Genomic DNA, 57,671 nt, shown 5'->3' with positions numbered 1-57,671 from the left:
CTGGCCCTGCTGGTCAGCTGCGTAGGGCGCAAGCTGGTGATGGGCGACCGGGCCGAGGAAGAGGTCGAAGCGGTGGCCGACCTGCTGGGCGGCGCGCCCTGCATCGCAGGTTTTTACTCGAACGGCGAAATCGGCATCGCCCAGCCGCATGGCGCATGCCAGCTGCATAACCAGACGATGACCGTGACTGTATTGAGCGAAGCATGAACCGCACCCTGGCACGCCAATTGAACCGCGTCTGCGATATCGACTCGGACGCCGCCTGCGCCGCCCTGCTGGAACAGGCGCAAGCACTGTGCGGGCGGGCGGACACGCCGCCCGAACTGGCCGGTTTCCTGGCCGGCTTGCCAGCCCTGCTGCAGCGCATCGACGGCGCCTACGAACAGTCCGAACGCGACCTCGACCTGCGCTCGCGCAGCCTGGAACTGAGTTCGAATGAACTGAGCATGACGAATGACCTGCTGCGCACGGAGCTGGCCAGCCGTAACCGCGTGATCCAGTCGCTGCGCGTGGCGGCCGTGCGCCTGCTCGACAACAACGATTCCGGCCTGCGCCTGCCGCAGGAAGACGATATCGAGGGCCTGTCGGTGCTGCTGGCCGAACTGGTGTCGCAGCAGGAACTGCGCCGCATCGAATTGCAGAACCAGCGCTTTGCGATGGACCAGCACGCGATTGTCAGCATCACGGACACGGCCGGCGTCATCATCTACGTCAACGACAAGTTCTGCGCCATCAGCGGCTTCGCGCGCGAAGAGCTGGTCGGCAAGACGCACCGCCTGATCAATTCGCGCGCGCATCCGGACGCCTTCTTTGCGCAGATGTGGCAAACCATTACTTCCGGCCACGTGTGGCACGGCGAAATCTGCAACCATGCCAAGGATGGCGGGCAATACTGGGTCGACGCCACCATCGTGCCCTTCCTCGACGCGGCCGGCAAGCCGTATCAGTACATCGCCATCCGCACGGAAATCAGCGACAGCAAGCGCATGGCCGAGACCATCGCGAAAAGCGAGCGCGAATACCGCAACGTCGTCAACAGCCTCAACGAGGTGGTCTTCCGCACGGACCTGCACGGCGCCTGGACCTTCCTCAACCCCGCCTGGCACACCATCACGGGCTTTGGCGCTGCCGGCAGCCTGGGCAAGAGCGTGCTGCAATTCGTCGATCCGCGCGACCGCGACCGCGCCGCGGCCGGCCTGTCCCAGCTGCTGGGCGGCCAGGTGGACAGCATGCGCCATGAAGCGCGCTACGTGACCCGCGATGGCGACGTGCGCTGGATCGACGTGTGCGCGCGCGCCGAACGCGATGGCCTGGGGCGGCTGGCTGGCATCACGGGCAGCCTGACGGACATCACGGAGCGGCGCCAGGCGGCGCGCGAGCTGCGCCACAACCTCAACTTCGTCGATGCGCTGATCGAAACCATCCCTATCCCCTTGTACCTGAAGGATGTGCAGGGCCGCTACCTGCGCGCCAACCGCGCCTTCTGCGCCTTCTTCCACCTCGACCAGGCGCGCATCCCGGGCCTGACGGTGGCCGACATCCTGCCGCAGCAGCAGGCGCGGCAAGCGCTGCAGCACGACCTGGCGCTGCTGCAGGACCGGGGCAACCAGTCGTATGAGGACCGGCTGACCGTCGGCACGCGGCAGGTCGATGTCCTGTGCAGCAAGGCGGCCCTGCTGAAGTCCGACGGCAGCCTGCACGGCCTGGTGGGCACCATCGTCGACATTTCCAGTCAAAAGGCGGCCGAGCGCGCGCTGCTGCTGGCCAAGGAAGTGGCCGAATCGGCCAGCCGCTCGAAGAGCGAATTCCTGGCCAACATGAGCCACGAGATCCGCACGCCGATGAACGGCATCCTCGGCATGACGGACCTGGTGCTCGATTCCGATCTCGATGCCCACCAGCGCAAATACCTGGAAATCGTCAAAGCCTCGGCCGACGCCCTGCTGTGCATCATCAACGACATCCTCGATTTCTCGAAGATCGAGGCGGGCATGCTGACCCTGGAAAGCATCCCCTTCGACCTGCGCCAGCTGCTGCAGGAAACCATGCGCGCGCACGCCATGCGGGCGCAGACCAGCGGCCTGGAACTGGTGCTCGACGTCGATCCCGCGCTGCCGCACACCCTGCTCGGCGACCCGGGCCGGCTGCGCCAGGTGCTGACCAATCTCGCGGGCAACGCCATCAAGTTCACGCCGCATGGCGAGGTGGTCGTCAGCGCCCGGCTGCGCGCCAGCGGCGATGGCGTGGCCAGCCTGCGCCTGAGCGTGCGCGACACGGGCATCGGCATCGCCGCCGACATGCAGGAGGCCGTCTTCGACGCCTTCCAGCAGGAAGACGGGTCGACCACGCGGCGCTTCGGCGGCACGGGACTGGGCCTGTCGATCACGCGCCGCCTGGTGACGATGATGGATGGCGGCATCGGCCTGACGAGCGAACTGGGCAAGGGCAGCTGCTTCACCGTGGACCTGGCCCTGCCCATCGGCGAGCAGCAGCCCCTGGCGCCGCCGCCCGGCGCCTCGCTGGCCGCACGCAACATCCTGCTGGTGGACGACAATCCCAGCAGCCTGACCATCCTGCGCCGGATCTTCGAGCACAGCGGCGCCACGGTCACCGCCTGCGAGTCGGGCGAGGCGGCGCTGGCGCACTGCCGCGGCGCCTTGCCGGCGGACTGCATCATCATGGACTTCGCCATGCCCGGCATGAACGGCTTCGACACGGCATCGGCGCTGGCCGCCCTGCCCCACTGGAGCCAGGCGCCCATCGTCATGCTGTCGTCCTGCGGCAGCCTGGGCGACGCGGCGCGCTGCCGCGAACTAGGCATTGGCGGCTACCTGCTCAAGCCTGCCAGCCCCGAGGAATTGCTGACCGTCGCCATGAGCGTGCTGGGCACCCGCCGCGGCATGCCCAGCGCCGCGCCCGTGGCGACGCGCCAGGCCGTACGCGAAAGCATGCCCGGCCTGGACATCCTGCTCGTCGAGGACAACGCCATGAACCGCGAACTGGCCACGGTGCTGCTGTCGAATGCGGGCCACCGCGTCACGCACGCGGCAAACGGCCGCATCGCCCTCGATTGCCAGGCCGCCGGCCATTTCGACATGATCCTGATGGACTTGCAAATGCCGGAGATGGGCGGTTTCGAAGCCACCGCGCAGATCCGCGCGCGCGAAGCGCAAGGCATGCCGCGGAGCGTCATCATCGCCATGACAGCCAGCGCCCTCGAAGGCGACCGGGAACGCTGCATCGCCGGGGGCATGGACGACTACCTGTCCAAGCCGTTCCGCACGGCCGCCTTCCACAGCCTGATCGAGCAGCATGTGCTGCAGATAAACAAACAGACGCCGCGCTTCGGCTACGGCGCCGCGCTGGCCCAGGCCGACGCCGACGTGATCGGCATCATCGGCGCATCGTTCCTGACCGGCTTGCCGGCGCAGCTGGAGGCACTGCGCACGGCACTGCGCGCGGGCGACCGGGCCACCGTCAGCCGGCAGGCGCACACGCTGGCCGGCTTGCTGGCCAATTTCCGCGCCGCACCGGCCGTCGCCATCGCCGCCGCCATCGAGCGCGAAGCGGCAACGGCGCCGCAGGGTGCGCTGCTGGCGCGGCTCGATGCGCTGGAAGAGCAGCTGCGGCTGTTTGTGCAGGAAACGGACACGGCCATCCAGGCGGCAAGCCACATGCTGCACGCATCCGGCCAAACTTGATGTAGATCATAATTTTTTAAACAAGCTCTTGCTATCCTGTAAAAAAATGACAGGAGCCCTGGATGAGCAAGACGCAGCCGAGCGAAGCGGCGCACGACGTTGAACATGAGCGCCTGGGCAGCGCCTGGCAAGGCGTGCCGGCGCCGGACTATCCGGAAAGCGCGCCGGAAGGCGCCACCCTGGACTTGCTGCTGAACGCCTGGCTGGGCAAGTTCACGGGCGGCATTTCGCCGGCCGCGCTGGGCAACGCCTATGCCGACTGGCTCAGCCACCTGGCGCTGGCGCCGTCGAAGCAGCAAACCCTGCTGCAGGAAGCGTGGAAGAAGATCGGCCGCTGGCAGCAATATGCCTTGCAATCGGCCATGGCCGGCGGCGCCTTCGAGCCGCCATGCATCGCGCCGCTGCCGCAGGACCGGCGCTTCGACGATCCGGCCTGGCGGCGCTGGCCGTACAACCTCGTCTACCAGGGTTTCCTGCTGCAGCAGCAATGGTGGCACCGCGCCACCACGGGCGTGCGCGGCGTCACGCCGCACCACGAGGATGTCGTCACGTTTACCGTGCGCCAGTGGCTCGACATGCTGGCGCCGTCGAACTTCATGCTGACCAATCCCGTGGTCCAGCAAGCGGCCCTCGAGAGCGGCGGCGCCAGCCTGGCGCGCGGCGCGCAGCACCTGGCCGAAGACTGGCAGCGCGCCGCCATGGGACCGTATGCGTCCGACACGCGCCGCTACAAGGTGGGCGGGAACGTGGCCGTCACGCCGGGCAAGGTGGTCTACCGCAACGACTTGATCGAATTGATACAGTACGCGCCCACGACCGCCACGGTGCATGCGACGCCCCTGCTGTTCGTGCCCGCGTGGATCATGAAGTTCTATATTCTCGACCTGTCGCCGCACAATTCGCTGGTGCGCTATCTGGTGGGCCAGGGCCACACGGTGTTCATGATTTCCTGGAAAAACCCCACGGAAGAAGACCGCGAGCTGTCGCTGGAAGACTACCGCCAGCTGGGCGTGATGGACGCGCTCGACGCCGTTGTCCGCATCACGGGCGCGCCGCACGTGCACGCGGCCGGCTACTGTCTGGGCGGCACCCTGCTGGCGATCGCCGCCGCCACGATGGCGCGCGACGGCGATGCGCGCCTGGCCAGCCTCACCATGCTGGCCTCGCAGGTGGATTTCAAGGAGCCGGGCGAACTGTCGCTGTTCATCGACGAGAGCCAGGTCAGCTTCCTGGAAGCGGCCATGTGGAAGCAGGGCTACCTCGATACGAAGCAGATGGCGGGCGCTTTCCAGCTGTTGCGCTCGAACGACCTGATCTGGTCGCGCCAGCTGCGCCATTATCTGCTGGGACAAGACGAGCAGGACAGCGACCTGATGGCCTGGAACGCGGATGCCACGCGCATGCCCTGCCGCATGCACTCGGAATACCTGCGCCGTCTGTTCCTGCACAACGACCTGGCCGAAGGCCGCTACCGCACGGCGGGCCGCCACATCGCCCTGCCCGACATCGATGCGCCCATCTTTGCCGTCGGCACCCTGACGGACCACGTGGCGCCGTGGCGCTCCGTGTACAAGCTGCAGCTGCTGACCGACACGGACGTCACCTTTTTGCTCACCTCGGGCGGCCACAATGCGGGCGTCGTCTCGCCGCCGGGCCAGCCGCGCCGCAGCTACCAGCTGGCCACGCACCGCCACGACGCGCCCTACATCGACGCGGACAGCTGGCAGCGCGACGTGCCGCACCACGACGGTTCGTGGTGGCCCGCCTGGCAGGCGTGGCTGGCGCAGCGCTCCGACGCGCAAGTGGCGCCGCCGGCCATGGGGCCCGACCTGGGCGACGCGCCGGGCCGCTACGTGCTGCAAACCTGATACTGACAACCGAGCGACAACCGAGGAAAACGCCATGCCCTACACCACCCTGCTGGTCCACGTCGACAATTCCCGCCACTGCGCCCAGCGCATCCGCCTGGCCGTGCGCCTTGCCGTTGCCGACGGCGCGCACCTGATCGGCTCGGCCATGAGCGGCATCTCGCGCTACGCGTATGGCGGCGGCGTCAACGCGCTGCAGTTTGCGCCGGCGCAGATGCAGGCGCTGCGCACCCAGGCCAGCGAGGCCTTGCACGACTTCGAGCGCATCGCCCGCGAAGAAGGCCTGGGAACCTACGAAACGCGCTTCGTCGACGACGACGCGCAAGGCGCGCTGCTGCTGCAGGCCCGCTATTGCGACTTGCTGATCCTGGGCCAGACGGATGCGCAGGATACGCCGTCGCGCGTCATCGCCGGCACGCCCGAATACCTGATGCTCCACTGCGGCCGGCCCGTGCTGATGGTACCGCACACGCCGTCCGCTGCGCCAGCGGGCATCGCGCAGCATCCGCTACTGGCCTGGAACGGCAGCGCCGAAGCGCTGCGCGCCATCACCGATGCGCTGCCGCTGCTGCAAGGGGCGCGGCAAGTCACGCTGGCCGTCGTCAATTCGCACGCCCAGCCGGCCGCGCATGGCGAGCAGCCGGGCGCCGACCTGGCACTGTATCTGGCGCGCCACGGCGTCAACGTCGAGGTGCTGCAGCACGATACGCCGCCGGGCCAGGACGTGGGCACGGCCCTGCTGGCCATGGCGGCCCAGCGGCACTGCGACCTGCTCGTGATGGGCTGCTACGGCCACATGCGCCTGCGCGAAGCGCTGCTGGGCGGCGTCACGCGCACGGTGCTGCAGGAGATGACGTTACCGGTGCTGGTGTCGCACTAGCGCGGCCGTTCGGTCATGTCGGCATGCCGTGCGGCGTCATCGTTTTTGTAAAATCACGCCGCTCATGTATTGATTCAGATCGCGGAAATCCTTCACGCTCCAGGCGTGCGGCGCAATCTTGACGCCATTCTCTTTCAAGGTTTTCGGAATCAGGTCGCCATTCGGACGAAGGATGACCGACGAGACGATCACGCCCGGATAATCATTGAGCCGTTTCTTGAAAGCGGCGGTGGTCAGATCGGGGGTACGGGGGTTGCTTTTATTTGCCAGCGGCCCTGTCCCCTTGATCTCCGCTCCGTGGCACACGGCGCATCGCTGCATGTAGAGATTTTTTCCATTGACGTTCTCCGCGAAGGAGGACGATGTGTGAAGCAAAGATAAAAGGCCCAGCGTAGCGGTGAATACTAATTTCATTGTCATGTAGTTTGTTATGGATATCAATCGGAGCGGAATCTGGGCAAGCCAGCAAGGGCCGATGCGACACTCGATGCTCCAGACAATATTTTAACCGGGATTGCTCATTCGATAAGCGATGCGTGCAGCCGGGGAACGGCCTACAATAGCCAGGCTGGACACTGCGTGGCTGCCTGCTGACGGGCCGCGCGGCCTGTGTCGCCCCCCGTCGGCGCCACCGCCACAAGGAGTATTCGCATGAGCAAGCAAGCCACCATCGTCCTCGTCCACGGTTTCTGGGGCGGCGCCGCCCACTGGAGCCGCGTCATTGCCGAATTGCGGCGCCAAGGCCACACGGCCATCCGCGCCGTCGAACTGCCGTTGACGTCGCTGGCCGACGATGCCGAGCGCACGCGCAAGATGGTGGCGCAGGTCGATGGCCCGGTATTGCTGGTGGGACACTCCTACGGCGGCGCCGTCATCAGCGTGGCCGGCAATGCGCCGAATGTCGCGGGCCTCGTCTACATCGCCGCCTTCGCGCCCGACGCGGGCGAAAGCCCGGGCAGCATCACGCAGGAACACCCGCCCATCGGCGCGGCCAGCCTCGAGGGCGACAGCGACGGCTATCTGTGGGTCAAGCCCGAGCAGTACCATGACAGCTTTTGCCAGGACCTCGACGCGGAAGAAGGCGCCGTGCTGGGGGTGGTGCAGAAAGCGCCGCTGGCCAGCACCTTCGGCGACACCGTCAGCGCCCCGGCCTGGAAGCACAAACCCAGCTGGTACCAGATTTCCAGCGCCGACTGCATGATTTCCCCCGTCAACCAGGAGCGCATGGCGGCGCGCCTGGGTGCCAGGAAGGTCATCACGCTCAACGCCAGCCACGCGTCGCTGGCTTCGCGCCCCGTGGAAGTGGCGGCGCTGATACTCGAAGCGGCAGGCGCGGTGGTCGGCGGGTAAGCGTGCTCCGCTACAGCCACCCTTCGCGCTTCAGCCGCCGGTGCAACCAGAAGCAGCCGGCGATGATGATGGCGATCACGGCCGGATAGCTGCCGCGCCACTTCAGCTCAGGCATGAATTCGAAGTTCATGCCGTACAGGCTGAAGACCATGGTGGGTACGGCCAGGATGGCGGCCCAGGCGGCCAGGCGCTTGACGACCTCGTTCTGGCGGATCGAGATTTGCCCCAGCGCCACCTGCATGGCCGAATTGACCAGCTCGCGCATCTGCCCCGCCGTATGCGTGACCCGTTTGACGTGGTCGAGAATGTCGCGGTAATAGATGCGATTTTCCTTGGGCACGATGTCGCCATGGAAACGGATGAGCTGGGTGCAGATATCGTGCAGGGGATTGACGGCCGCATCGAGCTTGAGCAGCTCCGTCTTGAGCTGGTAGAAATCCTGCAGCTTGTCTTCGGAGAGGCTGGGCTTGAACAGCTGCAGTTCATAGTGCTGGAAGCGGGCCTGCAAATGGTCGATGCAGGGCTGGTACTGGTCGACGATGAAATCGATGATCGAATACAGCACGTAGCCGGGGCCGCTGGCCAGTTTCTCGGGCACGCTTTCCTTGCGCTCGCGCAGCTTCGCATAGCCGGCCGAGGGGCCATGGCGCACCGTGATGATGAAGCGTGGGCCGAGAAAGACGTGGGTTTCGCCATAGACGATGGCCTCGCCATCGAGGGTGGCCGTGTGCATCACCATGAACAGGGTGTCGCCGTACTCTTCCAGCTTGGGCCGCTCGTGCGCGCCCTGCGCATCCTCGACGGCCAGTTCGTGCAAGCCGAACGCCGATTGCAGCGCCTGCATGGCCGTGGCGTCGGGGCTGGCCATGCCGATCCAGACGAAACAATCGGGGTCGCCGAGAAAGTCGCCCACCTTGTCGATGTCGAAGTGGGCGATCTTCTTGCCGTCGCGATACGCTTCGCAATTGACGACGGCGGCGTGGGTACTCAGGTCCATGTGATTTTCGGGCTACGATGTCGGGCCGTCAGTATAGCGGAATGACACTGTCACTCTGTTAAGTTGGCCACCGTCGCCCGCAACGAAGCTTAGAACAGGCCGAACAGCGATTTTTTCGGCGCCGCGCAGGCGGCGGTGACGGGCGCCTCGATTTCCTGCCTGGCCGCCGGATCCGTCACATCGAGCAGCACCTGCTTGCACTTGTTTTCACCAAGGAAGCGGAATTCCACCTGATATGTCTTGCCCGCTTCCGGCGTCAGCTGCAAGGTCAGCGGGCCGCAGGAACCGGCGCGCAAGCCGTGTTCGGCCGGCCAATCGGCGTAAGCCTGCACCCAGACCGGTACGCCCGCCGTCAGCGTCTTCTGCACTTCCGGCAACACGCCCGTCATGCGCCGCGAACGCTCGACCATCTTCGAGATAAACGGCAACAATTTCTCGCGCAAGGTCGTGGCGTCGTACACCTTGCCCGCCGGCGTGAAGTCCTTGCACTCCTCCTTGCTGCCACTGGTGCCGTAGTCCACCACCATCTGCTCGCCCGAGGATACCAGGCTCAGTTTCGCAACCGCGGGCACGGCGGCCGCTTCCGCGGCAACAGGCTGCGCCACCGGCGTTTCCACCGCCGGCTTCGCCACGACTTCGTCACCCGCCTGGGCCGCCCAGGCACTCACGCTGGCCGCAGCCAGCAAGACACTCAATACACCACGCACACTATCTTTACGCACAAGAAATCCAGATTCAAAGTAGGTTTCATCGAAACATTAGTTAATTCAACATAACCAATATTGCCATAAAAGATAATATATTAAATATTTCCATATGGCAACTTTATAATGTGCGGTTTGCCTGCGCGTCGCGTCTCATCACGTCTCAATAGCGGTAGTTCAGGCTCAGCATCGCATTGCGCGGGTCGCCGTAACTGACCCTGCGGCCCGTGCTGATGCCGTAGTAGCTGCGGTCGCCCAGGTTATTGAGGTTCAACGACAGGGCCATGCGATCGGAGACCTGGTAGCGCGCCATGGCGTCGAACACGGCGTACGAGCCCTGGTGCACGGTGGTGGTGCCGCCGCGCACGGCCCGGGTTTGCTGCCAGGTGTGCGATTGCCAGCGGGCGCCGCCGCCCAGCGTCAGGCGCGGCATCGGCTGCCAGGTGCTATACAGGCTGAGCTGGTCCTCGGGCGCCAGCGTGTTGACCTTGCCGGCAGCGTCGCGCGCGATCTTGTGCGTGTAGCCGGCCTGCAGCTGCCAGCCCGGCATCAGCTGGCCCGACACTTCCAGCTCCACGCCGCGCGAGCGCACGCCGTCGATGGCGCGGTAGGCGTCCATGCCCGTCACCTTGTTCACGGCGTCGACAGACTCGGCGAAATTATCCTGGCGCACCTCGAACGCGGCCGCGCTGGCGTTCAGGCGGCCGTTGAGGAATACGCCCTTCACGCCCGCCTCGATATTCTTGCCCAGCACGGGGTCCAGTGTCTTGTTGTCGACGTCACGGCTGTTTTGCGGACTGAAGATGTCGCTGTAGCTGGCAAACGCCGTCAGGTTTGGCGCGAAGTCCCAGGTCAGGCCCGCATACGGCGTGAAGATCGACGCTTCATCGATCTCGGCCGTTGGGTTGACGTAGGACGACAGGCGCCCGCCCATGATCACGTGCACGCCCTGCGGCAGCGAAAAGCGGCCCGTCGCATACACGGCCTTCTGGCGGATGACTTCACGGGCCGTGTCCAGTTCCCACTTCGGCTCAGCGACCATGCCCCGGTAAGTATAGATATTATCGACCTTGATGAAGGAATACGGGCTGAAAACGTCGTCCGACTGCTTGCGGTAGGCGTTCGCGCCCACCACCAGTTCATGCGTGCGGCCCAGCAAGGTGAACGGCCCCTTGGCGTACACGTCGAGGCCATTGCTGGTGGCGTCGCTGTTGTACTGGCGCGCCGTGACGGACGTGCCGCTGCCGTCCGCCCTCGGGAAACCGTCCAGGTAGGCGACGGGCGCGTACAGGGCGTTGGCCTGGTGGATCAGGCGCAGATTGGCCAGCCAGCCATTGTCGAACGTGTGCTCGATCGAGGCGAAGACGGATTTGGCTTGCGTCTGCTGCGTGCTCCAGGTGGGCGCGCCGTTGAACGAGCGGGGCATGGTGAAACGGTTGCCGTCCGCGTCGAACAGGGGCGCGCCGCCCCAGTCGCTATTGCGCGGCACCGTATGCTGGTAGTCGGCGCCCACGGTCAGCAAGGTGCGCGGCGACAGGTCCGCCTCCAGCGTGCCATAAGCCAGTTCGGAGCGGCGCTGGTAGCGGTCGACGAACGAGTGCTTGTCCTGGTACGAGGCCACGGCGCGCGCACGCACGCTGCCGCTGTCGTTCAGGGGGCCGCCCACATCCGCCATGCCGCGGTAATTGCTCCACGATCCAGCCGACAGGTCGGCCAGCGCGCGCAGTTCGCGCGTGGGCTTCTTACGGATCAGGTTGACCGTGGCGCCCGGCGTGCCGGCGCCGCTCATCAGCGCATTCGCGCCCTTCAGCACCTCGACCCGGTCGTACAGGTCCATATTGGCCAGGGACTCGCCCAGGTTCAACGAAGCGTCGCGCGTCCACGGCAAGCCGTCGTAGCTGAAATTGTCGAGCGAAAAACCGCGCGCATAGTAAATCGTGCGTTCGCTGTCGATGTGCTGCACGTACACGCCCGGCGTGTGGTTCAGCACTTCGCTCAGTTGCACCAGGCCGAAATCGTCCATCTGCTGGCGCGTGACGACGCTGACCGCGTGTGGCGTCTCGCGCGGCGACAGCACCAGGCGGTTCGCCGTGCTGACGGCGCCCGTCGTATAGGAACCCGTGTCTTCCGTCACCTGGCCCAGGTAATTGGTGGTGATGACCACTTCCGGCATCGTTGCCTCGGGATGGGCGGCGGCCTGTGGCGCCGCCGCTTGCACGGTATAGACGCCGCTATCGGTCTTGAGCAGGACCAACTGCGTGCCCTGCAAGGCGTGGCGCAAGGCCTGCTCCGCCGTGAAATCGCCGTGCACGGCCGCGCCGCTGGCGCCGCGCGCCAGGTCCGCATCGATGGAAATGCGCACGCCGCCACGGCTGGCAATCGCGATCAGGCTGGCGTTCAAGGGCTGGGCCGGCACGTCATAGCGCACGGTGGCTGGCGCCATTTGCGCCGCTGGCGTTTGCGCCAGGACGGTGGGCGCGGCGCAGGAAAGTAACATTACAGCCAGGGGAATCTGGCGCATCAACAATGGTGGCATGCTGGGACTCTATCTTGGTGGTGAAGGAAAAGTGGGGCTACACCAGGTATGAGTCGCGGCGCGCCAAAAGTGACAGTGCCGGCGCAAAAAAAATGTCAGCCTGCCTTCAGGTCGATGCCCGTCCACCAGCCGCCGGGCCCCTGGCGCAAGGTGACGGGCAGGGTTTCGGCCAGCGCCAGCAAGGTGGCCCCGCTGTCGTCGAGCGAGTAATTGCCGGACACGCGCAGCGCCGCCGCCTGCGCCGTGATGTCGATGTAGCCGTGGCGGTACGGACGCAAGGCGGCCACCACTTCGCCCAGCGGCTGGTCGACGGCCACCAGCATGCCCTGCTCCCACGCCGTCGCCTGTCCTGGCGCCATGCCGGGCAGCAGGGTCAGGCGGTCCGCGTCGAAGCGCGCCGCCTGGCCCTGGCGCAGCACGCGCGCCAGCCCCTTGCCGGCCGGACGCACGTCGATATCGCCCCGCACGGCCAGCGCCACGGTGGCCTGCGCTTCGCGCCGCAGCATCAGCTCGCCGCCCGGCGCCGTCACCGTGCCGTGCGCGCTGCGCAGCAGGAATGGCGCATTTGCCGCATGCGCCACCCTGGCCAGCAGCTGGCCCTGGCGCAAGGTGACGTGGCGATGTCCATCCGTGAGGTCCGTATCGGCCGAGGATCGGGCATCCAAAGTCAGCACGCTGCCGTCGGCCAGCGGGTAGCGGCCCCGCTTGGCCGTGGCCGTATGCAGGTCCGCGCTCCAGTCCGGCAAGAACGGGCTGCCGCGCAGCAGCCAGGCGCCGCCGAACGCCGCGCCCGCCAGGCACAGGGCGCCCTGCAGCCACTGGCGCCTCTGCTCATCGTGCCGGGCGGCGCGTGCCAGGGTTTGCCCGACGGTCCCCGCCCCGCCCGCCGCCTGCAGCGGGCCGACGCTGTGCTCGACGGCCTGCCCCAGGGTGTGCCACGCGGCCGCATGGCGCGCATCGGCGGCCAGCCAGCGGGCGAAGGCCTGATGCTGGGCCGCGTCCGCCTCGCCCGAACTCAGTTCGACCAGCCAGCCGATGGCGGCATCCTGTACCGCAGGGGACATGCTCATGCCGGCTCCGCAGCGGCCAGGCAGCAGCGCAAGCCTTGCGCCATGTACTGGCGCACCATGCTGGCCGACACACCCAGTTCCAGGGCGATCTGCGCGTACGTGAGGCCGTCGAGCTGGCTCATGAGAAAGGCACTGCGCGCCTTGACGGACAATGTATCGAGCGCGCGCGACAGCCGCTCCAGCGATTCGAGCAGCACGGCGCGTTCCTCGGGCGATGGCTGGACGGCGTCCGGCAGCAGCGCCAGGGTGTCGAGATAGGCCTGCTCGATATCGCGCCGCCGCCACTGCTGCAGCAAGACGCTTTTCGCTACCGTCGTGAGATAGGCGCGCGGCTCGCGGATGGCGGCCAGCCGCCCCGCATGCAGCACGCGCACAAAGGTTTCCGAAGTGACATCTTCCGCCTCCGCCCGGTTACGCAGGCGCAACAGCAAACGCTGCAACAGCCAGCCCTGGTGGCCCGTAAACAGGCTGGCGGCCAGGGTGGCGTCATTCGAGGGAAAAGGCAAGGCAGACAAGAGCGGATCCGGCGGCTTTAATGATAATGATTCTCATTATATTGCAGAGACTGGAGCCTGTCCCGCAATTTTGCCATTGTTGTCAGGCGCCGACAACGCAGCAGCAGTCTTGAAGGACGAGGGATGCCGCAGCAGGCTAGGCCGTCGAGATGACCGCATTCAGGGCGCGCCGCAATTCCTTCAGCCGGGGCGGCTTGCCCAGCACGCAGTTGACGTGTTCGGGATAGTCGCTGTCGGCCGCCAGGCGCTGGCCCCAGCCCGTGAGCATGATGATGGGCGTGGCCGGCGAACACTGGCGCACGGCGCTGGCCACCTTGCGCCCGTCCACGTGGGGCATGCCCAGGTCCGTGATGACCACCTCGAAATCCTCGTGCCGGTCGCGCGCGGCCAGGAAGCTGTCGATGCCGGCCTGGCCCCCGTCGGCGGACACCACGTCGTGGCCATCGATTTCCAGGATGTCGCGCAGGGACTTGAGCACCATCGGGTCGTCGTCGACCACGAGGATGCGCAGGCGCGGCGGCACGGCGTGGGCCGCGTCGGGCGCCTGCGCCCCCTCGTCCGCCGCGCAGGCGGGAAATGCCAGGCGCACCGCCGTGCCCTGCCCCGGCGCCGTGACGATATCGATGCTGGCGCCATGGCGCTCCATCATGCCGTACACCATGGCCAGGCCCAGGCCCGTGCCCCGCTCGCCCTTGGTGGTGAAAAACGGTTCCAGGCAGCGGCGGCGCGTGTTCTCGTCCATGCCGACACCCGTGTCGGCCACTTCGATCAGCACCTGGCCGGGCGCGCCCACGCCGGCCGTGCGCACGGTCAGGGTACCGCCATCGGGCATGGCGTCGACGGCGTTGAAGACGAGGTTGGTCAGCGCTTCGCGCAATTCGCCCACGCTGCCGGGCAGCATGGGCAGCGCGTCGGCCAGCTCCGTGCGCAGGGCGATGACGATGCCGCGCTGCTGCGGCATGTCGCTCCAGCGCGCACGCGTCAGGTCCAGCACCTGCTGCACCACCAGGTTGGCGTCGATGGGCGAGAGCGCCAGTTGCGGTTCGCGCTGGCGGTAGAATTCGCGCATGCGCGCCACGGTGGCGGCCACGTCGTCGATGGCCCGTTCGATCACTTCCAGGCAATGCCGGCCCTGCGGACTGAGACTGGTTTCCGTCTCCAGCAGCGATTCCGTGTACAGGGCGACGGGGGAAATGGCGTTATTGATGTCGTGCGCGATGCCGCTGGCCATCTGCCCCAGCGCGCGCAAACGTTCCTGCTGCATCACAGACTGCTGCGTCTGGCGTAAATCGTCATACGCGCGCTGCAGTGCGCCGTAGAGCTGCGCCTGGTTGGCGGCCAGCGCCACGTGTTCGCTCAGCTGGCTGAGGAATTCGCACTCGCCGCTGGTAAAGCTGTTTGCGGCGCGGCGCGCCACGATCAGGATGCCGAAGACCGTGTTTTCGGCCAGCAGCGGCGCCATGACGAGGGCGCGCAGTCCCCCTTGCGCCAGGCGCTGCGGAAACGGAAACGCCACCCCGGCGATGTCGGCTTCATATACGAGCTTGCCGCGCACGCAGCTCGACAGACCATTCTCGTCGATGGGAATGTGCGCGTGTTCGCTCATCATGAACGACTGCGCCAGCGCCTCGCTGCGCACGCCCACGCACGTCACCTGCAGCGCGTGCTGCGACGGTTCGTACAGGCAGATGCAGCTGAAATCGATGGGCAGCTGTTCTTCCAGGCTGCGCACCACCACCTGGAAGATGCTGCGCAAGTCCTGCCGCTCGCCGATCGAGCGCGTGATCTGCTGCAGCAGGTTCAGGCGCTCGAGCTGTTCATGCACCTTGCGCTCGGCCAGCTGGCGTTCGGCGATCTGCGTTTCCAGCGCGGCATTCGTGTGCGCCAGCTCGTCGCGCGAGACGGTGGTGCGCCGCAGCTTTTCCGTCATGCCGTCGAAGGCGCGCGCCAGGTCGCCGATTTCATTTTTGGTGTGCACGCCGAGCGAGAAGTCCAGCTTGCCGGCGCCGACGATCAGGGTACCCTGACGCAGTTTTTCCAGCGGTCCCGTGACGCTGGTGATGGTGAAGTAAATCAGACCGGCCACCAGCGCGATGATCATCCCGCCAAACAGCATCACGGCCACGTTGGCCCGCTGCTGCGCGTCCAGCACGCCTTGCCGGCTCAATTCGGACAGCCGCATCGCCTCCGAAATCATGCCCTGCACCTTGCCCATGATCTGGCCGGACAGGCGCGACTCCAGCTCGTCCAGCACTTCGCGCCGCTGCGGGTCCTGCCCCAGCTCGCGGTGATTCGCGACAAACAGATGGAACAGGCCGCCCACGCCGGCCAGGTCGCCCTGCAATTTCAGCAGCAGCGCGCGCTCCTCGTCCGTGCTGAAGGCGGGCGTGGCCAGCAGGCCCGACGACAGCGATTCGCTGCGCAGCTGCCATTGGGCGCGCGTGCGCTCGCCATGGTGCAGCGCATATTCGATCGACAGGTAGCGCAGCGACGTGACGGCTTGCAGGATATCGGCCGCCGCCTTGTTTTTCGCCAGTTCGCGCTGCATCGCCATGGTGGTGGAAAACAGCATGGCGACGATGATGGCCACGAGCACCACGCAAAACAGTTCGGCCAGCTTGAAACGCGTTACGATTTTCACGGTGGCCTTCTCAATGAATGACCGTCACGGCCGATGGCGCGACGGCTTCCAGGCCGTCCAGGTAGACGGCGTCGAGGAAGTTCGGCATGGTGCCGCGCTCGGCCAGCCGGTTCCTGATGGCCCAGCGCGCCTCGTCTTCCAGCGCCAGCAGCAAGCCCTGGTCGAGCACGACGCCGAAGCGGTAACCGTGCCAGGCCGCCTGCAGGCGCGCCGTCTCGCTGGCCGATGCCTTGGCAAACAGGGCGCGTGCGGCGTCGGGCTCGTCCTGGCAAAAACGGGCGCCGGCAATCAGCGCCCGCAGCACCTTGCGCACCGTGGCCGGGTGGCTGCGCACATAGTCGCCCGTGCCGGCCACGTTGAACAGGCCCGCATAGACATCCTCGCCATAGAAGATGGCCGCCTTGCCCGCGATGGCATGCGTCATGCCCGTCAGAAACGGTTCCCAGCCGGCCGCCGCATCGATCTCGCCCCGCGCCAGCGCTCCGGCCAGCTGCTCGGGCGCGTAGTTGCGCAAGGTGACTTCGGCGGGCAGCAGCTTCTGGCGGTTCAAAAAGGCGTCCAGCGTAAACTGGCCGGAGGTGCCCAGGGTCACGCCGATGCGCTTGCCCTTCAGGCTGGCGGGCGTGGATACGCCGCGGTCCAGGCGCCCCACGATACCGTGGTCGCGCTCGGCCTCGAAGATGCTGGCGATGATGACGACGGACTGGTTCCGCAGGCTGGCCAGCACGACGGGAATATCGGAAACCGTGCCCAGGTCGGCCTTGCCCTGCAACACGGCTTCCATCGACGCCTTGCCCGACGAGTACGGCTGCAGCCGCGCGTCGATGCCTTCGCGCGCGAAATGCCCCTGTCCGTGCGCGGCCAGGACGGGGCAGCTGCCCACGTAATCCGCATTCACGGCCAGGCGCAGCACTTCCACGGGGCCGGGCGGCGCGGCGGGACGGGCATTGAGCTGCCAGATGGCCACGGCAACCAGCGCCAGCAACAGCGCGATGACCGCCAGCCTGGCCATCCACCGCCCCGGTGCAAGGCCGCTCATGCGCTGCACTGCGCCGTGGCCGACTCCAGCGCGCTGTTGACGGCTTCGGAAAACGCCGTTACGTCGATCGGCTTGGTGAGATAGCGGTAAAAGCCCGCCGCCAGCCCCTGGCGGATATCGCCGGGCCCGGCCAAGGCCGTCAGGGCGATGACGGGAATATGCGCGGTGCGGGCATCGGCACGCAGCAGCTGCATGACTTGCGTGCCGCTGATGTCGGGCAGGTCGCTATCCATCAGTATCAGCTGCGGCAGGTGGCGGCGCGCCATGTCCAGGCCCGTCTGGCCGTCACCGGCCGACAGCAGGTCGAGATCGGGGCGGAAATGAATCAAACCCGCCACCAGGGTCACATTCAGGGGATTGTCTTCCACATACAGCAGCGTCTTGCGGTCAGGCAGCCGTACCGCTTCGGCGGGCCGGGCGATGACGGACAGGCGCGCACTTTCCTGCGGCGGCTGGCGCGCCGGGCAACTGGCGATATCGAGCCAGAAGGTGCTGCCGCGCCCGGGCGTGCTGGCCACGCCCAGCCTGGCCTGCATGGCTTCGGCCAGGCGCTTGCTGACCACCAGGCCCAGACCCGTGCCCTCCTCGTCGCGCGCATCGCGTCCCAGGCGGTTGAAGGGCTGGAACAGCGCCTCCAGCTGCGCCGCGCTCATGCCGCCGCCCGTGTCGCGCACGGACAGGCGCAGCTGGCGCGCGTCGACGGGCTGGCAATCGACGTGGATCTCGCCCTGTTCGCGGTTGTACTTGACGGCATTCGACAGCAGGTTGATCAGCACCTGCTTGAGGCGCGTGCGGTCGGCCAGCACATGCACGCCGCCCGCTTCGACGAACGTCAGGGTGATGCCGCGCTTGTGCGCCAGCGGTTCCATCATTTGCCAGCATTCGTGGTAGATGTCGGCCAGGCTCACGGGTTCCATCGACAGCGACATATTGCCCGACTCGATCTTGGCGATGTCGAGGATGTCGTTGATCAGGGTCAGCAAATGCCGGCCGGCGCCGAAGATGTGCGAGGCAAAGGTTTTCTTTTCCTGTGCCGTCGAGGGAATGGAATCGGACATCAGCATCTGCGAAAAGCCCATGATGGCGTTGAGCGGCGTGCGCAGCTCGTGGCTCATGCTGGACAGGAAATTGGTCTTTTCCTGGTTTGCCCGCTCGGCCACTTCGCGGGCCAGCTGCAAATCCTTGTTCATGGCGTCGAGTTCGGCCGTGTGCTGGCGCAGCAGCAGTTCCAGGCGCGCATTGGCGATGCGCAGCTGGCGCGTTTCCAGCGCCCGCGCCAGTATCAGCAGGATGCCCGACACCTTGAACGGCTTGACGACGTAATCGAGCGCGCCCGCCTTCATGGCCTGCACGGCCGAGGCGATCGTGCCTTCGCCCGTCATGACGATGCAGGCCAGGTCGGGATCGATCTTGCGCGCCGCTTCCACCACGGCGATGCCGTTCATGCCCGGCATCATCAGGTCGACCAGCAGCAGGTCGAACGATTCGACGGCCAGCAGCGACAGCGCCGCCTCGCCCGAAGCGAGCCCCGTCGTGTCGTATGCCTGGCCGCGCAAGGTGTCGCACAGCGCGCGCACATGCGCCAGCTCGTCATCGACGATCAGTATCCGCGGCGGCATTGATGAGCTGTTCATGCATTCTCCTGGCGGCATGGCATTGCGGACCGGAAATTTTCCCCGCACCATGCGTTCCGAGCATAGCACTTGGAAATTACCAAAAATACACGCATTGTCACGCGCGCAAGGACGCCAGGCAGATGTCAGCCCGTCACGGGCAGCCCCCGCAGCAGCTTGTCGAGCGTCAGCGGATAGTCGCGCACGCGCACCCCCGTCGCGTTGTAGACGGCATTGGCGATGGCCGCCGCCACGCCGCAGATGCCCAGCTCGCCCACGCCCTTGGCTTTCATGGGAGAAGACGTGGGGTCCGTTTCATCGAGGAAGATGACGTCCTGGTGCGGGATGTCGGCGTGCACGGGCACTTCGTAGCTGGCCAGGTCGTGGTTGACGAAGAAGCCGCGGCGCTGGTCGACCACCAGTTCTTCCATCAGGGCCGCGCCCACGCCCATGGTCATGGCGCCGATGACCTGGCTGCGCGCCGCTTTCGGGTTCAAAATGCGCCCGGCCGCGCACACGGCCAGCATGCGGCGCACGCGCACTTCGCCCGTGTCGCCGTCCACGCCCACTTCGACGAAATGGGCGCCAAACGTCGATTGCTGGAATTTTTTATCGAGGTCGCCGTATTCCATATGGTCTTCCGCGACGACGTCGCCATGGTAGGCGGCGGCAGCGAGCGGCACGCTGCGCTCGCCCTGAGTCACTTGCCCATCGGAAAAGCGCGCCTCTTTCTCATCGAAGCCCAGCTTGACGGCGATGGCCTGGCGCAGGCGCACGCAGGCCGCGTACACGCCAGCCGTGGAACTGTTGCCGCCCCACTGCCCGCCCGAACCGGCCGAGACGGGAAAATCCGAGTCACCCAGACGCACGACGACCTTGTTCAAGGTCACGCCCAGCATTTCCGCCGCCGTCTGCGCGATGATGGTGTAACTGCCCGTGCCGATGTCCGTCATGTCCGTTTCCACGGTCACGATGCCGTTGCCGTCAAGACGCACGCGGGCGGCGGACTGCATGACGAGGTTGTTGCGGAAGGCGGTCGCCACGCCCATGCCCACGAGCCAGCGGCCATCGCGCCGCATGCCCGGCTGCGCCGATCGCTCTTTCCAGCCGAATTCCACGGCGCCCGTGCGCAGGCAGTCGATCAGGCGGCGCTGGGAAAACGGCCTACTTGGCTTTTCCGGGTCCACTTTCGTGTCGTTCAGGATGCGAAAGACGATGGGGTCCATTTTCAGCTTGTCCGCCATCTCGTCCATGGCGATTTCCAGCGCCATCATCCCCGGCGCCTCACCCGGCGCGCGCATGGCATTGCCTTCCGGCAAGTCGAGCACGGCCAGGCGCATGGCCGTCATGCGGTTCGGTCCCGCATACAGCAGCCGCGTCTGCATCACGGCCGTTTCCGGTTGCCCCCCTTTCAAGTCGCCGGACCACGATTCATGGCCAATGGCCGTGATCTTGCCGTCGCGCGTGGCGCCGATGCGCAGGCGCTGGATGGTGGCGGGCCGGTGCGTCGTGTTGTTGATCATCAGGGGCCGCGCCAGGGCGACCTTGACGGGACGCTGGGCCGCGCGTGCGCCCAGGGCCGCCAGCAAGGCTTCCGCGCGCACGAACAGCTTGCCGCCGAAGCCGCCACCGATATACGGCGAAACGATACGCACCTTGTCTTTCGGTATCCCCAAAGTGCGGGCCAGGTCGCCGCGGCCCCAGTCCACCATCTGGTTCGCCGTCCAGACCGTCACCTTGTCGCCTTCCCAGGCGGCAATCGAGGCGTGCGGCTCCATCATCGCGTGCGACTGGTCGGGCGTCGTGTAGCTGGCGTCCAGGCGCACGGGCGCATGGGCATAGGCGCCGGCGAAGTTGCCCGTCTTGCTGTCGGGCTTGCCCTCCTTCGGCTTGGTGGCGCCGCCCTTGGCCCTGGCCAGGTCGAACACGCCCTGTTGCTCGACATATTTGACGTCGAGCAGCTGCGCGGCCGAGCGGGCTTGCTCGAAGGTTTCCGCCACCACCAGCGCGATGGCCTGGTGGTAATGTTCAATGTCCGGCCCGCCCAGCAGCTTTGCCGTGTTCATCTTGCCTTTGCCCAGCTTGCCAGCCGACTCGGCCGTCACCACGGCCAGCACGCCCGGCGCGCGCCGCGCGGCGCTCGTGTCGATCGACGCGATGCGCCCCTTGGCGATGGCCGCGCCGACGACATGGCCGTAGGCCGCATGCGGCGCGGCCTTGTTCTGCTCGTACGCGTACGGCGCCGTGCCCGTGGTTTTCAGGGGGCCGTCGATGCGGTCCGTGGGGCGGCCCACGATTTTCAGCTGGTCGATGGGATTGGTGGTCGCAGGTGTCGAAAATTTCATGGCCCTAGCCTTTCTTCGCTTGTGCTTGCGCCAGCACCGAGGCAATCGTGCGCTGCGCCAGGGTCACCTTGAAGCCATTGTCGTCAGTGGGATGGGCGCCGGCCAGCAGGCGTTCGCTCACGGCGGCGGCACCCTCGCGCATCGCCTGCTCGGCGGCGGCCACGCGCCACGGCTGCGGCGCGACGCCGCCCAGGGCCAGCCTGCCCGTGCCGTTGGGCAAGATGATGGCCGCCACGGACACCAGCGCGAACGCGTACGAGGCGCGGTCGCGCACCTTGCGGTAGACGTGCGTGCCGCCAACGGGCGGGGGCAAGGTGACGCTGGTGATCAGTTCACCCGGCTGCAGCACGGTTTCCACGTGCGGCGTGTTGCCCGGCAAGCGGTAAAAGTCGGCGATGGGGATGCTGCGCGTGCTGCCGTCGGCACGCACCGTGTCGATGCCGGCATCGAGCACGCGCATGGCCACGGCCATGTCGCTCGGGTGCGTGGCGATGCAGGCATCGCTGCCGCCCAGAATCGCCAGCGGCCGGCTGAAACCGCCGATGGCCGAGCATCCGCTGCCCGGCACGCGCTTGTTGCAGGCCTGGTTCGTGTCATAGAAATACGGGCAGCGCGTGCGCTGCAAGAGGTTGCCGGCCGTCGTCGCCTTGTTGCGCAACTGGGCCGAGGCGCCGGCCAGCAAGGCGCGCGACAGCACGCCATAATCGCGCCGCACGGTGGCGTGCGCGGCCAGCGCCGTGTTGCGCACAAGGGCGCCGATGCGCAAGCCGCCATCCTTTGTTGCTTCCACCGTATCCAGCGCGAGGCCATTGACGTCGATCAAGTGTGCCGGCGTTTCGATTTCCAGCTTCATCAGATCGAGCAGATTCGTGCCGCCCGCGATGAAGCGGGCGCCCGGCGTGTTCGCGGCGGCCGCCGCCGCTTCGGCCGGTGAAGTGGCCTTCTGGTAGCTGAATACCCTCATGCCGGCCTCCCCGCCACCTCGGTGATGGCCTCGATGATGTTGGAGTAGGCGCCGCAGCGGCAGATGTTGCCACTCATGCGCTCGCGCAATTCCTCGGGCGTCGCCTGCGGGGCCGCGTTCAAGTCAGTACTGACGTGGCTGGGGATGCCCTGGCGTATCTCTCCCAGCGCGGCGATGGCCGAGCAGATCTGTCCCGGCGTGCAATAGCCGCACTGGTAGCCGTCGTGCGCGATGAAGGCGGCCTGCATCGGATGCAATTTCTCCGGCGTGCCCACCCCCTCGATGGTGGTGACCTTGGCGCCATCATGCATCACGGCAAGAGTCAAGCAGGCATTGATGCGCTGGCCGTCGAGCATGACGGTGCAGGCGCCACACTGGCCGTGGTCACAGCCCTTCTTGGTGCCCGTCAGTTGCAAGTGTTCGCGCAAGGCGTCGAGCAAGGTGGTGCGCGTGTCGAGTTCCAGGCTGTGGCGCCGGCCGTTGACATCGAGGCTGACTTTCATCAGGACTGGTGGCGCCTGGCCGGTCGTGCTGACGGCCTGCGCCGCTCCCGCGACGCCGGGCACGGCCGCCGCCGTGGCCGACAGCGCGCCGGCGATCAACAAGCCGCGCCTGCCGGCATTGATGTGATGGGATTCTGTCATCTCGCGCTTCCTCCTGGCTGTGGACTGGCTGGGTGGGCGCATGCAGGCCCGAAGCACCAGTCTGACGGGCCGATTCCTACGCGTCTGTACGCAAACGAACGTTCAGCTTCAGGCCGCGCCGGGTCGTGCCGACGCCGCCCTGCGCCGCGTAGCCCGTGTGGCGGGCGCAATGGTCGAGCGCCTGGCGCAAGGCCGTATCGACATTACGCAAGGACATGCCGTGCCGTTCGGCCACTTCCTGGCGGGTCAGCTCGTCCACGCGCAGCGCTTCGAGCACTTGCCGGTGGCGCCGCGGCAGCAAATCGACAGCCAGCGCCAGCCGGCGCACGTCGGCCTGCAACTCGGCCAGGCGTTCCGGCCCCGCCGCCATATCGGCGAGGAAATCGACGAGGCCGGCACCACTCCCATCGCCGTCGTCCGCATACAGCCAGGCGCGGTTGCGGCGCAGGCTGTCCATGGCCGCATTGCACGCCACGCGAAACACATAGGCGACGGGGCTATGCGCCAGCGCAGCTCCGTCCGCGTCCCCGGCCGCCAGCCTGCCCAGGCGCAGCCAGGCGTCATGCAGGCTGTCGCTGGCCAGCTCGGCGCAACCCAGGTGGCGCGCCAGGCGCCGGTGCAGGGCCGCGTAATTGCCTTCCAGCACAGCCTGCAGGCGAGCGCCCTGCCCTGGCGCCACGTCGTTCGCCGCCTGCTGCCGGGGGCGGATGGCCGGGCGGTACCAAGCCATGCCCGTCATGCGCAAGGGCAAGGCAGCCGTCATATTCACCAGGCCGGCCATCATGGCGACAACCTGCTGCGCTCTTGCGCCGTCAGCTGGCGCGTGGCCGATTCCGGCAGCGGGCCCAGGCCCAGCACGCGCACGGCGCTGCGCGGGTTGTAGTCGGCCGCCTCGATGCGCGCGCCATCCTGCGGCGCCGCTTGCGCGCTGTCGGGCGGCGCGTCATTGCCAAACCCCAGCACGCGCACCGTGAACACCGATGGCTGCGCCGAACGGGTAGCGGCGCGCTCGCGCTGCACCACGTCCTGGGCGGCGGCCGTCGCCTGCGTGGCGGCCGCGCTGGCGTTCGTCATGGCGGCCACATTGACGGACGCCACGGCCGGCATGCCCTTGGACTCTCCCTTGACCTGGATGTTCGCCGCGTTCATCACCGTCAGCGCGGCCAGGTTGACGTTGCCCGACACGCGGATGCCCGCCTCGCCCGCGTCGATGGTGCCCAGCGGGGCCAGCAGGTCCACGTCGCCGGCCGGCACTTCGGCAATCGGCGCCAGGGTGGCGATGCCGGCGCCCGTGCTCGGCACGTCGGACGACAGGGTCACGTTGCCCCAGCTGTCATACACGCGCTTGGGCGGCGTGTAGACGATGGTCGACTTCGAGCCGCGCCCCGCGTTGATGTCGCCTTGCGACGACCAGCCGAGGATGTCGCCGCCGAACGTCGTCATGATGCGGCTCTGGCCCAGCAGGATGCTGCCGTGCGAGAACAGGCCGATATTGCCGCCGCCCTTGGTGATGACGCCCGAGGTCGACGGCGGCGCCTCGCCTTCGATGCCCAGCACCTGCTTGCCGCCCGGCGTCAGCATCTGGATGTCGCCGCCGAAGTTCGTATGCACGTAGCCGCTGCGGGGGAAGTAATCCCAGCGCTGCTCGCCGTCGTTGCGCTTGGCGTACAGGCCGCGGTACATGATGATGTCGCCCGCATAGGCAATCGCCCTGCCATTCGCGTCCGTGGCCGGCGCCAGGCCCGCGATGGCGTTGCGGCTGCGCAGGAAGCTGCCGTAGCGCGCGCTGTCCGCATCGTTGAACTCGCGCCCGCCCGCCTTCAGTTCCGCAAAATACACGTTGCGGGCAAACACGCGCTGCTGCGGCTCAGGCAAGGCCAGATAAAAGGCCAGCGCTTCGGCCACCGTGCCCTTGAAGCCGTAGCGCTCACCGAGCCAGGTCGCCAGTTCGCCGTCGTACGCTTTCACCACCTTGCCGGCCTGGTCGGCCAGCGGCACGCCCGTCTTCGCCACGTTCGCCGGGTCAAGATACGGCTTGACGAAGCGCAGGTAGTCGAGGCCGGCCGCGCCCACACCAGCCTGCATGGCGATGCCGGCGCCCGGGCGCTTGTCTCCCGCGACGACGGGGCCGAGGCTGACGACGCTGCCCTTGTCCTGCATCAATATATTGCGCCCGGCGCTGATGTCGAGCGTGCCGGGGCCGGCCACGTTGAAGGAACTGCTGAGGATATCGCGTCCAGCCGACACCACCGACACGTCGAACGCGTTGTTGTGCACGAACAGGTTGCTGTAATTGCGGAACATCATGTCGCCACCGCCCGTGCCGTCGATGGCTTCCAGCAGCGCCGTGCCGCTGCCGACGATATCGCGGCCCGCCCTCATCCAGACCGGTTGCGCGCCCTCGTACCAGGTGATGCCCGCGTGCTTGGCGTCGTAGAACGCGACCATGCGGCCGCTATTGACGCCGATCAGATCGCCCTTCACGGCATAGATACGCGCCACTTGCGTGCCGCTGTTGGCCGGACCGGCGGCGGAATCGGGCCCGAAGGCGAACAGCGGAAAGTTCCACTGTGACGACGGCACGCCCGAGCCCGAAACATTGCCGCCCGCCGACGTCAGGCTGCCAGGCCTGAGATTCCAGGCTTCGAAGGCCGGCTTGAACGGCGTGGCCATGCTGTCGGCGGCCGCGCCGGACTGGCTGACGGCATAGCCGCCCGCATAGATGGAATCGCCGGCCAGCCACTCCAGCTGGGCGTAGCCCGACGGCGCCAGCAGCAAAGGATCGGCATACGCGGTCGCACCACCCCAGTCCGAGATGGTCTTGCCATAGTACAAGCTGCCATTCGCGGCCGCGGCCCGCACGATGGACGGGTAGACGACGGCCAGGTCGGTGGCCGTGCCGACCGGCGCCGTCAGCGGCGTCATGTTGCCGCCGGCGGAGAACAGGTCGAGCGCCGTGCGCGGCGTCCACAGGCTGAACCAGCTGTAGCCGGCGCCCGGCTCGCCCGACGCGCTGATGAACGGCGCGGCGTTGAACATCGGCACGCGGCCGGGGTCGGCCACGTCCTGCAGCACCTGGTCGCCCAGGGTTGCCACGCTGACGGTGGCGTCGCCGGGCACCAGAGTCATGCCGCCCTGCGGCGTGGCGCGCGTGGCATGGAAGGCGTCGAAGGCACGCGTTTCCAGCGGCACGTGGTCGGTCGAGCGCGTGCCGTACTGCAGCGCGACCTTGCCCAGCTGGGCAGCGGCCACGTCCACGTGGCCGCGCAAATCGACCAGCGCGCCATTCAGGTGGCCGCCACCGGACTGGCTGGCAGGGTTGAGGGCGCCGCCCACGCGCAGGTCCAGGTCGCCGCCGCCCGTCAGTTGCAGGCTGCCATCGGCCAGCACGCGGCCCGTGCTGCCCACGGCCAGCAGCAAGCCCTGCGAGCGCGGATTGATGTTGATGTCATACACGGTGGCAACCTTGGGCGCCAGCACGCCCGCATCGCCCGCCACGTCGGCGCGCACGTTGCCGCCACCCAGGGTGCCGAAGCCCGTAAAGCCCAGCACGGTATCGGCCAGGGTATCGCGGCCCACGTAGCTGCCAAAATTGATCCACCACGCCGTCGGCTGGGCCGGGCCGCCCGTGGCCACACCGCCGCTGCCCTGGCGCCACAGCCAGTTGCCCACCGCCACCGAATCGCCCGGACCATCCTTGCTGACGGGGCGCCCGTTGGTGGCGGCGGACGCGCCGACCAGCGAGCCGCTCAGGTCGCCCGCCACCCGCAGCAGCAGATTGCCGCCCTGGTCCGGATACCATGCCCGGTAAATGCTGTCGGCGCCGCCATCGACCAGGCGTTCATGCGCACCATCGGGATTGGCCAGCACCTTGCCGTCCAGATTGCGCGCGCGCGCCAGGTTGTACGGGTCGCCGGCCGTGGTCGCCATGGACGACATGCCGGCCGTGTACACGCCGTACAGGCTGTCCACGCGCAAGTCGCCGCCGCTGACGAGGTCCAGGTCGCCCGTGCCCGTGCGCAGCACGCTGTGGCGCAGGCTGGACGCCTTGTTGTCGAAGGTAGGGTTGGAGGTGCCGCACCAGGTGGGGTTTTCCTCGCACATGGTGGGCCAGCCCAGGCCGGCCAGGTCGACCACGTCGCCCGCCTTCACGCTCGGGTCGGCGAACTCTTCCGCGCCGGCCTTGGTCCACACATAGGCTACCTTGAGCACGCACATGCTGGCGTCGCCAGCGCAGAACTCCGCCACGGTCTGGCCGAACTGGCTGATGAATTCCTCGGTGATCGGTTCGCCCGCCACGATGCCGACGATGCCCTCGCGCTCGCCCAGCTCCTGCGCCTCCTGCGTCCAGTGCTGCACGCCCTTCGGCGGGATCATGACGCCATACATGCCGTAATGGCTGTCGGCCAGGCGCAGGATGCCGTGGGCCGGATGCGCCTGCACGCTGCGCGTGTCGGCCGCGTCCAGGTCGGCGCCGGCCGCCAGGCGCATGCCCCACGATTGCGAACCTTCGGCCAGCATGGGCGCGATGGCCCACAGCGCGCCCTGGCGCCCCGCCACTTCCGGACGCAGTTCGATGGCATCCACGCCGGGCAGCAGCTTGACGTCGGTGCCGTTCGGGATCAGTGCGCCGACGGGCAGCACCACTTTGCCACTAAGCGTGACCACGTTGAGCTCGCCCAGCAAGCCCGGCAAGGCGACGCCTTTCGGCCAGGTCATGGCGCGCACCTTGACCATTTGCGCGACCACGTTGCCCGCGTCGAGCCGCATGCCGGCAGTAAAGGTCTGTTCCGTGGCCAGCAAGGTACCCGCCGCGTGGACGATATTGCCGGCGCTGTCGCGCACGGCAGCGGCCAGTACCGTACCGGCCGGCACGGTGAGCTTCTGGTTCAGGACCACATCCACGGGCAGGCGCGTGTTGGCGCGGAAACTCAGGGCCTTGACGGGCACGTCGTAATTGAGCGTGACGCCGCCCGGGAAGATGGTGCCGTCGGCCAGGGTCACGCCCTTGCCCGGCACGATGACGTCGCTGCCGTTGATGTCTCGCCCAGGCAGCAACAGCCAGCCCTTGTCGTCCTGCGTGGACGGCGGCGGCGCGAAGCCGTCATTGATGCTGCCATAGATATTCAAATCGCCGCCAGCGCGCAGCAGCAGGCTGCCCACCTCGCCCGAGCCGCGCGCATTCGTCACTTGAAAACGCGGATTGAGGCTGGCGTAGCGCATGCCGGACAAATCCAGGTCGCCCTGCACCACGAGGTCGCCGTCTGGCGTCTTGCTGACGATATCGACGCCGGGACGCAAGTGCAGCGCCTCGGCATACGCGGCCGTGTTCAAGCCCGCCAGCTTGCCATTGCGCAAGTTCGTGTTGGCCAGCGCCGCATCGATAAAGGCCGTGCTGTCCGCATGCTTGCTGTCGAGGTATGCCTGGTTGACCACCTGGTACGGGCGGCCGGTGGCCGACATGTCCGTGGCATAAGCCGCATCGTCATAGCGCTGCATGGCGTTGACGGCGATCGATTTCGCGCCGCGCACGGTAAAACCGCCACCGGCACGGACGCCGATGTCGCCAAAGGTGGCGGCGTCGACATCCTTGCTTGTACCGCCGCTGCCCAGGCGCGGCGCCGTCAATTCCACCGTGCCGCGCGCGGCGCCGTCGTGTTCTCCCTTGCCCTTCCCAAGCACGGCCGCCGTGCCGTGGCGCACGTCGATCTGCGCGCCGCCGGCCAGGTCCAGCAAGCCTTCGCCGCCGTTCAGTTCCACCATGGCCCGGTTCGGGCTGTCGATGATCTTGCCATAGCTGTCGACGCGCAGAACGGTGCCATGCGCGTCGAGCACGGCGTTGTTGGCCAGGGTGACGCCATGCTTGCCGGCCAGTCGGATGCTGCCCACGCGCTCGCCGCTGGCATCGATCACGCCGGCCACCGTCAGGCGGCCATTGTCGACGGCCACCTGCACCTCGCCTGCCTTGAGCTCATTGCCGATGGTCAGGTCGCCCTGTTTCAGCTGGAAGCTGCGCGCGCCCGTCACGCCGCCTTCGTTCAGGCGCGTGTTGAGCGCGGCGAACTGGCCGTCCACGGTGCCGCCCGCGCCCAGGGTGTGCGCGCGCACGTCCACGCTGCCATTCTTGTACGGCACCACAGTGCCGCCCGCGTCGTAGCTGCCGCTGGCGCCGCCCAATATCTTGCCTTGCAGCTCCACCATGCCGGCCGCGCCATCGAGGGCCACGGCTTTCAGGCTGCCGGCGCGGTTGTTCTCGGCCGACAGGTCGATCACGCTGCCGTTCGCTGCGCGGATGTCGCCGGCGCGGCTGTCCAGGGTCACGTCGCCGCCCCAGCTGTATTTATCCACGTCGAAGAAGGTGCTCTTGCGGCCCGCCATGTCGATGCGCGCAGCGTCGGCCACGCTGATGTCGTGCTGCGCGTTGACGGTGAGCTTGCCGCTTGGCAGCACCACGGCTGTCGCCACCGTCACGCTGTCGCCGTGCAAGGCCAGCTGGGCGCCCAGCGCGGCGTTATTCTTGGCGGGAATGGCTGCCGCCGCTCCGGCCGGCGCCGTCACGGCCAGCGCGCCACCGGCCGTGTAGCTGTGGGCGGAACCGGCGTCGCCCGTCAGCAGCGGCGTGACGATGTTCAGGTTGCCGCCGCTGTACTGGTAACCCTTGCCCGCCTCATACGCGCCCTGCGCCTGGTGGACGGACAGGCTGCCCTTGTGGTTGGCCGTGACCTGGCCCGACGCTTTCAGGTTGACGGTGCCAAAACCCAGCGCCAGGCGGTCGAAGGTGGCGACGCCGGCCGGCTGCGTGAACGGGCCGAAACCGAAATCGATGCGTTCCGCTTCCAGATTCAAGGTGCCGCTGCCCGTGCCGGCGCCGCGCGCAATCACGTTGCCGGGCGCCGACAGGGCGCCGCCCCAGATCAGATTGGCCGTACGGATGGTCGCCACCGTGCCGGCCTGGCCCTGGCCATACATGGCCGGCGTGGTCAGCACCAGGCGCTCCAGGTTCGATTTTCCGCTGACTTTGTCATAGGTGTCGAGCACCACGTCGCCATAGAAGTTGACGCTGTCGGCCGCGTTCAGCATCAGCGCCTGCAGTGCCGGCGCGCCCGTGCTGGTGTCGCCGCGTAGCAAACGGTCCAGCAGCCCCTGGTTCAGGGTCAGGCCGGCGGGACGCGTGCCGCTGGCCTGGGCCGCCGCCAGCGCCTCGTTCGAACCGATATTGATGGCGCCCACGGCCAGGCTCAGGTTGCGCGTGCCGTAGCGGGCCGTGTCGTCGAGCTGGAAGCTGCCGCTGGTCGCCAGCAGCAAGGTGCCTTCCGAGTACAGGCTGGCCGTGCCGCTACCCGCGCAAGCGTCGGCGCACATGCCGATGCGGATGCCGCCGCGCGTCGCGCCGCTGACGGGCGCCACGTTGAGCAAGCCGTTCGACGCGGCCAGCACGTGCACGTCCGGGCGGCTCTGGTAGATGAAGCCATCGTTGGCGTCGTAGGCCGCCTTGCCGCGTCCCAGGGTGTTGATGCCGGCGCCCGGCGCGATATCGATCACGCCGTCGCCCAGCTGGGAATTGCTTGGATCCTGGGCGACGAGGAATACTTCGGGCGCCGACAGGACGGCGCCGGCGCGCAGGTAGATGGCGCGCGCCGACTGGACGCCGAAGTTCACGTAATTGCCGCCCTGGCCATATTCCACGGTGGGCGCATTGCCCACCACGATGCGGGCCGCGCCGATATTGTTCAGACTGGAAGCGCGTATGCTGACCTGTTTCGCGTCACCGCTGGCCGGCGCGCCATCGGCGAGGAGCTCGATATCGCCAGCGGAGGTATTGCTCGACATCAGCACCACGGTGCCGCCATAGCCGCCCTCGGCCGCGGCGAACTTGCCCGTGCCGTGGAACTGGAACGTCTCCAGGCCGCCGCCGGGCGCCAGGTTCAGCTTGAGCGTTTTCGCATCGGCCGGCAGCATCGCGCGGGGAATGCCCCGCGTTTGCGCATCGGCCAGGGCAAACGCGGCATAACCCATTTCGTTGTACTGGGAATAGGTGCGCACGACCTTGGCCGGCGTGATGATCAGCTGGCTGGCCAGCGGCGCGCGGATGTCCGTGCCGGCGATCGACAAGGTGCCGGGCGCGGCCCAGGAACCGTTGCGCAGCGGCTGCGCCAGCGTACCGGCGCTGCCCGGCCCCGCCAGGCCGTTCAGCTCCACGCGGAAGGCGCCCGGCAGCAAGGCGTAGGTCGACGGCATCAGGGTGTAGGTGCCGGCCGCCAGGCCAGGCACGCCGTTGCCTATCGTCACCTGCCGGCCGATGGCCGCATCGGCGGCGCCCGAAGGCGCTTGCGGCGCCTGCACACCGGGCACGATGGCGTACACGGGATTCGTCGCCAGGCCCGGCAGGATGAAACCGCCGTTCGCATTCACTTGCGCCAGCGGATGATAGCGCGCATCGGTGGAACCGCCGCGGCCCGCGATGAAGCCGGCGCCCGTCAGTTCGCCGCCGCCGGACAGGTCGAGCAGTGCGCCCGGCTGCACCTGCACGGCCACGCCGGCCATTTCCACGCCGACGCGCAAGCCACCCTGCGCATTGAAGCCGCCCACGCCCATGAAGGCGGCCAGTTTGCCGTCCACGTTCCAGCTCTGGCCATCAACCGTGCCGCCATATGGCATGACCAGCCCGGCGCCGCTGACGGAGCTGATGCTGTTGGCCAGCAGATTGACAGTCAAGCTCTTGTCATTGTCATAGCGGGCCGCGCCGATCGCCAGGCGCCCCAGCGGCGCACGCACCACGCCGCCCTGCTCGATATGCGCGGCCTCCAGTTCCAGCGAGCCAAAAGCGGAATACGGCATGGCCGGCACGCCATCGGTCGTGCGAGCGATGCGCAGGCTGCGCGCCGGGTCGTAGCCGAACTTTCCATCGGTGCGGCCATAACCGACGCGTACGGCGGCGCCGGCGCCCGTGTCCGGGTACAGCTGGGCCGCGCTGAGGGTCATGTCGCCCGGCGAGGACAGCACCGTCGTCGCCTCCGCGCCACCCCAGCCCAGCGGGGACAGCAGGAAGCGCAAGTCGCCGCGGCTGCTCAGGCGCACGTCGTCGGCAACGATATTGACCAGGCCACGCACGTCGATCAGGTCGCCCGTCATGCTGACCTGGCCGGCGACCGGCGACTCGCCCGCCGTGCCTGGCGTGACATAGAAATCGCGTCCGACCGGCTTGACGCTGGCCAGGCGCACGTACGGCGCCGCGATGCCGACCTTCACGCCGGGCTTGCTGCCTGGTGTCAGCACGGGCGCACCGTACAGCTGGAAGCTTTGCTGCAGATGCAGCGACACGTCGCCATCGAAGGAGGCGGCGCCCAGCAGGGCCAGGCTGCCGAAGCCGCCCGCTTCCACCTGCTCCACGGAAAAACGGCCGTGGCCGTACTGCAGCGTTGCCGCCGCGTCCCGTGCGCTCACGTTTTCGGCCAGGTCGCTGGCGCCCTGGCGCTGCGTCAGCGCCAGCTGGCGCCCCTGCAGCACCTTGTCCGTCGCCAGCACTTTCAGGTATTCGGGCGAACCCGTGGCCACGGACAGGGTGCCGCCCGCCGCGCCCGCGCCACCGGCCCTGGCCAGCAGCTGGCCATCGAGATACAAGCCATTGTTCGACGCCAGCGCGATGCCGCCGCCCGCGCTGGCGACGTCGACGGCCGCGCCGTTCACGTCGAGTACGGCATGCGCGCCGGAAGCGTCGAGCACGGCGCCATCGCGCACGACAACGAACAGGCTGGCCGCCGACGTGCTGCCCTGCGCATGGTCGATCTCGCCGCCGACGACGATGCTGCCGCCATCGACCACCTTGCCGTAGCGCCGGCCCTGCGCATCCACAGCCGTGACGGCGCGCGAGGCGACGTCGAGCACGGCATTCTCGCCTATCCACAGGGAACGGCCATGGCCGGCCGCTTCCACGGCTTCGGACACACTCACGCCGACGCCCACGCCGCCCAGGCTGATCTTGCCGCCCCAGGCGTTCAAGCGCCCGTCCACCGTCAGCTGGCCCACGCTGGACAGTTTGATGGACTGGCCCGCATCGACGCTCACCACGGCACCCTTGCCCACCAGCAGTTCGGCGCTGGCCATGTCGGCCGCATCGGACTCGATATCGCCCACCTGCAAGGCCAGGCTGGCGCCCTTGCGCTGGGTCAAGGTGCCCTTGAGCGCGTTTTCCGTGACCTGCTCCGGCGTCCATACGGCCAGTTTCTCGTTGTCCACCACGCGCAGCACGGGCATGCGCACATCGACCTGCGTGCCATCCAGAACCATCACGCCCTGCTTGCCGACCAGGCTGTAGCTGGAAAACCCCTTGTCGAAGAAGTCGCCGCCCAGCTGCAGGGCGCCTTTCTGTTCCGTCTCGGCCTGGCCGATCACGATCTTGTTCGCCTGCAATTCCAGCTTGCCGCCGCCCACCACGCCATGGCCGCGCACTTGCGCGCCCTCGCCCAGCACCAGGTCGGCCTTCGGCCCATAGCTGGCCAGGCTCACGTTGCCGCCCTTGCCGCCCTGCTGCTTCGCCTGCGACAGGATGGCCGCGCCCGAGCTCACGTCGATCAGGCTGCCATTGCCGATGCGCACGTCGCCGCTCGCCCGCAACGAGACATTGCCGCCATTCATGTAGGGCAAGCCGACGGCGGCCAGCGGGTCGCGCAGCACATTGCTGAGCAAGCCGCTGGTGTCGAGGCTCACGCCATCAGCCAGCACCAGCTTGCCCACGGACCCACCCGGGATGACGACGGTGTCGCTCATGCCAAGCGCGCCGATCTGGTTCAGCACATTGCCGGCCGCGATGCTGCCGCCATGGCTGCGCAGGCTGGCGTTGATGGCCACGTCATTGCCGAACAGGGTGATGTTGCCGCCATCGGCCACCTGCAGCGCGCTGTCGACGGTGACCGCGCCCTTGGCCGCGATGCGGATGGCGCCCAGCTGCTGGCTGTTCAGCAAGCCGGTGTCGAGCAGCAGCTTGCCCTGGCGTTCAGCGTCCAGCATGCCTGTCACGTCGAGGCCGGCGGCGATGCCATCCTGCACACGCGTCAGGCGCACCTCGTCCATGACGGCCGACAAGGCATGCTGCAGCACACCCGTGCGCTTGTCGAACATGGCTTGATACTGGCCAACGATCAATTGTCCCCGCTGCGCGGCCGCGAACTGCGACTGCTGGTAGCCGTCGAGCAGCGCTTGCGGCGCCTGTACCTGGCGCTCGCCCTGGAAGACGTCGCCCGCGATGCCGCCTTCCAGCACGGCCGACCCCGTGGCGACCACCAGCTTGCCCGCGTCGCGGCCTGCCGTGTAGCCGTTTTCCAGACGCAGTTGCGCGGCGATCAGGGGATTGGCGTAGAAGGCGCTGGCATCCTTGCCCCAGCGCGCGTGTTCTTCCTCGTAGCCCTTGTAGACGCCCAGATACTGCAAGTCGCCGGGCGCGCTGCCCGCCTCGTGCAGCTTGCCGTCCGCGCCTTTGAGCCAGGTCTGGCGCACGGCGCCCGTCTGCACGTCCAGGGTGCCGCCGGACAGGTTGATGCTGGAGCCAAGCTGCGTGACGACATCCTTGCCGCCGAAACTCACCGTGCCGCCCTGCGCCATCCATTCGCTGACGGAATGACCTTGCGTGCCCAAATAACCGGCCACTTCCAGCAAGCCGCCGGTCGTGTACCAGCGGTCGCTGTCGTAGCCGTTCGTGCCTTTCGGTACGAACACGAGCTTGCGGCGGTCCACCCAGATGCTGCTGTTGATCAGGGCCTTGCCGTCGCGGTTGACGGGCGCGTCGCGCTGCTCGTTGCCCTGCACGTTGATCTCGACATTGTTCGCCGCCATCGCCACTTTCACGCCCACGGCGCCGGAAACGTCGAGCTGGGCCCCAGCGCGCACGAGGCTGCGGCTGCCGGCGTTGACGGCGAGCTGCCCGCCGGTGGCCAGGGTCAGCGAGTCGCCGAGGAATTCCACCGTGCCGGCGCTGCCGATCTCGATGCGCGACTGGTCGCGGCGGTCGTTGACGGCGAGGATGTTTTCCGTGGACGTCACGGCCGGCCCGCGCATGGCGTCGCGCTGGCTGTCGAGCGCCATCGTCTTGCCGTCGTCCTCGACGACGATGGCCGTGGTGGCGCCGCGTCCCAGGGTCACGGCCGCATCGCTGCCCAAGGTATTGAGGTGTATCGTGCCGCGCGTGGCCGCCGTGGTCGACGCGAGCAGCACGCCATCCTGCCGCACGTCGCGCCCGGCAAGAGTGATATCGCCTTCGCGCGCCTGGATCAGCCCCGTGTTGACGACCTTGCCCGCAGTGCTGGCGGCCGCGAATTGCGGCGTGACTTCGCTGCCGCGCGTGGTCGACAGCGGGTTGCCATCCGTGCCCACGCCCTTCTTGATGGTAAAACCGTCGCCGGCGGCCAGCAGGGCCTGGCCTTTCGGCGTATTGATCTCGCCAGCATTGTGGACCTCTTTGCCCAGCAGCATCACGTAACCGCCACCTTCCGTGCTGCCCTTGGGCGCATTGCTGGCCAGGCGCGCACCGGCCTGCACCAGCACCTTGCCGTCCGCCTCGGTGAACGTCGCGGCGCCGGCCGTGCCGGGGCTGTAGATGCCGTTCTTCTGGAATTGCGTATCGCTGATGCGGGCCGCGGCCGCCACCAGGCTGCGCGTGTCGACCTGGCTCGTGCCGGTAAACACGATGCCGTTGCGGTTAGCAATCAGCACCGTGCCGTCGGCCTTGATCTGGCCCTGGATCTGGCTGGGCCGCGCTTGCGGATCATTGACCCGGTTCAGCACGGCCCAATCCTTCTGCTGCTGGAAGGTCAGGGTCGTGTCCTTGCCGACGTTAAACGTTTCCCAGTTCAGGATGGCCTTGTCCGCCGTCTGCTGCACCAGCACGGCCGTCTTGCCTGCCGCCACCGTCTGCACGGGCGCCTGGGCGTTGAGCCAGCCGGCCGTCAGGCTGTTGGTGTCGACTTGCAGGCCGCCTTGTACGAGACCATCGGGCGCGCCGAGTGTGCCAGGTGCGCCGGCTGCCGCCTGGCGCGCCTGCGCCTGGGCCGCTTGCTGCGCGGCGATGGCGCGCGCGGCCAGGTTCAGGTTGTTGAGCGAGCGCTGCAACTGCTGGTTCGCCTGCTGTTGCTGGCCCTCTGGACGGCTGCCCAGGGGCAGCGGCTGGCCATTCGGCAAGCGGCCGGAGCTGGCCGCCGTATTTTGCGCCGCGCCCTTGGCCGCGAACCAGCCGCCGCTGAACGCCTGCTGCGCGCGGGCCGGCGTGCTGAAGGCGCCCGCCATCAGCATGGTGGTCAATGCGTAAGCGAGCGGCGTGAGCCGCAAGCGGCTGCCCAGCGTGGACGTGAGGACTGGGCGCTGGGCAGTGTGAAACTTGGTCATGGCAATGGTTTCCTGGCTAGAGAGAAGGGAACGGAGCCTGGCGTTAGCGCAAGCGTCCATGCCTCCATGACGTAGCTGGGCGGCGGAAGGGATAATACTTTTTGAAAAATATTTTGATTCCCCTGCCGCAGGGAACGCCGGGATCAGCTGAGCAAGACAATGCCGCCTGGCAGGCTGGTCATTTGCGCGCCCGTCAAGTCGCGTATCATCGCCAGCGCGCCATCCATCTGGGTGATGGAAAAACGCATGCGCACGAGACGCCGGCCCAGTTCGGCATTGCGCAGCACGACCCTGCCCGGACGGTAGCGGTTGATTTCATCGACCACGCGGGACAGCGGCTGGCCGGCAAACGACAGCGCGCCCGTGCGCCACGCGCTGGCCTCCCCCGCCGGCGCGGCCGTGGCCGCCTGCACGCCTTGCTCGTCGTAGACCAGTTGCTGCCCCGCATCGAGAGTCTGGCGGCGCTGCTGCCAGACCACGTCCACGGCGCCCGCCAGGCAGGTGACGCACACGGCGTCGTCCGTGTGGCGCACATTGAAGCGGGCCGACTGCGCCAATAAACGCCCCGCGCCCGCCAGCACCGACACAGGCTGGCGCGCGCCGCTGGCAACGATTTCCGCTTCGCCGCCCAGCAGTTCGATCGCTTCCGGCGCCCGCACATTGATGCGCGTCTGTGTATTCATCTGCACCGTCATCTGCTGCGACAGGGCCAGTTGCCGCTGCTCGCCCGTGCCCGTGCGGTAATCGGCGCGCAATTCCTGCAGCGACGGCCAGGCGCCCAAGGGCGGACGCAAGGCCAGCACGGCCACGCCGGCCGCCAGCGCGCCACCGAGAAACGCCCGCCGGCCGGGGCGCGCCGGGAACGCCAGCACGGCCGCCCCCTGCGGTGCGGCGGCGCGGGTCAAGGCGGGGTCGAGCGCCTGCCACACTTGCTTGAGTTCGCGCCAGGCGCGCGCATGGTCGGGGCTAAGCGCGCACCAGGCGCGCAAGGCGTCGGCGTCGGCTTGCGTAAAATCGTCGGCACGCAGCCGCGCCCACCAGGCAGCGGCTTCCCGGCCAATGGCCGTGTCGGCATGATCTAAAGGGGCGCGTGGATCGCGGTCGGGAGCAGTCATGGGATTCATCAATATTTACGCCGGCCCGACACATCGCTGCGCTGGGCCGCATCGGCGTCGGCCATGCACGTTTTACAGTGTTGCAGGGCGGCCTGCAATTCTTTCTTCACCATTGCCACGGAAATGCCGAAGCGTTCGGCGATTTCCGCATTGAGCATGCCGTCGATGCGCGCCGCCGTCAGGATGGCGCGGCGGCGCGGCGACAGGCCCGCCAGCGCCGCGTCGAGCGCCTGCACGTCGAGCCGCGCCGAGACGATGCGGGCCGGGTCGCTGATGTCGTCGCCCGGTTCGTCGGCCATGCCCATCAGCTCTTCGCGTTCGCGCTCGGTGACGATGATGCGGTCGCGGCGGTAGGCATCGGTGGCGATATTGGCCGCCATGCGCAGCAGATAGGCGTCGGGATTGTGGACGGGCGCGGCGGCGGGCCCCGGCGCCACCATCGCTTCGAGGCGCAGCCAGGTTTCCTGCAGCGCATCGGCCGCATGGTGCTTGCAGCCGACGACGCGCTCGAGGCGCCAGCGCAGCACGGCGTAGCGCGAACTGAGGTGGCGTTTGAGCTTGGTGCGCAGGTCGGGCATGCTCATGGCGCGGACATGGTCTTGGGGGCGCAATCGACTTCGCTGCCCGGCCCTTGCGGCAGCAGCAGGATCGAGACGGGCTGCGGCATCGAAGGCAGCGGCGCGGCGCCCACGCGCATGCCCAGCACGACGCGTGCAATGGCCGTGTCGCGCGCGCGCAAGCCCGTGCTGTCGAGCAGGTGCACGCGGTCCACCACGCCGGCACGGTTCAGATACAGTTGCAGCGCCAGGCGGTAGCCGCCGGGACGCGTCTGCGCCGCGCGGCAAAGCAGTCCCAGCAGCACATGCTGCAAGCGGCTCACATAGGCCGCATGGTCGCCGCCGCCCTGCGTGGCGCCCGGGATGTCGGCGGCGGCCACGACGGCGGCCTGCGGCAAGTCCGCTGCCGTTGCTGAAGCGCCGGCCGGGGCATACACGATGACGGCTTGCGCGTCGGACAGGCGCGATAGCAGGCCCGTGCCTTCCAGCAAGGCTTGCAGGGCCGCACCCGCCGCATACGGGCCGCGCACGGCGGCCGACTGGCGCTGCGCGTAGCGCTGGTCCATCAGCACGGCGACGCCCGTGCGGCGGCTGTACATATCGAGCGCGTCGCCCAGGTTTTGCGCGGCGATATCGAACTGCAACACGGCGCCATCGGCCGGCTGCGCCCGCACGGGCCCCACCGTGGCCAAGAAACCCAGCAGTACCAGGTATCCCGCCAGCGCAAGCACATGGACGGATGCCGGGCTGCCTGTCATATCGCTATCGAGTCGCTATCGTGTGAGGGGAAAACTGCGTGGCAACAAGGCATTGCCAAGTAACAATTCTTGCATCAACTGCAATAGCCTACACACAAAAAATGACGGCTTCGTGACATGCTTGCCATCAATAAATTTCGCCATGCGGGACGTCGGGCGTGGCGCTTATTTCGGCTACACTGGCTGCTACTCTCCCTTTCAGACGCCTGATGATCGAAAAGAATCTGCCCGAGCTGGTCATGCTGAAACGCCTCATCGACGAGGGCGGCAGCCACCTGGAAGTGGCCGCGCCCTGCAGCATCGCCATGGATGGGCGCGAATTTCCCGTGTACTCGATCGCCATGGGCAATCCCAGCCCCGACGTGCCCGTGCTGGGCTTTTTTGGCGGCATCCACGGTCTCGAACGCATCGGCACGCAAGTGCTGCTATCCTTTTTGGAAAGCCTGATCGCGCGCCTGCGCTGGGACGCCACCTTGCACCAGCAGCTGGAAAGCATGCGCCTCGTGTTCATGCCGCTGGTCAATCCTGGCGGCATGTGGCAAGCGACGCGCTGTAATCCGCAGGGCGTGGACCTGATGCGCAATGCGCCATTGAGCGCGCGCGAAAAAGTGCCGTTCATGCTCGGTGGACAGCGCTACAGCGCCCGCCTGCCCTGGTACCGGGGCGCTGCCGGGGGGCCGATGGAGGTGGAAAGCCAGGCCGTGTGCGACCTTGTCGAGCGCGAACTGCTGTCGCGCCAGTTCAGCATCGCCCTCGATTGCCATTCCGGTTTCGGCTTGCGCGACCGCATCTGGTTTCCCCATGCGCATACCAAGGTGCCCATAGCCCACCTGGCCGAGATCGGCGCGCTGGAAGAGCTGTTCAGCCAGAGCTATCCCAATCACAACTATGTGTTCGAGCCGCAAAGCCGGCAATACCGCACCCATGGCGACCTGTGGGACTATCTGTACCTGAACGGCACGAGCTACAGCGGACGCGTGTTCCTGCCGCTGACCCTGGAAATGGGTTCATGGCGCTGGGTCAAGAAAAACCCGCGCCAGCTGTTCAACCGGGTCAGCATCTTCAACCCCACGGCCGCGCACCGCCTGCAGCGCGTGCTGCGCCGGCACCTGGTGTGGTTCGATTTCCTCATGCGCGCCGCCAGCAGCCACGGCCGCTGGATGCCGGAAGGCTTGCTGCGCAAGGCGCAGCGCCGGCGCGCCCTGGCGCAATGGTATGAATCATGAGCGGCGCACACACCTGGGTCCTGCTGCGCGGCCTGATGCGCGAACAGCGCCACTGGGGCAGTTTTCCCGCCACCCTGGCGCGCGCCCTACCCGGCGCCCACATCGTCACGCCCGACCTGCCCGGCAACGGCACGCGCCACGCGCAGGACAGCGCCACCCGCGTGGCCGCCATGGTGGAAGACTGCCGCCAGGAGCTGCAGGCGCGCGGCATCCCGGCGCCCTACCACTTGCTGGCCCTGTCCCTGGGCGGCATGGTGGCCGTCGAATGGGCTCATCGCTATCCGCAGGAAATCGCCCGCTGCGTGCTGATCAACACCAGCATGCGGCCGTTCAGTCTCTTCCATCAACGCTTGCGCTGGCAGAACTATGGCGCCCTGCTGCGCCAGTTGCTGCTGGGCGACGGGCGCAGCCAGGAAAGTCTGATCCTGCGCCTGACCAGCCGCAGGCATGCCCATGGCAACCCCGCCCTGCTGGCCGACTGGCTCAGTTACCAGCAGCAATACCCGGTCAGCCGGCGCAACGCGCTGCGCCAGCTGCTGTCGGCCGCCCGCTACCGCGCCCCGGCAATCCGCCCGCCCATGCCCGTGCTGGTGATGGCCGGCGCGCTAGACCGACTGGTGGACCACCGCTGCTCGCAGCGCCTGGCCCGCGCGTGGCAGGCCGATTGCCTGATCCACGGCGATGCGGGCCACGACTTGGCGCTCGACGAGGGGCAATGGGTGGCGCAATCGGTGGCGAGGTGGCTGGGCGTGGCAGCGACAGACGATCACAAGATAAACACGGCACAATCATCATGCCAATAGCAAACCACACAGACCAACTGACAGCGCTGGTGGAAGCCGGCGTCCGTGAACACGTTTTTCCAGGCGCGGCCTGGGCCGTGGGCACCGTCGACCACCACGCAATGGGCGCGGCCGGGCGGCTCACGCCCGAAACGTCCAGCGCCGCGATGCAGGTCGACACCTTGTTCGACATCGCTTCGTTGACCAAGATCATCAGCGTCTGGTCGCTGGTCGGCCAGTTGGTGAAGCAGAATCGCCTGCGCCTGGACAGCCGGCTGGCCGATCTGCTGCCCGGCACGGCAGGCTACGCGCTGGCGCCGATCACGATTTTCCAGCTGCTCACGCACACGGCCGGCCTGCCGCTGCGCGCCCGCCTGCGCGCCAGCTATGGCGACGTGTACGACGATATCGTGCGCGGCGTGCTGCGCGAGCCGCTGGAAGGCATACCAGGCCAGGCCGTGGAATACACGGACCGCGCGGCCCTGATCCTCGGCCTGGTCATCGAGCGGCTGCTGGGCATGCCGCTGGACGTGGCCCTTGCCGAACATGTGCTGCAGCCGCTGGGCATGACCGCCACGGGCTACGGTCCCGTGGCGCCACGGCACGGCCAGCTGGTCGCGCCGACCGAATACTGCGACGAGGCAGGCGCGCATCTTGCCGGCACGGTGCATGACTTTTCAACCCGGCTGCTGGGCGGCGTGTGCGGCATTTCCGGCCTGTTTTCCAACGTGCCCGACCTGCAGCGCTTCCTGCGGGCGATGCTGAATCCGCATGGCGATGTGTTTGACGCCGCCTGGGTGAGGGAATCGCTGACGGTACAGACGGGCGATCTGCAGCCCTCGCGCGGCCTGTTCTGGCATCCGGCGGCAGGCACCGGGCCGCAAGACGACGTCTGGTGCCACCTGGGCTTCACGGGCACGGCCATGTGGATCAGCCCCCGGCGCGGCCGCTATGCGGTGCTGCTGACGAACAAGCTGTATTACACGCGCGAGTTCGACAGGATCAACGACATCCGGCGCGACTTCATGCGCTGCGCATTCGATCTCTGAAGCCGCGCCGCTTTTCAGAACAGTCCGATTTTCCGTGGATGCCGAAGTTTCTATACTTCGTCCATCTTAACCTGTCGGGAAAATCGCCATGAGCGCAGCCGTGTATGCCCTTTCATCCACCACGATGAGGCAGCGCCTGCCGGCGCGCCCCTTCACCGTGCCCAGCGACGCGGACGTCATCCATGCCATCCATTCGGGTGATGGGCTGCGTGTCGTCTACCAGCCCCAGTATGACTTGCACAGCCGGCGCGTTGTCAGCGCGGAAGCGCTGCTACGCTGGGACCATCCACAGCATGGCAGCGTGCCGCCGTCGGTACTCATTCCCATGGTGAACCGGCTCGGCCTGCATCTGCCGCTGTTCGACCTGGTCGTCAAGGAAGTCATCGCCATGTTGCAGCACCTGCGCCGTCAAGGTGGTGACGTGCCCGTTGCCGTCAACGCCTCGATCGATACCGTGTGCACGCCCGGCATGGCCGATCTGCTTGCCACAAAAATGTGGGATGCCTGCCTGCCGACGCGGCTGCTGAAAGTCGAAGTCACCGAAGACTTGCCGGTCCTCGACGAACTGTGCCTGTCGGCTTGCCTCAACACCTTGCGGGCAAAGGGGTTTCCCCTGTCACTCGACGATTTCGGCGCCGGTTCCGCCACCTTCAACGTCCTGTTCAAGATGCCTTTCGATGAAGTCAAGATCGACGGCGCCTTTATTCGCGACATGGAAACCAATACCCATTCGCATGCCATCGTCGCCACCCTCATTTCACTGGCACAAAGGCTCAACCTCAAACTGGTGGCCGAAGGTATCGAGAGCGAATCGGTGCTGGCGGCCTTGCTGGGCATCGGCTGCCATATCGGCCAGGGCTATGCGTTGGCACGCCCGATGGAGCGCGAAGAGTTTATCCAGCGTCAACTGACCAAGCCCGTGGCAATGGCAATGGCAATGGCAATGGCAATGGCAATGACACTGAAGGCGATGTGACATGAGCGACATGAAGCAATTACCGCTGATCTTGACCACCGATGCCATCGCTGCCGGGACAGCCGTCCACACGCACGATGCTGCGGCACTCGTCGAACGCCTGCTCGCCTACATGGGACTGCGCAATGATGCCTGCCTGGCACGCGAACTGGGCGTGCCGCCGTTCGCGATCAGCAAGCTGAGAAGAGGAAACGCCGCGCTCGATACGGACATGCTGATACGCATGCACGAAGCATCGGGCCTGTCCATCGGCGAACTGCGGGCACTCACGGATCCCCGGCACTGATCCCCACCGAGCGGCATGGCCGCTCCCCAAGCAAAAACGGCGCGCCATCACTGGCGCGCCGTTTTTTTGTATTGGAGCATCCCCGCATGGCGGCATGCTCCAGCCATTGCACAGCTTTATGGCTTTCTCTTTTGCGTGATGCCTGCGGCGGCCAGCTGCGGGCCCTGGCGTGGCGAGCGCGCCATGAGGAATGCGGCCGGCACTTGCAGATCGAGGCGCTGGACAGCAGCCTCATGACTCCAGCTGGCGCCGGGAATCGACGCCAGCACTTGCTGGCACGGCAGCAGCAACTGCTCTTTGGACAGCTGCACGCCATACTCCTGCAAATCCACTGTACTCATGCACGGCGAGGGACGGCTTTCTCCAGCCACCGGCAGGAAGGCCACGTCGCGCCGTTCCATGCGCTGGCCATTGACGAATATGTCAACCGTATGCGTGCCGCCCAGCAGTTCGGCGCTGCGTTCATCGGCGGGTGCCGCCTTGGCATTGATGAGCTCAGGCACGCACACGGCATCGGCTTGCTGCAGCTTGCCGCCCTCGCCTTGCATGACAGATGCGGGAATGGCCAAAGTACAACGTTCATGCGCCCTGCCGCCCCAGGAAATCGATAACTGCCGGGTAGTTTCCTGCAGGCGCGCATACAGCTGGCCGCCCTGTCCCACCACGCCCACCGGCAAGCCTTGCTCATCTTTCACTGTGGCACCAAAGGCCAGCACCTCGCCGTTCGCCAAGCTCACGTTGAATAGTATCGCGCGGCCCGTGCTGGTGCCATACTTCAAAAATACGACAGCGCCATCACGCGGTGCCACCTGCTGGCTTGTTTCGCTCAGCTCGACATCCATCGACGTGCCCTGCGGATCAATCGCCACTTCATTCAATTCATACGGACGCAAATAGGGCAGGACCGCATTGCCGCTGGCGTCGAGCCTGAGGCCAGGATAGCCGGCCACCTTGGCGCCGGCGGCACCAGGCGCATGCACGACGGCGATGGTTTCGCCACGCAGCGGCGTCAGGGTCACACCGCCCGGATGGGCCACCACGCTGCCGCTCATGCTGACCGAGGCACTGCTATAGCCGGTGCCGCGCCCCACGCTGGCGCCAACCATCGCCTGCGCCCCGGTATACTGGCCGTTGAGGGTGCTGCTGTTGCTGCTGCCATTGCGGCTCACTGATGCGCCATAGCTAAATTGCCGTTCTTCTCCGGCGCTGCCGCTCAGCGTTGCCAGCTGGTCATAGCGGCCATCCGTGTCGCGCGATACCTGCGCCGACATTTGCGGCCTGTACAGACTGTCATTGCCACCCAGCGGCATGCTCAAGGTCAGTTGTATCCTGCTTTCCATACCGCCATAAGATACCTTGCTGCGATTGGCATTGATGCCGTAGCTCACGCGCCCCACCTGCTTGTTGTAGCTGAGCTGATATTGCAAGTCCTGGCCCGGCCGGTTCCAGTAATTCTGTGCATAACCGCTGATGCTGACCTGCCCCCACGCACCCAGGCGCTGGTCGGCGGTCAAGGACACGCGGTTGCGGGGCCTATACTGCATATTGGAATCGTAACCATTGCGTTCGGCGTCGAGCACTTGCGTCGCATTGGCAAAATCCAGATAGCCGCTGGTGGAAAAACGGTAAGCAGCCATCGAGAAATTACTGCCGGTGCTCAAGACATTCTTGCTGTATGACAAGCGCAGACTTTGGCCCTTGGCCGTGTCTGCGGCAAGTTTCGTCTGCGCGTGACTTAGATCGATGGATACGGCGCCTATCGGTAATGCAAAGGCCACGCCGCCGAGCAGGGACAAATAGTCCTCACTGGCCTGCAAGCCACCGTAACCGGTCAGGCTATTATTCAAACCATACTGCAAAGTGCCCTGCAGGACGCGCGCCTGCTTGCTCAAGAAATTATTGCGCGTTACGCCAGCCGCCGCGCCGAAGCGCAGCGAACCCGGACGCAGCAACTGGCTGACGGCCGCATACGGCACGACAAAGCGCTGTTCGCTACCGTCCGCTTCGGACACTGTCACGTTCAAGTCGCCACCGTAACCCGTGGCATACATGTCGTCGATGACGAAGGCGCCTGGCGCCACCGTCGTTTCAAGCAGGAGATTGCCCGCCTGGCGTATGCTCACGCGCGCGTTGGTGCGGGCAATGCCGCGCACCACGGGCGCATAGCCGCGCAAGGAATTGGGCAACATGCGGTCATCGCTGGCCAGTTGCGCTCCCCGGAAGGATAAGGTATCGAAAATCTCCCCGCTGGTATTCGCATCGCCCAGTGTCAGCTGGCTTTTCAGCGCCGTCATGTCGCGCCGCGCATAGGTATCAAGCACCTGGTAACGACTGCCTCCCTGCTGCTGCCAGCTGAGTGCGCCATTATGGCGAAAACGCCAGCCGCCCATATTGAAGCCGCCGTTGAGGCCCAGATAAGCGGAGTCGAATGACGTACCGCCACTCTTGTTGTGATAGCTGTTAAAGTTGTAACCCAACATGCCCGAAGTGACACCGCTATCCCACAGTTCCGGGCTGACATAACCGCGCGCATTGCGCCGCAGCGACGCCTGGGGAATGCTGATATTGACCTGCTGAATCTCCGGCAAAAACACGGCCGTGGCATTCGCTATCAATTTGCCCAATTCGACACACTGCCCTTCTGCCAGCAAGGTCATGGCTTCCGGCGACAGCAGTGATATATTCACGCCCAGCAATTCAAGCAGTTTGCGCGATATGCACACCACGGGATTACTGCCGTCATCGTTGGCATTGATGCGGATATCCTGGCGATTTCTCAGCTCGCCGTTGAGGGCGATATCGGCGCGGTACGTGCCCGGCAAGACAGGATTGCCTTTTTGGTAAATAGCGAGATCCAGGCTGCGCGAGCCTTCCGGCAAGAAAACACTATTAAACTCGACCTGGTCCGCATGCGCAGCTGGTATGGTCAAAGCACATGAACTGAACGCCACCGCCTTGAGCATACTGCCAACAAGCTCATTGACGCCTGGACTTGGCCTTGCTTGAGGATAATAGAAGACTTGGCGATGATTATTCATGATTCAAACCTTAAGGAGCGGGCCGCGCGGCCGGCGCAGAAAGGCTACGCCGTGCCGGCATCGGGACACCGTAATCATTGATGGCGCTAAACTCCACCTGTGCGCCTGCGGCAGGCAAGTCCTTCAGGGAGGGCAGCGCAAATTGTTTCGTCTCGCCTGGCGCCACCATGCCGCCATCACTCTCGCTGCGCTGGGCGCCGGCCACCAGCGACAGCGACGCCACCGACACGTGAAAGGCGGACGGGTTATATGCTTCCAGGGCAAAGCCCTTGCCACTGCTGGCAGAAACGGCACGCCATTGCACTTGTTCGATCGCGTCGACAGGATTGCCAGCGAGCCCCTCGGGGCGATAAAAAATCTTGATGCGTGAGCGGAACGCCATCTGCAGGCTGTTCACATCGGCGTCTTGCGACTTGGGTGGGATCTCCAGCATATTCAGCCAGAACACCGATTCTTTCGTTGCCGGCAGGGCCGGACCGACAAATATCAGGCGCAGGCTCTGGCCCTTGCCCGGATCGATGCGGGCCAGCGGCGGCGTCAGCACAAAAGGCACTTTGGCCGCCGCCGGCGTCGATGCGACATCGCCAGCATCGACCCACGCCTGCACCAGCGCCGGCACTGCGCCATCGTTATTGAGCTTGACCGTGATTTCTTTTTGCTTCGCCGGATAAATCTGCCGCGTGCCCGTGATCACTACGCTGGCCATTGAGGAAGAACAAAACAACAAGGCGAGACTGAGCAACAACGAACTTTGCAATGAATGATAGGGGAGCATGGAAGACCTCAGAATGTAGACCGGAAGCGCGTCCCGCCTATGCGGCGAGGACGTGCTTCCCTGGCGAGTGGATTACTCGTAAGTGATGGAGTAGGTAACGGCACCCTTCACCAGACCGGCGGCGGCAACGCCGGTGGAAATATATTGCACGGCATACGGCAGAACCGCGCCGCCGCTAGCATCTTTCGTGACCTTGCTGGTATTCGCAACTTGCGAGAAATCACCAGCCTTGATCACCTGACCGTTATTGGCATCGACCAGCTGCAGCTGAACATTCTGGGCACCACCTACGCTCTTGTCGTTATTTCTCAGATTATGGGTCAGTGGATCAACGTTGGCACCCGCTTCGAAAAATGCGGCGGCCTTGGTGGTCGTACCGCTACAAGCACTCAGCGTAATGTTAAAACCTGTCTGACCTGCAATGGTGCCAGCCGTTTTCAGCTGGGCAGCCGAGACTTTCGGCAATGTCACGGTCGCAGCAGCAGGGCCAACCGTGCCGTTAACATTCACGGTACAAGTCGAATCGAGCAGTTGGCCTTCAAAATTGATCGTGCCATCGGAAGCGAAAGCGGATTGGCTTACAGCGGCGGCCAGCAGAACGGCGAGGATACGGACTTGGGATTTCATTGAGACTACTCCTGAAAGATAAAGGTAAATGCGCACCAGTTAATGTAGGAACGCGGCTGTTGATGCAGATTCGTACTTTACAGAGCCGCGGTAGTTGTCGATATGAGAATGGTCTTAAAAATCCGCGCCGCCGGATGAGACATGTGCAAATAGATGCACACATCGGCAACAACACGCGCAGGATGCAAGCTGCCTGGCAAGCTGGCGTTGCGGCGTGGCTGGAGAGAATGGAGAGGCAGTGCGGGGATGAAAGCTGTGGGGAGCGCCTGCAAGACGGCGCTTGCAGGCGAGATGAAGGCTGCTGGCTGGTCAGCCGGGCAGCACCGCCTGATCGTCAGGTTTCAAGATTGCCTGCGCCAGCCAGACCAGAGCCGTCGCCAGCAGCAAAGGGCAGACAAGCAGCAATAAAACCAGCGTTGTCCAGCCAACCCTCTCTTTCAGAGTGATGCAAAGGAGATCGGCGAGCGGAATGCCCAGGTTGAACGCGACATAGAACAAGCCCACGGCCCGCATGTTCTGCAGAGGTTCCACCGCTTGTATCAGGGCCGCCATGATATTGACGTAGAACACCGCAGTGAAGCCAAAGCCCACCAGGAATACCGGCAACATGAGAATACCCAGGGGAATCTGCCATCCCCAAAATATCAGACCGCCGATAGCAGCTGTGAGGGGAAGAGCAATCAACAGCAATTTCAGGGTGCCATAGCGGTCCCCCAGCCAGCCACCGAGCGGTGCCAGCAAGTTTCCAATCACGACAATGCCGATCGCCATCTGTACCGTCTTGATGGGAACGCCCAGTATCTCGCGCAGGTAGGCGCTATACAGATAGTCGAAGTTACCAGCGCTCAATGGCAGGCATAGGGCAGCCAGAAACAGCAGCAACGGGCCTGGGGACCAGACCGACCCCACCGTTTTTTTCGCTTCAGGGCGGATGAAGCGCCGCTCGCCGGTCGTATTGATATGCTGAAAAAAATGCCAGATCAGGATATACAGCAGGATCAGGATCAGCATGCCAGCCAGGGCGGGCAACAGGGGCGGCTTCCCCTCTTCATTGATGGCATGGTTGATGGCGCTGAATTGGCTGGCAACGATGTTACTGGCCACGGCCAGGCAGTTCATGAGTCCCACCACCAGCGCACAATGGCGCGGAAAATACGTGACCCCGATACTGATCCAGGCACAGATATTCATCGTGCATCCTATGCCGCCCAGCAAGCTCCAGCAGCACAGTTCAAATAGCGTGCGGGAATACAGGCCCATAATCGCGGCTACCGCCAGCAGCAGGAAGCCTGCCAGCAAGGTTTTCTTGCGCGACAGCGTTGCCGGCAGCAGTGCCAGCACCAGTCCCGTCAACCCCATGCTGACGTAAAAGATCACTGCGGCTATCGGGAAACTGCCCAGCGTCGCGGGCAGGCCGAATGGCAGGGGCCGGGATGCCAGCGGCAACTTTGCCGGATCCATGCCGGACAACACCAGGAACAGCAAGGTGGTCGGCAACATCAACGCCAGCATCCCCATGGCCTCTTTTTTATTCTTGTTCATCCTGCGCAACATGATGCTCCTTTCAATTGAAATCAATGCTGACCGCGGCTACGCCAAGCTGCCACCAGTTCCCGCAGGAGCTGGCCGCAGCGCGCATCGGTCAGCGCTTCCGCACCGCGCAACAGGCTCTCGAGCTGCCCTGCCGGCTGCGCCATCTCCGTCCATTGCATGGCCAGGGCGGCGCCATGCAGGCGATGCGCGGCACGCACCGCACCATCCCGTTCGTGCATGGCCATGGCCTGCAGCAATTCGCCCATATCGTTGGCGAACGCCGCGCGCACTTGCGGCATATCGAATACGGCCAGGGTTTCCATCGGCGGCGCATGCAGTACCAAGGTCGCGTCGCACCACAGTTCGACGATATCCTGCAGTTTCGCCAACCGGATCGGCTTGCTCAATATGCCATCCATGCCGGCTTCAAAGCAGCGTTCCGCATGATCCTCGCCCGTCGAGGCGGAAATCGCGATGACCGGACAGCGCGCCTGTTCCAGGTCCGCTTCGCGCCTGCGCCATTCGACCGTCAGGCTGTAGCCGTCGATGTCGGGCAAGTCGCAATCCATCAGTACCAGGTCATATTCGCGCAGGCCGAAACAGGCCAGGGCCCTGGCGCCATTCTCGGCAATGTCGGCATCGCAGCCCAGGCTGGCGAGCTGGGCCCGCAACACGGCCTGGTTGGCCGGCACATCCTCGATGACCAGGATGGACAGGCGCTGCGCGGCCGCGCCCCCCACCGGAGCGGGCCGGGCAACGACCACGTCGGCCGCAGCAGCGGAGCCGGGCGCCAGGTCTGCAGGCAAGGAAATCAGCATGCGCGTGCCCCTGCCCATCTCGCTGTCGATGGTGATCGTGCCCTGCATCAATGTCACCAATTCACGGCAAATGACGAGGCCCAGCCCGGTGCCGCCCGAACGTTTGTAGGTGCCCTCCACCTGCACATACGGGCGAAACAGGATCGCTTGCATGGCGGCGGCTATGCCGATGCCCGTATCGGCAACGGCAATTTCCAGCCGCGCCTGGCCATGCCCATCGTCCAGCATGGCAATCTGTATCTCGACGCCGCCGCTTGCCGTAAATTTGATGGCGTTCGAGACCAGGTTGTGCAGCACCTGCAGCAGCCTGGCCTCGTCCAGCATCAGCAGCGGTACCGCCGCGTGCACCGGCACATCGAGCGTAATGCCCTTCTCCCGCGCCCGCAGTTGCTGCAGGGCCGCCACGTCGTTGGCCAGGGCCGCGACATCGACGGCATCAAGGCTGAGCGTCAGTTGCCCCGCCTCCAGCCTGGAGACATCGAGCACGTCGTCGAGCAAACGCAGCAGGATATTTCCGCCGTTGCTGGCCAGGTCGACAAAGTGACGCTGCTCCGCATTCATGGGCGTGGAGCGCAGCAATTCCACGGCGGCCAGCACGGCATTCATGGGCGAGCGGATTTCATGGCTCATCACGGCCAGGAACATGGCCGCCCGGCGCTCGTTGCGCAAGGCGCGCCGGTGCGCACCGTAGGCCTGGTACGCCAGGCCCGCCAGGATCAGCAGCAAGGCCACAGCCAGGCCCACATGTTCGCCAAAGTGATCCGCCGAGAACAGCATGCCCGAGTGATCATCGCCCGGCGCTCCCAGCCAATCCTGGCGTACCAGCCGGATCTGGGCCGGGGTCATCGCGGCCAGCGACTTGTTCACGATCGATACCAGCAAGGGATCGCTATCGCGCAGCGCCATGCGCACATCGGACGTCATCGCCACGGGCAATTCCGAAAAATAAAGCTTTGCGCCTTCATCGCGCATTAAATTTGGCAATAGCTGCGCCTTGCTGCCGATGGCGACGTCGGCGCCGCCCTGTGACAGCAGCGCCAGCGCCTGGCGCATGGTGGGACTGACAACGATGCGCATGCCGTCGTGGCGTTCACGCAGGAAGGGACCGAACAGGCCAGCTTCCGCGGCCGGCAGCGCCACGGTCTTGCCATCGAATGCGATGCCATCGGCACCAGGTTCACCCTGTTCACGCGTGGCGGCAATAGCCGTGGTCGACAGGTAGGGCAAGCTGTAACTGATGCCGGGCACCTGCTCCGGCGTGCCGATGCTGCGCACCGCGGGCAGGCAATCGACCCTGCCTTCACGCAGCGCAGCCAGGCCGTTGTCGGTGTCGGCCAAGGTCACGATGTCAAAGTCCAGGCCGCTATGCCGTTGAATGACTTTGATGTAATCGGCGGCGATGCCAACCCCGGTCGCGCCGCGCTGGACGATTTCAAACGGTGGCCGGTTTTGCAGCAGGCCCAGCTTCAACACGGGATGCGCGCGCACCCAGGCTTGCTCCGCGGCGTTGAGCGCGTGCGCCCTTTCCTCTCCCTGCGCCGCCATGCAGCAGACGGCCAGCAGGAAAGCGGCGATGCCGGCGCGCCAGCGCCTCATGCTTCGCCTATGGTATGCCTGATCTTGAATAGTTCATTATTCGATGTGACGCCGAGCTTGCGGAAGGCGGTGGTCTTTTGCGAGCTGATGGTCTTGATGCTGCGTTTGAATTTTTCGGCGATTTCCGTCACGGTCATCCCCGCCAGATAACAGCGGATCACCTCGCGCTCGCGCGCCGACAGCGCCGCCCCCAGCAGCAGCGCATCCGCGCCGTCCTCACCCTCTCGCGCATCAAAGGTGGTGCTCGCTTCGGCCACCCGATAGGACATCTCGGCGCTCAGGTACACGGCGCCCGACACCACCTTGCGCAGCGCCTTGACCAGCTCCGCCATTTCCTCGCCCTTGCCGGCAAAACCACGGGCGCCGACGCGCAAGGCCAGCGCCACCGTGGCCGGCTCATGATGCGTGGACAACACCAGGATGGGACAATCGGGGAATTTGGCCCGCAATGCGCGGATCAGCGACACGCCATCGAGTTCGTCCGGACCCAGCGCATAGTCGAGCAAAATGACGTCGGCCGGGGCCGCGAGCAAGCCCGCGATCAGCTCCCGGCTGGTACTGTAGGCGCCCACCACGTCGATATCCGGTTCCGCGCCGAGGCGGGCCACAAGGCCATGCCGCACCACGGCGTGATCATCGAGCAAGGCAATACGTAAGCGTTTCATAGGCATGGGCAAGAACCGGACGCTGTATGAAAAAAGTTTCTTTTGATGAGATTACTCCTATTTGTGCCACGACCGCCATACGAGATGCAGTTTATTAACATAGGTGCTCCTGTGCAACAAAAATGCTTCGATTTACCCGCCTTCAGACTCACATCACAATAAAGTTACTTTTATTGCATTAGCGAAGGCACGCATTATTTATTGCTGACGCTGGCGAAAAAGTCGCGCAACTCCAGGGGGCGCGCCAATGCATAGCCTTGCCCCGTGGGGCAGCCAAGCTGGCACAGCGCCTCGATGCACGATGCGTCTTCGATACCTTCCGCCACCACTTTCAGATTCATCAGCCGTGCCAGATTGACCGTCGCGGTAATGACGGCCTGCGCGGAAGCACTGGTTTTCATGTCGCGCACAAACGCGCCATCGATCTTGACCTCGTCAAAGGTCATCCTGGCCAGCAGATTCAGGGTCGATGAACCCTGCCCAAAATCATCAAGCGAAACGGGAAACCCTTTCGCCCGCAGCGTATTGAGCGAGGCGGACAGCAGCAGTTCATCGTCGACCGGCAGATCGCCAGTCAATTCAATTTTCAGCAATTGCGGCGGCACGCCTGCCCGCTGCATCTTTTCAGCCAGCCGCTGCGCGAGACCTGGCGTACACACGGTTTCGGCAGAAGCATTCAGGGCGATGGGCAAGGTCACCTGGCGGCTCTTGAGCACCAGCAGGACGTCGATCACGCGCGTCTCGATAAAGCTGAACAACAGCAAGTGCAGGCCCAGGCGGTTGACCATGGGGATCAGCACCGATGGCGGCACTTCGCCAACGCCGGGATGGTTCCAGCGCAGCAGCGCCTCGGCGCCGATGATGCGCCTGGTACGCAAATCGTACTGCGGCTGCAGCATCACGCGCAGATTCTTGCCTGTCGTCAACGCTTCGATCACATCGGCTTCCGTCGGACCGTCGGGCGGCGCAAAACAGCCTGCCTGCCGCTTGATCGACGGGACCAGCAGCAAGGCGCGCAAGGCCTCGGCAAACGCGGCGTTGCCGCCGCCGTAGACCATGCCTACATTGATGCCGGCGCGATGCGCCAGCCGGGCATGCGCCAATAATGCCGTCACGGACAAGCCGCCGATGCGGGCAACCGCCGGTTTTTCGAGCATCGCCGCGGCCTGCCCATGCAGCAAATTGAGCAGCGTCGGCTGGCCCACCCACAGCACATGCGGAAAACGCGCCAGCGGATTGGCCGCATCGAGCGTCTTGAGCAAAGTCGGCACCATCAAGCCACCATGTTCGACATCCGCGACGATCACGTCAACCTTCCCTTCGCGCAAGAGCGAAGGAATCAAGCTCAAGGAATTGATGCTTTTTACGTCTGCAACATTGATGGCACTCAGCATCGTGCCCAGCCATCGGGCACCACTCTTGTCCGTATCAGGCGTCAAGGTCAGCACGCGCAGGCAATGAAATTCGCTACGCACAGGGGAGCTGATGGTTTTCACGGAAGTTTTCCTTGGGTTAAGACGCATGGGTGAACAAAGAGTGGAAGACGCCAGAAAATGACGGGCGGCAAACCTCTTAATTGCTGTCCTCGTCATCGGGCATGCCGAAACGCGTGCGATGATCGCCCATGCATGCCCGCAGCTCATGAATACTCAGCCGGCTTACCTCGTGCATGCGTATGAGGATGGCGGCGCTGACCGGCAGCGAGCCATGTCTGATTTTGGAAAGGATGGGAGCCGATACCTGCAATTCGCGCCCCAGGGCCGCATCGTTCTTCAAGCCCAGAAAATCGATGAGCACATCGAGCAGATCGGCGTTGCGAAAACCGCTTGCAGCATTCTGTGGAAGCCGGTTGCGTAATCCCGTCACGCGTGGGGAATGCTGCTGTATTTGCTTTGTCATAGCCGCTACTTTCAATAAGGAAGATCAGGAACCGGCCACGACATGCGCATGGCAGCTGGCGCGAACCGGTGATGACTTGAAGTGTAGCGACAGACTTTCTTGACCGAAATCAGAACAGTCCTAAAATTCCCAATGAGAATTTAAAACGACGTCCTACAGCCGCAGGCTGACGAAAATCGCCAGCAGCAGCGCGCTAGCCGCCGCCAATAGTGCGCTGTTGAAACTGTGCGACTGTGCATACAGGCTGCCGGCCAGCACGGGGCCGATGATCTGTCCGATACCGTACACCACCGTCATGATGGCCATCATGTTGGCGCCAGACTTGCCCGCCTTGCCGGCGGCCCGCTGCGCGGCCGGCATGGCGATGGTCACCGTGCCGACAAACGTGCCGCCAACGAGGATGGCGCTGAGCAGGTAAGCGGCGGCCGATGGCGCCAGCACGGGCAGCGCCACGCCCAGCGCCTGCAGCAGCAAATTGAGCCTGAGCGTCTGGCGCGTGCCAAATCTCACATGCAGACGGTGCCACATGAAACACGAGGGCGCCGCACCGAGGCCGAACACGGCCCACACGTGGGCGGAGTTCAGTCCGGGCAAGGCCGCGCCGACCAGCACGGGCAAATACGTGGCCGTGACGATGTAGCCGAGTCCCGCCAGTCCGTAGATCAGCACCAGCGGCCACGGCGCCACGGGCGCCAGCGCGGTTGCGCCAACTTGCGCCGGCGCATCCGGCGCATCCGGCGCCGGCTGGCCGCTGGCGGCAATGGCGGGCGCGGCCGCCAGCCCCGTCAGCACGGTGACGCCGGCCAGCAGCAACCACATGCCGGCGCTGTGCCAGCCCAGGTGCGACGCCAGCACCAGCAATTCGGCCGACACGGCGATGCCGGCGCCCACCCCCGCGTACAGCAGCGGCGCGCCGCGCGCCTGCCGGCGCTGCACCAGCAACCATAATGAGGCGGCCACCATGGCCAGGGCGCTGAACACGCCCGCCACGCCGCGCACCGTCACGATGAGCCAGACGGGCATAGTCAAGGCCAGCACGCCCAGGCACAGCGCCGTGCCGGCCACCGACCACAGGCTCAGCCGGTGCGCGTTGTGCGCCCGCGCGCGCATGGCCAGGATGGCGCCCAGCAAGTAACCGGCATAGTTGGCCGAGGCGGCCAGGCTGCCGTCGCGCAAGCTCAACACGCCTTCCCCCACCATGTGCGGGTAGATGGCCGTGAAGGCGAAGCGGCCGAAACCCATGCCGATGGCGAGGACGACCGCCGCGGCGATGGCCGCGCGCAGCCTGGCAGGCGCGTTCACGGCGCCTCGCCGAGCTGCACCAGCAAATGCTGAAAGGCGGGCACGTCGAATCCGGCGCGCCACACCAGCACGGTGTCAATCTGCCCTGCGGGCAAGGTTGTCAAGGTGGCAGGCGCGTCCGACAGCGCCAGCACGCTGGCCGGCAGCAGGGTCACGCAGGCGCCGGCCGCCACGCAGGCGATCATGGTGTGATACGAACTCAGCTCCTGCACCTGCCATTGCGTGCTGCCGGCCACGCCCAGCAGCTCTTCGGCGATGCCGCGGTAGGTGCAGCCCTGCGGGAACGCCGCCAACGAGCGCGTACGCACGTCCATGGCGCTGCGCGCCTGCCCTTCGCTGGCCGGCAGCAGCAAACACAGTTCCTCGCGCCACACGGGCATCGATGCCAGGCCCAGCTCTTCCAATGCGGCGGCGCCTCCGAACGCGGGCGGCAAGGCGACGAAAGCGCAGTCGAGCAAGCCCGTGCGCACCTGCTCGATCAGGGGGCGCGACGGCCCCGTGCTCAGCGCCAGGCGCGTGGCCGGATGGCGGGCGTGATATGCGGCCAGCAGGGCCGGCAAGCGGCTGGCCGCCGTGCTTTCCATGCTGCCGACGCGCAAGGTGCCGCCCTCGCGCCCGCCCGTGACGACGTGCCGCGCTTCTTCCGCCAGCGCCAGCAAACGCTGCGCATACTCGAGAAAGCGCTCGCCGGCCGCCGTCAGGGCCATGCGTTTATTGGTGCGCACGAACAATTCGGCGCCGATATCGGCTTCCAGCTGCTGGAGGCGCGTGGTGACGCTGGATGGCGCACGGCCCAACCTGGCTGCGGCCTGGGTGACGCTCAGCTCACTGGCGACAGAGCAAAAAATCCGCAATGATTCCAACTCCATCGTATTCTCCATTTGAAAATGATTATGCTATTATATTCTCAAAATACGAATTGAACGCAGCATCCTCAACTTCATGAAGGAAACATCATGACTTCAATCCAGCCCTTCCTCGACCGTCTCGGCTTGCAACTGCCCATCATCCAGGCGCCGATGGCCGGCGTCTCCACGCCGCGCATGGCCGCCGCCGTCTCGAACGCGGGCGGCCTCGGTTCGCTGGCCATCGGCGCGGGCACGGTGGCGCAGGCGCGTCAGGTGATCATGGACACCCGTGCGCTGACGGATGGGCCCTTCAATATCAATGTGTTTTGCCATGCGCCGGCCGTGCGGGATGCGCGGCGCGAAGCGGCCTGGCTGGCCCATCTGGCGCCCCTGTTTGCGGAGCTGGGGGCAAGCGTGCCCGTGGAACTGGACGAAATCTACGCAACGTTCATCGGCAATGACGCGACATTCGATCTGTTGCTGGAACAGCGGCCCGCCGTCGTCAGCTTCCATTTCGGCTTGCCGACACCGCAGCAAGTCCAGGCCCTGCGTCAGGCCGGCATCTACACCATGGCCACGGCCACCAATCTGCGCGAGGCGGCCCTGATCGAACAGGCCGGCGTCGACGCCATCGTGGCGCAAGGCGTGGAAGCGGGCGGCCATCGCGGCGTCTTCGACCCGCAAGCGCCGGACGAGCGCCACAGCACCAGCGTGCTGCTGCGCCTGCTGGCGGGCCGCACCGCCCTGCCCCTCATCGCCGCCGGCGGCATCATGGATGGGCAAGGCATCCACGCCGCGCTGGACCTGGGCGCGGCGGCCGCCCAGCTGGGCACGGCCTTCGTGCTATGCCCGGAATCGTCGGCCAATGCAGGCTACCGCGCCAACCTGAAAAGCGAGCGGGCATCGGCCACGCGCCTGACCTGCGTGCTCTCGGGCCGCCTGGCGCGCGGCATGGTGAACCGCTTGATCGACTACGGCGAAGCGCCAGGCAGCCCGCCGCCAGCCGACTACCCCGTCGCCTACGATGCCGCCAAACAATTGAACGCGCTGGCCAGCCAGCACGGCAACAGCGAGTTCGCCGCGCAATGGGCTGGCCAGGGCGCGCCGCTGGCGCGGGAAATGGGGGCGGAGGAATTGATGTTGACTTTGGCCAGGGAAATGGCGCGCTGATTTCAGCACGCCGCTGACATGCGGGCGGCCAGGACAAGGAAGCCCTTGGTCGCATGCCGTCTTGGCTAGACGCTGCGACGGCATTGCAGTATCCGCTTCAGCCGCGAAGCGGACCTTTCAGCGATGATACGCTTGCCACGAAGTAGCCTTAGAGACAGCCCCAAAGATAAATGGACTGTCCCGTGGTGGCGGCTTGCCGTGCGAGCGATTGCAAATCCTTTAATAGCGGCCGCAAATCTGCTGCATCGCACTCCATCTCTTCAGTTTTTGCCCATTGCTCCGATGCGCTCTCCAACCCGTCCGCATTTGAATTTGCAAGAAGGCTTGTCAGTTCGTCCGGAAATCGGTGCAGCCAGGACTCGCCGTCCTCCTCAACGTAGATGTCTTCAGGCATGTGTTTTTCTATATCC

39 protein-coding genes (2 of these 39 cut by a window edge) are annotated in these 57,671 nt (G+C 65.9%); 11 read left to right on the top strand and 28 right to left on the bottom strand.

Translation table 11 applies throughout. The features are described 5' to 3' along the window. The 4 genes from OPV09_RS14065 to OPV09_RS14050 form a co-directional block, all read left to right on the top strand. Positions 1-207, top strand: the 3' portion of a protein-coding gene (locus OPV09_RS14065) for an FIST signal transduction protein (protein WP_338682221.1). Its footprint begins 936 nt before the window's first position; only the last 207 of its 1,143 coding nucleotides appear in the window; its start codon lies off the left edge, out of view; its stop codon occupies positions 205-207. Continuing rightward, positions 204-3,701, top strand: coding sequence for a PAS domain S-box protein (locus OPV09_RS14060; RefSeq protein WP_338682220.1), 3,498 nt, complete (start codon positions 204-206; stop codon positions 3,699-3,701). The genes OPV09_RS14065 and OPV09_RS14060 overlap by 4 nt, the downstream gene beginning before the upstream one ends. Positions 3,702-3,763: 62 nt before the next feature. Continuing rightward, a complete protein-coding gene (locus OPV09_RS14055) occupies positions 3,764-5,569 on the top strand; it encodes a PHA/PHB synthase family protein (protein ID WP_338682219.1) in 1,806 nt (601 codons plus the stop codon). A gap of 34 nt (positions 5,570-5,603) precedes the next feature. Further along, entirely contained in the window at positions 5,604-6,449 is an 846-nt protein-coding gene (locus OPV09_RS14050; RefSeq protein WP_072453826.1) for a universal stress protein, read from the top strand. A 36-nt stretch (positions 6,450-6,485) separates the two neighbouring features. Here OPV09_RS14050 and OPV09_RS14045 read toward each other — a convergent pair whose 3' ends face one another. Then, a complete protein-coding gene (locus OPV09_RS14045; RefSeq protein ID WP_319991901.1) occupies positions 6,486-6,863 on the bottom strand; it encodes a cytochrome c in 378 nt (125 codons plus the stop codon). A gap of 237 nt (positions 6,864-7,100) precedes the next feature. Between OPV09_RS14045 and OPV09_RS14040 the strand changes: the two genes are divergently transcribed. Next, entirely contained in the window at positions 7,101-7,799 is a 699-nt protein-coding gene (locus OPV09_RS14040) for an alpha/beta hydrolase (protein ID WP_338682218.1), read from the top strand. Between the two features lie 10 nt (positions 7,800-7,809). Here the strand turns inward: OPV09_RS14040 and OPV09_RS14035 are convergent, their stop codons facing one another. The 16 genes from OPV09_RS14035 to OPV09_RS13960 all read right to left on the bottom strand — a co-directional run bounded on the left by OPV09_RS14035 (position 7,810) and on the right by OPV09_RS13960 (position 38,671). Next, on the bottom strand, positions 7,810-8,796 hold the full coding sequence (locus OPV09_RS14035) for a magnesium and cobalt transport protein CorA (RefSeq protein WP_070305954.1): 987 nt from the start codon (positions 8,794-8,796) through the stop codon (positions 7,810-7,812). Positions 8,797-8,885: 89 nt separating this feature from the next. Continuing rightward, positions 8,886-9,518 (bottom strand): hypothetical protein, encoded by a 633-nt coding sequence (locus tag OPV09_RS14030; protein WP_139248287.1) that lies wholly within the window; start codon positions 9,516-9,518, stop codon positions 8,886-8,888. 145 nt (positions 9,519-9,663) lie between these two features. After that, positions 9,664-12,036, bottom strand: coding sequence for a TonB-dependent siderophore receptor (locus tag OPV09_RS14025; protein ID WP_338682217.1), 2,373 nt, complete (start codon positions 12,034-12,036; stop codon positions 9,664-9,666). A 95-nt stretch (positions 12,037-12,131) separates the two neighbouring features. After that, the gene (locus tag OPV09_RS14020; protein WP_338682216.1) at positions 12,132-13,106 is read right to left on the bottom strand and encodes a FecR family protein; all 975 of its coding nucleotides are present in this window, start codon (positions 13,104-13,106) and stop codon (positions 12,132-12,134) included. Beyond that, the gene (locus tag OPV09_RS14015) at positions 13,103-13,621 is read right to left on the bottom strand and encodes a sigma-70 family RNA polymerase sigma factor (protein WP_338682215.1); all 519 of its coding nucleotides are present in this window, start codon (positions 13,619-13,621) and stop codon (positions 13,103-13,105) included. The genes OPV09_RS14020 and OPV09_RS14015 overlap by 4 nt, the downstream gene beginning before the upstream one ends. Positions 13,622-13,757: 136 nt before the next feature. After that, the gene (locus tag OPV09_RS14010) at positions 13,758-16,262 is read right to left on the bottom strand and encodes an ATP-binding protein (protein ID WP_338682214.1); all 2,505 of its coding nucleotides are present in this window, start codon (positions 16,260-16,262) and stop codon (positions 13,758-13,760) included. A gap of 10 nt (positions 16,263-16,272) precedes the next feature. Then, positions 16,273-17,301, bottom strand: coding sequence for an NrtA/SsuA/CpmA family ABC transporter substrate-binding protein (locus OPV09_RS14005; RefSeq protein ID WP_338682212.1), 1,029 nt, complete (start codon positions 17,299-17,301; stop codon positions 16,273-16,275). Next, a complete protein-coding gene (locus tag OPV09_RS14000; RefSeq protein ID WP_338682210.1) occupies positions 17,298-18,935 on the bottom strand; it encodes an ATP-binding response regulator in 1,638 nt (545 codons plus the stop codon). Before OPV09_RS14000 ends, OPV09_RS14005 begins: the two co-directional genes overlap by 4 nt. A 125-nt stretch (positions 18,936-19,060) precedes the next feature. Continuing rightward, on the bottom strand, positions 19,061-21,259 hold the full coding sequence (gene paoC, locus OPV09_RS13995) for an aldehyde oxidoreductase molybdenum-binding subunit PaoC (RefSeq protein WP_338682209.1): 2,199 nt from the start codon (positions 21,257-21,259) through the stop codon (positions 19,061-19,063). Between the two features lie 4 nt (positions 21,260-21,263). After that, on the bottom strand, positions 21,264-22,223 hold the full coding sequence (locus OPV09_RS13990) for a xanthine dehydrogenase family protein subunit M (RefSeq protein ID WP_338682208.1): 960 nt from the start codon (positions 22,221-22,223) through the stop codon (positions 21,264-21,266). Beyond that, positions 22,220-22,867 (bottom strand): aldehyde dehydrogenase iron-sulfur subunit PaoA, encoded by a 648-nt coding sequence (gene paoA, locus OPV09_RS13985; protein WP_338682207.1) that lies wholly within the window; start codon positions 22,865-22,867, stop codon positions 22,220-22,222. The genes OPV09_RS13990 and paoA overlap by 4 nt, the downstream gene beginning before the upstream one ends. Positions 22,868-22,943: 76 nt before the next feature. Continuing rightward, positions 22,944-23,651 (bottom strand): sigma-70 family RNA polymerase sigma factor, encoded by a 708-nt coding sequence (locus OPV09_RS13980; RefSeq protein ID WP_338682206.1) that lies wholly within the window; start codon positions 23,649-23,651, stop codon positions 22,944-22,946. After that, positions 23,648-36,241, bottom strand: coding sequence for a filamentous haemagglutinin family protein (locus tag OPV09_RS13975; protein ID WP_338682205.1), 12,594 nt, complete (start codon positions 36,239-36,241; stop codon positions 23,648-23,650). Before OPV09_RS13975 ends, OPV09_RS13980 begins: the two co-directional genes overlap by 4 nt. 143 nt (positions 36,242-36,384) lie before the next feature. Then, positions 36,385-37,356, bottom strand: a complete 972-nt coding sequence (locus OPV09_RS13970; protein WP_338682204.1) for a FecR family protein — start codon at positions 37,354-37,356, stop codon at positions 36,385-36,387. 8 nt (positions 37,357-37,364) lie between these two features. Next, entirely contained in the window at positions 37,365-37,940 is a 576-nt protein-coding gene (locus OPV09_RS13965) for an RNA polymerase sigma factor (RefSeq protein ID WP_338682203.1), read from the bottom strand. Further along, positions 37,937-38,671 (bottom strand): hypothetical protein, encoded by a 735-nt coding sequence (locus OPV09_RS13960; protein WP_338682202.1) that lies wholly within the window; start codon positions 38,669-38,671, stop codon positions 37,937-37,939. The genes OPV09_RS13965 and OPV09_RS13960 overlap by 4 nt, the downstream gene beginning before the upstream one ends. A 209-nt stretch (positions 38,672-38,880) precedes the next feature. Between OPV09_RS13960 and OPV09_RS13955 the strand changes: the two genes are divergently transcribed. The 5 genes from OPV09_RS13955 (at position 38,881) to OPV09_RS13935 (ending at position 42,990) form a co-directional block, all read left to right on the top strand. Further along, positions 38,881-39,897: a M14 family zinc carboxypeptidase gene (locus tag OPV09_RS13955; protein WP_058049790.1), complete on the top strand. Its 1,017-nt coding sequence runs from the start codon at positions 38,881-38,883 to the stop codon at positions 39,895-39,897. Then, positions 39,894-40,700 carry an alpha/beta hydrolase gene (locus OPV09_RS13950; protein ID WP_338682199.1) on the top strand — a complete coding sequence of 269 codons (807 nt, stop codon included), beginning with the start codon at positions 39,894-39,896 and terminating at the stop codon, positions 40,698-40,700. Before OPV09_RS13955 ends, OPV09_RS13950 begins: the two co-directional genes overlap by 4 nt. Further along, positions 40,691-41,728 carry a serine hydrolase domain-containing protein gene (locus OPV09_RS13945; protein ID WP_338682197.1) on the top strand — a complete coding sequence of 346 codons (1,038 nt, stop codon included), beginning with the start codon at positions 40,691-40,693 and terminating at the stop codon, positions 41,726-41,728. The genes OPV09_RS13950 and OPV09_RS13945 overlap by 10 nt, the downstream gene beginning before the upstream one ends. An 88-nt stretch (positions 41,729-41,816) precedes the next feature. Further along, positions 41,817-42,704 carry an EAL domain-containing protein gene (locus OPV09_RS13940; protein ID WP_338682196.1) on the top strand — a complete coding sequence of 296 codons (888 nt, stop codon included), beginning with the start codon at positions 41,817-41,819 and terminating at the stop codon, positions 42,702-42,704. A 1-nt stretch (position 42,705) separates the two neighbouring features. Continuing rightward, on the top strand, positions 42,706-42,990 hold the full coding sequence (locus tag OPV09_RS13935) for a transcriptional regulator (RefSeq protein ID WP_338682194.1): 285 nt from the start codon (positions 42,706-42,708) through the stop codon (positions 42,988-42,990). Between the two features lie 116 nt (positions 42,991-43,106). Here the strand turns inward: OPV09_RS13935 and OPV09_RS13930 are convergent, their stop codons facing one another. The 10 genes from OPV09_RS13930 to OPV09_RS13885 all read right to left on the bottom strand — a co-directional run bounded on the left by OPV09_RS13930 (position 43,107) and on the right by OPV09_RS13885 (position 56,112). Further along, on the bottom strand, positions 43,107-45,920 hold the full coding sequence (locus OPV09_RS13930) for a fimbria/pilus outer membrane usher protein (RefSeq protein ID WP_338682192.1): 2,814 nt from the start codon (positions 45,918-45,920) through the stop codon (positions 43,107-43,109). 118 nt (positions 45,921-46,038) lie between these two features. Further along, positions 46,039-46,734 (bottom strand): fimbrial biogenesis chaperone, encoded by a 696-nt coding sequence (locus tag OPV09_RS13925; protein ID WP_338682190.1) that lies wholly within the window; start codon positions 46,732-46,734, stop codon positions 46,039-46,041. A gap of 141 nt (positions 46,735-46,875) precedes the next feature. Next, positions 46,876-47,430, bottom strand: a complete 555-nt coding sequence (locus OPV09_RS13920) for a fimbrial protein (protein WP_278318765.1) — start codon at positions 47,428-47,430, stop codon at positions 46,876-46,878. 309 nt (positions 47,431-47,739) lie between these two features. Then, entirely contained in the window at positions 47,740-48,984 is a 1,245-nt protein-coding gene (locus OPV09_RS13915) for an MFS transporter (protein ID WP_319993123.1), read from the bottom strand. A 20-nt stretch (positions 48,985-49,004) separates the two neighbouring features. Continuing rightward, positions 49,005-51,377 carry an ATP-binding protein gene (locus OPV09_RS13910; RefSeq protein ID WP_319993122.1) on the bottom strand — a complete coding sequence of 791 codons (2,373 nt, stop codon included), beginning with the start codon at positions 51,375-51,377 and terminating at the stop codon, positions 49,005-49,007. Continuing rightward, entirely contained in the window at positions 51,374-52,042 is a 669-nt protein-coding gene (locus tag OPV09_RS13905) for a response regulator transcription factor (protein ID WP_099403428.1), read from the bottom strand. Before OPV09_RS13905 ends, OPV09_RS13910 begins: the two co-directional genes overlap by 4 nt. Before the next feature lie 194 nt (positions 52,043-52,236). Next, on the bottom strand, positions 52,237-53,538 hold the full coding sequence (locus OPV09_RS13900; RefSeq protein WP_319993121.1) for an EAL domain-containing protein: 1,302 nt from the start codon (positions 53,536-53,538) through the stop codon (positions 52,237-52,239). A 76-nt stretch (positions 53,539-53,614) separates the two neighbouring features. After that, complete coding sequence (locus tag OPV09_RS13895) at positions 53,615-53,941, bottom strand: hypothetical protein (protein ID WP_319993120.1); 327 nt, start codon at positions 53,939-53,941, stop codon at positions 53,615-53,617. Positions 53,942-54,094: 153 nt separating this feature from the next. Further along, complete coding sequence (locus OPV09_RS13890; protein WP_319993119.1) at positions 54,095-55,243, bottom strand: YbfB/YjiJ family MFS transporter; 1,149 nt, start codon at positions 55,241-55,243, stop codon at positions 54,095-54,097. Continuing rightward, positions 55,240-56,112: a LysR family transcriptional regulator gene (locus tag OPV09_RS13885; protein ID WP_338682183.1), complete on the bottom strand. Its 873-nt coding sequence runs from the start codon at positions 56,110-56,112 to the stop codon at positions 55,240-55,242. The genes OPV09_RS13890 and OPV09_RS13885 overlap by 4 nt, the downstream gene beginning before the upstream one ends. A gap of 87 nt (positions 56,113-56,199) precedes the next feature. Between OPV09_RS13885 and OPV09_RS13880 the strand changes: the two genes are divergently transcribed. After that, a complete protein-coding gene (locus OPV09_RS13880; RefSeq protein ID WP_319993117.1) occupies positions 56,200-57,261 on the top strand; it encodes a nitronate monooxygenase in 1,062 nt (353 codons plus the stop codon). Between the two features lie 148 nt (positions 57,262-57,409). On the opposite strand, the gene OPV09_RS13875 is transcribed toward OPV09_RS13880, so the two are convergent. Then, on the bottom strand, positions 57,410-57,671 hold the 3' portion of the coding sequence (locus tag OPV09_RS13875) for a PDGLE domain-containing protein (protein WP_225241018.1). The gene runs 179 nt beyond the window's last position; 262 of the gene's 441 nt are visible here — the last part of the coding sequence; its start codon lies beyond the right edge, outside the window; its stop codon occupies positions 57,410-57,412.

Source organism: Janthinobacterium sp. TB1-E2 (genome assembly GCF_036885605.1).
GTDB classification, from domain to species: domain Bacteria; phylum Pseudomonadota; class Gammaproteobacteria; order Burkholderiales; family Burkholderiaceae_D; genus Janthinobacterium; species Janthinobacterium aestuarii.
The sequence above is the reverse complement of the archived record's forward strand: the minus strand, read 5'-3'. Positions and strand labels throughout refer to the sequence as shown.

What these genes read in the sequence shown, in the direction of transcription:
- OPV09_RS14025 (WP_338682217.1), bottom strand. Translation starts at nt 12,036, where the DNA reads ATGCCACCATTGTTGATGCGCCAGATTCCCCTGGCTGTAATGTTACTT.
- OPV09_RS13950 (WP_338682199.1), top strand. Translation starts at nt 39,894, where the DNA reads ATGAGCGGCGCACACACCTGGGTCCTGCTGCGCGGCCTGATGCGCGAA.
- OPV09_RS13980 (WP_338682206.1), bottom strand. Translation starts at nt 23,651, where the DNA reads ATGATGGCCGGCCTGGTGAATATGACGGCTGCCTTGCCCTTGCGCATG.
- OPV09_RS14000 (WP_338682210.1), bottom strand. Translation starts at nt 18,935, where the DNA reads ATGAACAGCTCATCAATGCCGCCGCGGATACTGATCGTCGATGACGAG.
- OPV09_RS13895 (WP_319993120.1), bottom strand. Translation starts at nt 53,941, where the DNA reads ATGACAAAGCAAATACAGCAGCATTCCCCACGCGTGACGGGATTACGC.
- OPV09_RS13915 (WP_319993123.1), bottom strand. Translation starts at nt 48,984, where the DNA reads ATGTTGCGCAGGATGAACAAGAATAAAAAAGAGGCCATGGGGATGCTG.
- OPV09_RS13945 (WP_338682197.1), top strand. Translation starts at nt 40,691, where the DNA reads ATGCCAATAGCAAACCACACAGACCAACTGACAGCGCTGGTGGAAGCC.
- OPV09_RS14005 (WP_338682212.1), bottom strand. Translation starts at nt 17,301, where the DNA reads ATGAGCGGCCTTGCACCGGGGCGGTGGATGGCCAGGCTGGCGGTCATC.
- paoC (WP_338682209.1), bottom strand. Translation starts at nt 21,259, where the DNA reads ATGAAATTTTCGACACCTGCGACCACCAATCCCATCGACCAGCTGAAA.
- OPV09_RS13880 (WP_319993117.1), top strand. Translation starts at nt 56,200, where the DNA reads ATGACTTCAATCCAGCCCTTCCTCGACCGTCTCGGCTTGCAACTGCCC.
- OPV09_RS14055 (WP_338682219.1), top strand. Translation starts at nt 3,764, where the DNA reads ATGAGCAAGACGCAGCCGAGCGAAGCGGCGCACGACGTTGAACATGAG.
- OPV09_RS14050 (WP_072453826.1), top strand. Translation starts at nt 5,604, where the DNA reads ATGCCCTACACCACCCTGCTGGTCCACGTCGACAATTCCCGCCACTGC.
- OPV09_RS14040 (WP_338682218.1), top strand. Translation starts at nt 7,101, where the DNA reads ATGAGCAAGCAAGCCACCATCGTCCTCGTCCACGGTTTCTGGGGCGGC.
- OPV09_RS14060 (WP_338682220.1), top strand. Translation starts at nt 204, where the DNA reads ATGAACCGCACCCTGGCACGCCAATTGAACCGCGTCTGCGATATCGAC.
- OPV09_RS13970 (WP_338682204.1), bottom strand. Translation starts at nt 37,356, where the DNA reads ATGACTGCTCCCGACCGCGATCCACGCGCCCCTTTAGATCATGCCGAC.
- OPV09_RS13925 (WP_338682190.1), bottom strand. Translation starts at nt 46,734, where the DNA reads ATGGCCAGCGTAGTGATCACGGGCACGCGGCAGATTTATCCGGCGAAG.
- OPV09_RS14020 (WP_338682216.1), bottom strand. Translation starts at nt 13,106, where the DNA reads ATGAGCATGTCCCCTGCGGTACAGGATGCCGCCATCGGCTGGCTGGTC.
- paoA (WP_338682207.1), bottom strand. Translation starts at nt 22,867, where the DNA reads ATGACAGAATCCCATCACATCAATGCCGGCAGGCGCGGCTTGTTGATC.
- OPV09_RS13960 (WP_338682202.1), bottom strand. Translation starts at nt 38,671, where the DNA reads ATGACAGGCAGCCCGGCATCCGTCCATGTGCTTGCGCTGGCGGGATAC.
- OPV09_RS14035 (WP_070305954.1), bottom strand. Translation starts at nt 8,796, where the DNA reads ATGGACCTGAGTACCCACGCCGCCGTCGTCAATTGCGAAGCGTATCGC.
- OPV09_RS13975 (WP_338682205.1), bottom strand. Translation starts at nt 36,241, where the DNA reads ATGACCAAGTTTCACACTGCCCAGCGCCCAGTCCTCACGTCCACGCTG.
- OPV09_RS13990 (WP_338682208.1), bottom strand. Translation starts at nt 22,223, where the DNA reads ATGAGGGTATTCAGCTACCAGAAGGCCACTTCACCGGCCGAAGCGGCG.
- OPV09_RS13965 (WP_338682203.1), bottom strand. Translation starts at nt 37,940, where the DNA reads ATGAGCATGCCCGACCTGCGCACCAAGCTCAAACGCCACCTCAGTTCG.
- OPV09_RS13955 (WP_058049790.1), top strand. Translation starts at nt 38,881, where the DNA reads ATGATCGAAAAGAATCTGCCCGAGCTGGTCATGCTGAAACGCCTCATC.
- OPV09_RS13940 (WP_338682196.1), top strand. Translation starts at nt 41,817, where the DNA reads ATGAGCGCAGCCGTGTATGCCCTTTCATCCACCACGATGAGGCAGCGC.
- OPV09_RS13920 (WP_278318765.1), bottom strand. Translation starts at nt 47,430, where the DNA reads ATGAAATCCCAAGTCCGTATCCTCGCCGTTCTGCTGGCCGCCGCTGTA.
- OPV09_RS13935 (WP_338682194.1), top strand. Translation starts at nt 42,706, where the DNA reads ATGAGCGACATGAAGCAATTACCGCTGATCTTGACCACCGATGCCATC.
- OPV09_RS13885 (WP_338682183.1), bottom strand. Translation starts at nt 56,112, where the DNA reads ATGGAGTTGGAATCATTGCGGATTTTTTGCTCTGTCGCCAGTGAGCTG.
- OPV09_RS13905 (WP_099403428.1), bottom strand. Translation starts at nt 52,042, where the DNA reads ATGAAACGCTTACGTATTGCCTTGCTCGATGATCACGCCGTGGTGCGG.
- OPV09_RS14045 (WP_319991901.1), bottom strand. Translation starts at nt 6,863, where the DNA reads ATGAAATTAGTATTCACCGCTACGCTGGGCCTTTTATCTTTGCTTCAC.
- OPV09_RS13910 (WP_319993122.1), bottom strand. Translation starts at nt 51,377, where the DNA reads ATGAGGCGCTGGCGCGCCGGCATCGCCGCTTTCCTGCTGGCCGTCTGC.